This is a genomic window from Levilactobacillus mulengensis (genome assembly GCF_003946045.1).
Classification (GTDB): domain Bacteria; phylum Bacillota; class Bacilli; order Lactobacillales; family Lactobacillaceae; genus Levilactobacillus; species Levilactobacillus mulengensis.
In genome coordinates, this window is sequence record NZ_RHNW01000015.1 from 1 (window position 1) to 57,671 (window position 57,671).

48 protein-coding genes (1 of these 48 running past the window's edge) are annotated in these 57,671 nt (G+C 52.8%); 28 read left to right on the forward strand and 20 right to left on the reverse strand.

Annotated elements, in window-relative coordinates; translation table 11 throughout:
• Positions 1 to 177 precede the first annotated feature (177 nt).
• From EKM84_RS11465 to EKM84_RS11485, 5 genes are all read left to right on the forward strand, one after another.
• Positions 178 to 993: an HAD-IIB family hydrolase gene (locus EKM84_RS11465; RefSeq protein WP_164511390.1), complete on the forward strand. Its 816-nt coding sequence runs from the start codon at positions 178 to 180 to the stop codon at positions 991 to 993.
• Positions 994 to 1,075: 82 nt separating this feature from the next.
• Complete coding sequence (locus tag EKM84_RS11470; RefSeq protein ID WP_225418193.1) at positions 1,076 to 2,371, forward strand: PTS transporter subunit EIIC; 1,296 nt, start codon at positions 1,076 to 1,078, stop codon at positions 2,369 to 2,371.
• Positions 2,355 to 3,167, forward strand: coding sequence for an alpha/beta hydrolase (locus EKM84_RS11475; protein ID WP_225418194.1), 813 nt, complete (start codon positions 2,355 to 2,357; stop codon positions 3,165 to 3,167). Before EKM84_RS11470 ends, EKM84_RS11475 begins: the two co-directional genes overlap by 17 nt.
• A 70-nt stretch (positions 3,168 to 3,237) precedes the next feature.
• Positions 3,238 to 4,053 (forward strand): Cof-type HAD-IIB family hydrolase, encoded by an 816-nt coding sequence (locus EKM84_RS11480; protein ID WP_125765894.1) that lies wholly within the window; start codon positions 3,238 to 3,240, stop codon positions 4,051 to 4,053.
• Positions 4,054 to 4,133: 80 nt separating this feature from the next.
• Entirely contained in the window at positions 4,134 to 4,802 is a 669-nt protein-coding gene (locus EKM84_RS11485; protein WP_125765895.1) for a hypothetical protein, read from the forward strand.
• Between the two features lie 101 nt (positions 4,803 to 4,903).
• Here EKM84_RS11485 and EKM84_RS11490 read toward each other — a convergent pair whose 3' ends face one another.
• Complete coding sequence (locus EKM84_RS11490) at positions 4,904 to 5,863, reverse strand: nucleoside hydrolase (protein ID WP_125765896.1); 960 nt, start codon at positions 5,861 to 5,863, stop codon at positions 4,904 to 4,906.
• Between the two features lie 332 nt (positions 5,864 to 6,195).
• On the opposite strand from EKM84_RS11490, the gene EKM84_RS11495 reads away from it, so the two are divergent.
• Positions 6,196 to 7,236: a PrsW family intramembrane metalloprotease gene (locus EKM84_RS11495; protein ID WP_125765897.1), complete on the forward strand. Its 1,041-nt coding sequence runs from the start codon at positions 6,196 to 6,198 to the stop codon at positions 7,234 to 7,236.
• Here EKM84_RS11495 and EKM84_RS11500 read toward each other — a convergent pair.
• Positions 7,221 to 7,979 (reverse strand): alpha/beta fold hydrolase, encoded by a 759-nt coding sequence (locus tag EKM84_RS11500; protein ID WP_125765898.1) that lies wholly within the window; start codon positions 7,977 to 7,979, stop codon positions 7,221 to 7,223. The two genes, EKM84_RS11495 and EKM84_RS11500, sit on opposite strands and share 16 nt — an antisense overlap.
• 33 nt (positions 7,980 to 8,012) lie before the next feature.
• Here EKM84_RS11500 and EKM84_RS11505 point away from each other — a divergent pair, with 33 nt between their 5' ends.
• The gene (locus EKM84_RS11505) at positions 8,013 to 9,008 is read left to right on the forward strand and encodes an NAD(P)/FAD-dependent oxidoreductase (protein WP_125765899.1); all 996 of its coding nucleotides are present in this window, start codon (positions 8,013 to 8,015) and stop codon (positions 9,006 to 9,008) included.
• A 1,485-nt stretch (positions 9,009 to 10,493) separates the two neighbouring features.
• Here the strand turns inward: EKM84_RS11505 and EKM84_RS11510 are convergent.
• The gene (locus tag EKM84_RS11510; RefSeq protein WP_125765943.1) at positions 10,494 to 12,584 is read right to left on the reverse strand and encodes an LTA synthase family protein; all 2,091 of its coding nucleotides are present in this window, start codon (positions 12,582 to 12,584) and stop codon (positions 10,494 to 10,496) included.
• A 1,381-nt stretch (positions 12,585 to 13,965) separates the two neighbouring features.
• Between EKM84_RS11510 and EKM84_RS11515 the strand changes: the two genes are divergently transcribed.
• Together EKM84_RS11515 and EKM84_RS11520 are read left to right on the forward strand one after the other, a co-directional pair.
• Positions 13,966 to 14,631, forward strand: coding sequence for a histidine phosphatase family protein (locus tag EKM84_RS11515; RefSeq protein WP_125765900.1), 666 nt, complete (start codon positions 13,966 to 13,968; stop codon positions 14,629 to 14,631).
• An 18-nt stretch (positions 14,632 to 14,649) separates the two neighbouring features.
• Complete coding sequence (locus tag EKM84_RS11520; protein WP_125765901.1) at positions 14,650 to 15,084, forward strand: GNAT family N-acetyltransferase; 435 nt, start codon at positions 14,650 to 14,652, stop codon at positions 15,082 to 15,084.
• A 107-nt stretch (positions 15,085 to 15,191) separates the two neighbouring features.
• On the opposite strand, the gene EKM84_RS11525 is transcribed toward EKM84_RS11520, so the two are convergent.
• A complete protein-coding gene (locus tag EKM84_RS11525; protein WP_125765902.1) occupies positions 15,192 to 16,118 on the reverse strand; it encodes a hypothetical protein in 927 nt (308 codons plus the stop codon).
• Between the two features lie 168 nt (positions 16,119 to 16,286).
• A complete protein-coding gene (locus EKM84_RS11530) occupies positions 16,287 to 16,793 on the reverse strand; it encodes a C40 family peptidase (protein WP_125765903.1) in 507 nt (168 codons plus the stop codon).
• 208 nt (positions 16,794 to 17,001) lie between these two features.
• Between EKM84_RS11530 and EKM84_RS11535 the strand changes: the two genes are divergently transcribed.
• The 3 genes from EKM84_RS11535 (at position 17,002) to EKM84_RS11545 (ending at position 19,605) form a co-directional block, all read left to right on the forward strand.
• Positions 17,002 to 17,475, forward strand: coding sequence for a MerR family transcriptional regulator (locus tag EKM84_RS11535; RefSeq protein WP_125765904.1), 474 nt, complete (start codon positions 17,002 to 17,004; stop codon positions 17,473 to 17,475).
• Between the two features lie 154 nt (positions 17,476 to 17,629).
• Entirely contained in the window at positions 17,630 to 18,166 is a 537-nt protein-coding gene (locus tag EKM84_RS11540) for a PadR family transcriptional regulator (RefSeq protein ID WP_125765905.1), read from the forward strand.
• 2 nt (positions 18,167 to 18,168) lie between these two features.
• Entirely contained in the window at positions 18,169 to 19,605 is a 1,437-nt protein-coding gene (locus tag EKM84_RS11545; protein ID WP_125765906.1) for an MFS transporter, read from the forward strand.
• A 322-nt stretch (positions 19,606 to 19,927) separates the two neighbouring features.
• On the opposite strand, the gene EKM84_RS11550 is transcribed toward EKM84_RS11545, so the two are convergent.
• A complete protein-coding gene (locus tag EKM84_RS11550) occupies positions 19,928 to 20,731 on the reverse strand; it encodes an SDR family oxidoreductase (RefSeq protein WP_125765907.1) in 804 nt (267 codons plus the stop codon).
• Positions 20,732 to 21,420: 689 nt separating this feature from the next.
• Positions 21,421 to 24,237: an MMPL family transporter gene (locus EKM84_RS11555; RefSeq protein ID WP_125765908.1), complete on the reverse strand. Its 2,817-nt coding sequence runs from the start codon at positions 24,235 to 24,237 to the stop codon at positions 21,421 to 21,423.
• 202 nt (positions 24,238 to 24,439) lie between these two features.
• On the opposite strand from EKM84_RS11555, the gene EKM84_RS11560 reads away from it, so the two are divergent.
• The 3 genes from EKM84_RS11560 to EKM84_RS11570 all read left to right on the forward strand — a co-directional run bounded on the left by EKM84_RS11560 (position 24,440) and on the right by EKM84_RS11570 (position 27,845).
• Positions 24,440 to 24,670: a hypothetical protein gene (locus EKM84_RS11560; RefSeq protein ID WP_125765909.1), complete on the forward strand. Its 231-nt coding sequence runs from the start codon at positions 24,440 to 24,442 to the stop codon at positions 24,668 to 24,670.
• A gap of 804 nt (positions 24,671 to 25,474) precedes the next feature.
• Positions 25,475 to 26,236, forward strand: coding sequence for an acetoin reductase (locus EKM84_RS11565; RefSeq protein WP_125765910.1), 762 nt, complete (start codon positions 25,475 to 25,477; stop codon positions 26,234 to 26,236).
• Positions 26,237 to 26,867: 631 nt separating this feature from the next.
• On the forward strand, positions 26,868 to 27,845 hold the full coding sequence (locus EKM84_RS11570; protein ID WP_125765911.1) for a linear amide C-N hydrolase: 978 nt from the start codon (positions 26,868 to 26,870) through the stop codon (positions 27,843 to 27,845).
• On the opposite strand, the gene EKM84_RS11575 is transcribed toward EKM84_RS11570, so the two are convergent.
• Complete coding sequence (locus EKM84_RS11575) at positions 27,837 to 28,823, reverse strand: YdcF family protein (protein ID WP_125765912.1); 987 nt, start codon at positions 28,821 to 28,823, stop codon at positions 27,837 to 27,839. The two genes, EKM84_RS11570 and EKM84_RS11575, sit on opposite strands and share 9 nt — an antisense overlap.
• A 114-nt stretch (positions 28,824 to 28,937) precedes the next feature.
• On the opposite strand from EKM84_RS11575, the gene EKM84_RS11580 reads away from it, so the two are divergent.
• A complete protein-coding gene (locus tag EKM84_RS11580; protein ID WP_125765913.1) occupies positions 28,938 to 29,564 on the forward strand; it encodes a glycoside hydrolase family 73 protein in 627 nt (208 codons plus the stop codon).
• An 812-nt stretch (positions 29,565 to 30,376) separates the two neighbouring features.
• Here the strand turns inward: EKM84_RS11580 and EKM84_RS11585 are convergent.
• Positions 30,377 to 31,693 carry a class A beta-lactamase-related serine hydrolase gene (locus tag EKM84_RS11585; protein ID WP_225418195.1) on the reverse strand — a complete coding sequence of 439 codons (1,317 nt, stop codon included), beginning with the start codon at positions 31,691 to 31,693 and terminating at the stop codon, positions 30,377 to 30,379.
• A gap of 235 nt (positions 31,694 to 31,928) precedes the next feature.
• Between EKM84_RS11585 and EKM84_RS11590 the strand changes: the two genes are divergently transcribed.
• From EKM84_RS11590 to EKM84_RS11605, 4 genes are all read left to right on the forward strand, one after another.
• Complete coding sequence (locus tag EKM84_RS11590; protein ID WP_125765914.1) at positions 31,929 to 32,708, forward strand: TerC family protein; 780 nt, start codon at positions 31,929 to 31,931, stop codon at positions 32,706 to 32,708.
• 575 nt (positions 32,709 to 33,283) lie between these two features.
• Entirely contained in the window at positions 33,284 to 33,910 is a 627-nt protein-coding gene (locus EKM84_RS11595; protein WP_125765915.1) for a MucBP domain-containing protein, read from the forward strand.
• 23 nt (positions 33,911 to 33,933) lie between these two features.
• The gene (locus EKM84_RS11600; RefSeq protein ID WP_125765916.1) at positions 33,934 to 34,797 is read left to right on the forward strand and encodes an NAD(P)-dependent oxidoreductase; all 864 of its coding nucleotides are present in this window, start codon (positions 33,934 to 33,936) and stop codon (positions 34,795 to 34,797) included.
• Positions 34,798 to 35,402: 605 nt separating this feature from the next.
• Positions 35,403 to 35,810 (forward strand): hypothetical protein, encoded by a 408-nt coding sequence (locus tag EKM84_RS11605; protein ID WP_125765917.1) that lies wholly within the window; start codon positions 35,403 to 35,405, stop codon positions 35,808 to 35,810.
• A 166-nt stretch (positions 35,811 to 35,976) separates the two neighbouring features.
• Here the strand turns inward: EKM84_RS11605 and EKM84_RS11610 are convergent, their stop codons facing one another.
• The 6 genes from EKM84_RS11610 to trpX form a co-directional block, all read right to left on the reverse strand.
• The gene (locus EKM84_RS11610; RefSeq protein ID WP_125765918.1) at positions 35,977 to 36,258 is read right to left on the reverse strand and encodes a type II toxin-antitoxin system YafQ family toxin; all 282 of its coding nucleotides are present in this window, start codon (positions 36,256 to 36,258) and stop codon (positions 35,977 to 35,979) included.
• Positions 36,251 to 36,493, reverse strand: coding sequence for a type II toxin-antitoxin system RelB/DinJ family antitoxin (locus EKM84_RS11615; RefSeq protein WP_125765919.1), 243 nt, complete (start codon positions 36,491 to 36,493; stop codon positions 36,251 to 36,253). Before EKM84_RS11615 ends, EKM84_RS11610 begins: the two co-directional genes overlap by 8 nt.
• 130 nt (positions 36,494 to 36,623) lie before the next feature.
• Positions 36,624 to 37,055 carry a GNAT family N-acetyltransferase gene (locus tag EKM84_RS11620; RefSeq protein ID WP_125765920.1) on the reverse strand — a complete coding sequence of 144 codons (432 nt, stop codon included), beginning with the start codon at positions 37,053 to 37,055 and terminating at the stop codon, positions 36,624 to 36,626.
• Between the two features lie 14 nt (positions 37,056 to 37,069).
• Positions 37,070 to 37,840: an ABC transporter ATP-binding protein gene (locus tag EKM84_RS11625; protein ID WP_125765921.1), complete on the reverse strand. Its 771-nt coding sequence runs from the start codon at positions 37,838 to 37,840 to the stop codon at positions 37,070 to 37,072.
• Positions 37,833 to 38,732, reverse strand: a complete 900-nt coding sequence (locus tag EKM84_RS11630) for an ABC transporter permease (protein WP_125765922.1) — start codon at positions 38,730 to 38,732, stop codon at positions 37,833 to 37,835. Before EKM84_RS11630 ends, EKM84_RS11625 begins: the two co-directional genes overlap by 8 nt.
• Positions 38,729 to 39,724: a tryptophan ABC transporter substrate-binding protein gene (gene trpX, locus EKM84_RS11635; protein WP_125765923.1), complete on the reverse strand. Its 996-nt coding sequence runs from the start codon at positions 39,722 to 39,724 to the stop codon at positions 38,729 to 38,731. Before trpX ends, EKM84_RS11630 begins: the two co-directional genes overlap by 4 nt.
• 1,049 nt (positions 39,725 to 40,773) lie before the next feature.
• Here trpX and EKM84_RS11640 point away from each other — a divergent pair.
• From EKM84_RS11640 to EKM84_RS11665, 6 genes are all read left to right on the forward strand, one after another.
• A complete protein-coding gene (locus EKM84_RS11640) occupies positions 40,774 to 41,676 on the forward strand; it encodes a DegV family protein (protein ID WP_125765924.1) in 903 nt (300 codons plus the stop codon).
• A gap of 1,744 nt (positions 41,677 to 43,420) precedes the next feature.
• Positions 43,421 to 44,389, forward strand: a complete 969-nt coding sequence (locus EKM84_RS11645) for an ABC transporter substrate-binding protein (RefSeq protein ID WP_125765925.1) — start codon at positions 43,421 to 43,423, stop codon at positions 44,387 to 44,389.
• A 17-nt stretch (positions 44,390 to 44,406) separates the two neighbouring features.
• Positions 44,407 to 45,378: an ABC transporter permease gene (locus tag EKM84_RS11650; RefSeq protein WP_125765926.1), complete on the forward strand. Its 972-nt coding sequence runs from the start codon at positions 44,407 to 44,409 to the stop codon at positions 45,376 to 45,378.
• Entirely contained in the window at positions 45,305 to 46,078 is a 774-nt protein-coding gene (locus EKM84_RS11655) for an ABC transporter ATP-binding protein (protein ID WP_125765927.1), read from the forward strand. Before EKM84_RS11650 ends, EKM84_RS11655 begins: the two co-directional genes overlap by 74 nt.
• 807 nt (positions 46,079 to 46,885) lie before the next feature.
• Positions 46,886 to 47,239, forward strand: coding sequence for a type II toxin-antitoxin system RelE/ParE family toxin (locus EKM84_RS11660; protein ID WP_125765928.1), 354 nt, complete (start codon positions 46,886 to 46,888; stop codon positions 47,237 to 47,239).
• Entirely contained in the window at positions 47,236 to 47,538 is a 303-nt protein-coding gene (locus tag EKM84_RS11665; protein ID WP_125765929.1) for a helix-turn-helix transcriptional regulator, read from the forward strand. Before EKM84_RS11660 ends, EKM84_RS11665 begins: the two co-directional genes overlap by 4 nt.
• A gap of 77 nt (positions 47,539 to 47,615) precedes the next feature.
• On the opposite strand, the gene EKM84_RS11670 is transcribed toward EKM84_RS11665, so the two are convergent.
• A complete protein-coding gene (locus tag EKM84_RS11670) occupies positions 47,616 to 48,317 on the reverse strand; it encodes a CPBP family intramembrane glutamic endopeptidase (RefSeq protein WP_125765930.1) in 702 nt (233 codons plus the stop codon).
• Between the two features lie 16 nt (positions 48,318 to 48,333).
• On the reverse strand, positions 48,334 to 48,717 hold the full coding sequence (locus EKM84_RS11675; RefSeq protein ID WP_125765931.1) for a VOC family protein: 384 nt from the start codon (positions 48,715 to 48,717) through the stop codon (positions 48,334 to 48,336).
• 1,065 nt (positions 48,718 to 49,782) lie between these two features.
• Here EKM84_RS11675 and EKM84_RS11680 point away from each other — a divergent pair.
• Together EKM84_RS11680 and EKM84_RS11685 are read left to right on the forward strand one after the other, a co-directional pair.
• Positions 49,783 to 51,306 (forward strand): ABC-F family ATP-binding cassette domain-containing protein, encoded by a 1,524-nt coding sequence (locus tag EKM84_RS11680; protein WP_164511391.1) that lies wholly within the window; start codon positions 49,783 to 49,785, stop codon positions 51,304 to 51,306.
• A gap of 99 nt (positions 51,307 to 51,405) precedes the next feature.
• Positions 51,406 to 52,002: a L,D-transpeptidase gene (locus tag EKM84_RS11685; protein ID WP_125765933.1), complete on the forward strand. Its 597-nt coding sequence runs from the start codon at positions 51,406 to 51,408 to the stop codon at positions 52,000 to 52,002.
• 114 nt (positions 52,003 to 52,116) lie between these two features.
• On the opposite strand, the gene EKM84_RS11690 is transcribed toward EKM84_RS11685, so the two are convergent.
• The 3 genes from EKM84_RS11690 to EKM84_RS11700 form a co-directional block, all read right to left on the reverse strand.
• On the reverse strand, positions 52,117 to 53,028 hold the full coding sequence (locus tag EKM84_RS11690) for a proline-specific peptidase family protein (RefSeq protein WP_125765934.1): 912 nt from the start codon (positions 53,026 to 53,028) through the stop codon (positions 52,117 to 52,119).
• A 1,049-nt stretch (positions 53,029 to 54,077) separates the two neighbouring features.
• Complete coding sequence (locus tag EKM84_RS11695) at positions 54,078 to 56,522, reverse strand: Xaa-Pro dipeptidyl-peptidase (protein ID WP_125765935.1); 2,445 nt, start codon at positions 56,520 to 56,522, stop codon at positions 54,078 to 54,080.
• Between the two features lie 600 nt (positions 56,523 to 57,122).
• Positions 57,123 to 57,671: the final stretch of an APC family permease gene (locus EKM84_RS11700; RefSeq protein ID WP_125765936.1), read on the reverse strand. Its footprint extends 843 nt past the window's final position; the window shows 549 of its 1,392 coding nt (coding positions 844-1,392); its start codon lies off the right edge, out of view; the stop codon is at positions 57,123 to 57,125.

Here is a 57,671-nt window from a genome sequence, read left to right on the forward strand (position 1 = left end):
TAATCCATGTCTATTTTTGTACAGTAAAGGCCCGGCATGCCGGGCCTTTACTGTACAATTTAACTTTCAACCTTTAGTTTAATATCATGAAATTTATAAGCAAACATCGTTGCGCAGCGGCTGGCGGCCAGGTATGATGGGTGCAAGTTAGCTTTACCAGAAGGGGAGATGGGCGGCGTGACACCACGGTTGATTGCGACGGACTTAGACGGCACATTTTTAGATAACGACGGGCGCTACGATGCGCACCGGTTCGAGGCACAGCTGACGGTGATGGCGCAACGGCAGGTCCGTTTCGTGGTGGCCACGGGGGACCCGCTCGACCATGCGCAGGAACTCTTCGCACCGTTAAAGCATCGCGCGGCCATTACCTACGTGGTCGAGGATGGCGCGTTGATCACGACGGCAACCGGGCAGGTGCTGAAGTGTGCCGCCATTCCAACAACGTTGTGGCAGGCGGCGGTCACCTGGATCAGTCGAACGCCCGTGATGGCGGACTGCTTCGTGATTGCCTGTGGCTGGAGGAAAGCCTACACGCAGTTGCCGGCCGATAGCGAGCGCTTTAAGGAGTCGCAGGTCTTCTATCCCAGCCTGACACACGTGGATCAGTTAACGACCGTTACCGATGGCATTTTGAAATTAGATTTGACCTGGCTGAAAACCGACATTGCCCCCCAGGTAGCCGCGTTTAACCAACGCTTCGTGGGGAGTCTACGGGCGACCAGCAGTGGCCTGGGTGGCATGAACGTGACGCTCCCGGGTGTCAATAAGGCCGCGGCCCTACAGTATTTGGGCGACACCTGGCAAATTGGCTCTGCGCAGATGGCAGCCTTTGGCGACTCCGGCAACGATGCCGCCATGCTCGAGTTGGTAGGGCAAGGATTTGCCGTGGCCAACGCGGCACCGGAAGTCTTACGGGAGAGTCGCCAGCAGACGCCCGATACCAACGATGAGGGGGCCGTCCTGAACCAGATTGCGCGCTGGCTAGTTTGAGTTGCTCGCGTTCTAACCGAATGTCCAGTCGGGGTAAATGACCCACTGCCGGCATACAATGGCCGCAGTGGGGGTGAGTGGCGTGCAAATTACAACGAGCCGTTTGGGGACGGCACTGATTGCGTTGGAGGTCAACTGTCAACGTAATCGGCAGGTCGCGGCGATTCGCCAAGCGTTGCGACTGATTTTTCCCATTATTTTGTTGGGCAGTTTAGCAGATTTGGTCGACCAGGCCTGGCTGCAACGGACCGGGTACTTTTATCAGACTCTCCACGTGGCGACCTGGGTGCTACAGCTCAGAGTCATGCGCCAGTACCTGCGGCTGATCAGTGCGGGGACCCTGGGACTGGCGGCCATCCTGATGGCATTTGCCGTGAGCTTTTATTCGGTGGCGCCGGTGACGCGGCAGACCAGCAATCGGCTGATGGCCGGCATGACCGCCGTGATCAGTCTGAAATTCTTTAACGTCAGTCGACCGTCAGTCCTGGCCCTGCGTCCCATCAAATGGGCGTCGGCCAACCTCGGTCTACAGGGCATCCTGATGGGTATTCTGATTGGTCTTCTCGTGGGCAATAGCTATCGTTGGCTCTTGACCAAGCACGAGACGGCCGGCTTGACGGGGCCGTTTCTACTGATGAGTGGCTGGCTGCTGGGAACCACCGCGCTGGGCTTACTGTGGGTGACCACCCAGACGGTCAGTCTAAATGCGGCGTTCGTGAGCGCCATTCAGTGGCCGTTTCGGCTACCGCATTTCATCCTAGGACTCTTGGGGTACAGCGGGTTGACCAGCCTGTACGCGTGGCTGGGGGTGCTCGAGCCCATCACACCAAGCGGGCAAACGGTGGCGACGGCGCAAAATTTGGAAGCCGTCTTGAACCATGCCGGCTGGCAGTTGCCCCATCCCGTGACGCTGCACACCGTCGTTGACGTCTACGCCAACTTTGGCGGGACGGGGATGTTGCTGGGACTGGTGCTGGCCATCCTGTTGGTCCACGGCCATACGCGGCATCACGCCGTGGCGTGGCTGAGTCTGGTCCCAACCCTGGGGAACTTCGGGGCACCAATCATGGTCGGCCTGCCGGTGATGCTGAGTCCGTTGCTGGGCATTCCGTTTCTCCTGGCACCGTTAGTCTGTATCAGTGTCAGCTGGCTGTGCCTGCGCCTGGCCTGGGTGCCCGCGGTGGCGTATCCGCTGTTGACTGGGACACCGGGGCCCTTCCTGGCGTTCTTGGGGACCGGCGGCAACTGGTCGGCGCTGGTACTGGGACTCGTGAATCTGGCGCTGAGCACGGCCATCTACTATCCCTTTGTGAAATGGCACGTCCAGGCGCAAGCTCAGATAGCGGGGGAGGTGGCCGATGATGACCCACGCAATTAAACGCGGCTTTATCGTGGTGCTGGGCCTCTTGGTCTTGCTGAGTCTGCCGGGGTTCCTCTGGCGGTCGCAGCAACGCAGCGAGGTCCGCAGTCATTACCAAACGCTGATGGCGCCCGTCTTTCTGGTGCCTGGCTCGAGTGCGACGCAGAACCGGTTCAATGCGCTGGTCAAGGAACTCAACCGGGAAACGCCCGCGACCCACAGTCTCTTACGGGTCGAGGTCAAGACGACGGGCCAACTGGTGTACACCGGCCGTATCCAACCGGGGGACACGCGGCCGTTCATCGTGGTTGGCTTTCAGAATCATCACGACGGGGCGCAGAATATTTTGAAGCAGGCGAAATGGTTTGCGTTGGCCTTTAATGCTTTGCAGAAGACGTATAAGTTCAATCATTTCTCGGCAATGGGTCATTCCAACGGCGGCCTGGTTCTGACGTTATTTCTGGAGAATAGCCTGGATCAATCGGCCGTGCGAGCGAATCGGCTGATGACGATTGCTACGCCGTTCAACCTGGAGGAAGATGATGCCGCCGTGGATACACCGTTATTCAAGACGCTGGAAGCGGGGCGGCAACGGTTGCCCCGGCAGCTGGTCGTCTACTCGATTGCCGGGAGCAAGACCTTCACGGGGGATGGCATCGTGCCGTTTGACAGTGTGAACCGCGGCAAGTATTTATTTCAAAATCAAGTTAAGGGATTCACGCAAATTACCGTGACCGGTGCGAACGCCAACCACGCGGATTTGCCGGAGAATCAACAAATCGTTGCGCTCATTCGCCAGGACCTTTTGTCCTAATCATGGTTTATTTCACAAGCCGTTACGTGTAAACTAGGGGCATAAGGAAAATTACGGAGGCCAACAACGAATGATAAAGATGATTGCGCTCGATTTAGACGAGACGTTACTCAACACGGATAAGACCATTAGTGAAACCAACGCCGCAGCCCTGCGGCAATTACACACGGCGGGCGTCAAGGTGGTGCTGTGTACCGGCCGGCCCATCAACGCCATTTGGGGCTACCTGGAACAACTGGGACTGACCACGGCCGAGGATTACACGATTACCTTCAACGGGGCCCTGGTGATTCAGAACACGACCAAGGAAGCCTTGGCGCAAAGCGGGTTGAGTCGCACGGACTTCAAGCCATTGCACGCCTTTGCGGCAGCCAATCACTACCCCTTGGACGTCTTGGACTTTGATCAAGTCTATCCCGTCGCTGATTTAACGCCATCGGTTTACCAACAAATGTTGAAGGCCCCGATGACCTTTACCCCGACGTCGTTTGCAGAATTACCCGACCATCTCTTCAGTAAGGCAGTTATGGCAACGGACCCCGCCACACTGGATGAAGTTGTTAGCAAATTGACTCCGGAGCTGACCGACCAGTATCACGTCGTGCGGTCACAACCCAAGATTTTGGAATTCTTGGCCGCCGACATGGATAAGGCCGTGGGGTTGGGTCAATTGTTGACACACTTCGGTTGGGACTTCAGCAACCTGATGACCTTCGGGGATGCCGAGAACGACTTGGGCATGATCAAGGCCGCCGGGGATGGCGTGGCCATGTTGAATGGCCAACCAGCCGTCAAGGATGCCGCTAACCACATTACGCCCAAAGACAACAACAACGCTGGGGTTGCGGCGTACCTTGAACAAACCTTTCCGGAATTGCTAAGCTAGAAGCGGTAGCGCTTGCATTTAAACAGATAAACTGTCAGTATAAAAGGTGTATAGGATTAATCTTAAGGAGGATTTTGGTCATGAAACGTTTGATGGTGAAACTTGGATTAGTAGTACTTGCAGCGGGGACCCTGGGTGGTGTCGCTGCACCGAGCGCGGCTAGTGCTAGCACGAAGGCCAAGCCCGCAACTTTTACGAACACGGACACGAAGCGTTACTACAAGAACGCTAAGTCAAAGACGGCTTTTTACTTTAAGTCATACAAGTCTAACGGTAAGACCGGGACGTTGCTGATTTTTGGTGACTTCAACGGCAAGAGTGCCAACGTCAAATATGGTGTGCCAACCTCCATTAAGCTTAGCAAGAACAAGCGGACGTTGACGACCAAGTACAAGTTGATCGAATTTAAGACGACCGACAACAAGACGACCACGTCCCTGACGAAGAAGACTTACACGTTCAAGCTGACGAAGAAATCCAGCACCAAGTTCAGTACCAAGGTGACTGGCACGAAGCTGAACCGGCGCTTAGCCTCAGCCACTGGCAAGACTTATTCTTACAGCAAGGTTAAGAAGAGTCCGGCCGCTACTTACGCTAAGAAGTACGTGAAGCCAGCTATGCAGAAGCAATACACGGACATCTTTAACAACACCGATGCCCTGACCGAAGCGCAGAAGCAACAGTACGCCACGGAATACACGAACAACGCGGTTAAGACCATGATCAACAACTTTAACTACAAGGCTTAATTGCGATTTTAAAAATGAGCACGAGTCCTCAAGACGGGGGCCGTGCTCATTTTTGCGTCCAACAAAAAAACACCGACCGCAGCCAGTGTTTTCAGTTAAACTTATTTGTTGTTTTTGAATAAAGTAGTCAGGTAGTCCATGAAGACCTTGAGGTAACGGTCCTTGTCAACCATGACGGAAACCTTGACGTTGGTAGGTTCGTTGAGACGGTTGTCATCACCGATAGTCCGACCGTAAGTTTCCTTGTTGTAGTTAACGACCATGTTCAAGTCAATCGTGGTGACGAAACTAGGGTCTAAGGCAACCCCAACGGCGAGTGGGTCATGCAAAGCACAGCCACCCAAGTTGTCGTTGAATTGCTTGTAAGCTTCGATGTAGTAGTCAACGATGTCGGCAAACTTTTCACCAGCAACGGTGCCGAGTTCACGCCATTGCTTGGTTTCCTTCTTGGTTAAGAGGGTCCGCAGCGTGACGTCCAGGCCAACCATGGTAGAGTGAAGTGGGCTGGTCAAAACAGCGTTAGCAGCTTCAGCATCTTGGTTGATGTTGGCTTCAGCAAATGGGGTAACGTTCCCAGGCATGGTCAAAGCACCACCCATGAAGGTCATGTTGCCGATTTCGTTAGCGATTTCTGGGGCCTTCTTCAAGGCAGCAGCCAAGTTGGTCATTGGGCCAGTTGGTACCAACGTCAGGTCCTTGCCGTACTTGTGTGCAGCTTCGATTAAGAAATCAACACCGGATTCCTTTTCGATGGCACGCGTTGGTTCTGGCAGTTCAACTTCACCGATCCCGTTTTGACCGTGAATGTTTGCACTAACTTCCATCCGGTCGAAGTGGTCAGAGGTTGAAGAGTGACTTTCGCCTAAGTATACAGGGATGTCGGTGTGACCCAACAATTCCAAAATCTTCAATGCGTTCTTGCCGCCTTCTTCAACGACAACGTTGCCGTATGAACCGACGATACCGATTAAGTCAACATCAGGTGCACCTAATGCGTAAGCGATTGCAAGAGAATCGTCGATCCCAGTATCCAAGTCCAAAATCATTTTACGTTTTGCCATGATATGAGTGTCTCCCTTTTGGTCAATATTTAAGCTTTAACGCCTGCTTTAACTATAATGTAACTGGTTACATTTAGCAAGCTCACCCCGTCACCAAGTTGAAGCAATTGACGGTTCAGGGTAAGATAGAAGGCAGCCATTGATTCCGGGATTTCTGCCGGTCGATGGCGCTGGAAGCGCTTGAGTAAAGCGTTTTACGTGCGTTGAAAATTAGTGCCGGCTTTTTCGTTAAGTCCGAGAACCGGGTCGCTAATTTTAGTAAATTTTTTTTGAAATCGGTTAATTTGCGACCGAATTCTGGGTTAACGTTAATCTAAAAAGGGGGGCCAGCCATGGCCAATGAAGCAAGCAAGCCAAATCGGAAAAAATTCGAGTACCACAACCATCTGCTAGACGATGCCACCAAGGAAATGAACGAGTGGACCGGCGAGAATAAAGTGGTGGAGATTCACCTGTTTCAGATGTTTTCGGAGGTGTTCAAGCCACACACCCTTGATGATGCGGAGGCCCTGTTCATTGTTGGGACCCGCGAAACCACACCGTCCCTGGAAGCCGTGTCGGCGGCACCCGTCAAGCCCTGGTTGTTCTCCCGGGTCTTTGCGTTACTGGGGGCCAGCTTCGTGCTGTTAGCGATGCTGTTCCTGGTCTTTCGCAGCAACAACGCCGTGCCGGGGATGATCTTCATCGGCTCACTGACGGTACCTTTTGCCCTATTGATCATGTTTTTTGAAATTAATGTGTTCCGCAATATTTCCGTGTACCAATTAATGACCGTCTTTTTAGTCGGTGGGATTCTTTCCTTAATTGCCACCATGATTCTGTACTCCCTGATTCCATCCGGCAACGGCACGTCGTGGGAGTCGGCTCTGGTGGTCGGCTTCATTGAAGAGACTGCCAAGATGCTGGTGATTGCCTACTTCGTGAACCGTTTCCGTTTGAACTATATTTTCAACGGGCTACTAGTGGGCGCGGCCATCGGTGCTGGGTTTGCCGTGTTTGAAACGGCCGGGTACACCGGCCAGTATGGCTTGGTCACACTGCTGATGCGCAGCTGGCAAGCCATCGGGACCCATACGATTTGGTCCGCCATCATGGGTGCCGCTATTATCTTAGCCAAGGAACGGCATCAACCCGTGACCGGGAGCAGCATGGTCGCGCCAAAATTTCTGCGGTTCTACCTCCTAGCCATCGCGCTCCACGCCATCTGGGATTGGAACGCGCCGTTCGCCTTATTAGACATTTTATATCTGCAGCAGTGGATGCTTATCGCCATCGGCTGGGTCGCTATCTTTGTACTGATCAACGCCGGTCTCCGGGAGGCGCGCACGCTCCAGGGCCAACGCATCTTGACAGGCAATCAGCTCGGCGGATAGAGGTAGCGCATCAGCTTGGCGTCCAGCGTCGGATTCTCGTGTAACAGGGAGTGTTGTGTGTCCCAAACGGGCCCGGTGAATGCTTCAAAGCGATACTGACCGACGCGGCCAGCGACCAGGCGCCGCAGGGGGGGCACGGTGTTCGCCGGCACCTCACTGTCGTTACCGGTCCGGCCAATCACGCCAGCAATATTTAAAATTTTCAACTCTGAATAGCGGTCAGCGAGGCGCGTCCGTTCCGGGAAGTCGGCCCCCACCATTACGATGCGGGCGACGGCCACCGGGGCGGGCGCGTGGTCGTTTAGGTAGTCGTAGGCAATCGTGCCGCCGGAGGAGTGGCCGACAAAATTGACCCGGTCAATCCCGTAACGCCGGTGTAGTTGGGTCAGAACGGTTGCCAATTGCCGTGCCTGCTTCTGCGGATGCGTGTTATCTTTGAAAATAACCGGGATGAGCGGATTGTTGCGGCCAACGGACTGGTGTTGCTGCCAGGTCACGTGGCCGTTCCAGGTGACCCGCGCCGTCAGGGCAAACGTCCCGACGTGCGGGCGGTTCAGGCTGGTGACCATGCTACGTAGCGAAAGCCAGGCACCGTGGGTCCCCGGTAGAAAGAGGGTGGCCGTCCGCGTCTGGGGCACGCGCAGATTGTTGAGCACGGTCCAGCGGTGATTCCACCAGCCGATGAAGCTGCCTAAAACCAAGAGTGTTGTGAGTAAAACGGTGAGTCCACGCGTGTGTTTCACGGAGACCACCTCCTTAGAAAGGATTTTGATAAAATGACTGAGCAATTTGATATCACGATTATCGGGGGCGGCCCCGCCGGCATGTTCGCGGCTTTTTACGCCGGCATGAACAATGCCAAGACGCAGGTCATCGAGAGCCTGGCCGAGCTGGGAGGGCAGGTCAACGCCCTGTATCCCGAGAAAACCATCTTAGACGTGGCCGGCCTCCCCGCCGTGAGTGGCCGCGACCTGATTGCCAACCAGCAAAAGCAAAACGCCCAATTCCCCCTGACCGTGAAAACGGGGGAGACGGTGACCAACGTGACGGCCATGGAAGACGGGTTCACCATCACCACGCCAGCCGGCACGTCACAGAGCAAAGCGGTGATCGTCGCCATTGGGAACGGGGCCTTTGCGCCACGGAAATTAAACGTGGCCACAGCGGACGACCTGACTGGCAAGCACCTCTTCTACAGTGTCCGCGACCTCGAACGTTTTCGCGATAAGGTCGTCATGGTTGCCGGGGGTGGGGACGCCGCCATCGACCAGGCGCTGATGCTGGAACCGGTCGCCAAGTCCGTGACGCTGCTTCATCGGCGCGCCCAGTTCCGTGGCTTGCCACACATGGTCGACCTGTTACAGCAGTCCAGCGTTCACGTCCAAACGCCGTACCTGATTCGCGACTTAGCGGAAACGCCGGCCGGCTTGGATGTCACGCTAAAGCCAGTGGGGCAGGCGGGTGACCCAGTCCACACGACCGTGGATGACCTGATTGTCAGCTACGGCTTCACGTCGGACCACAGTGCGCTGGCCAAATGGGACGTCCAACTGGCCGAGAGCCAACGCTTGATTGCGGTCGACTCGACCATGGCCACCAGTGTGGACGGCATCTACGCGATTGGCGACGGCGTCATGTATCCCGGCAAACAGCCGCTGATTGCGACGGGGTATGGTGAGGCGCCGGTGGCGGTGCGGTCGATCATGACCCGCTTCTTCCCCGACCACCACGGTCCGGTCCACAGCACTTCGCTCGATTCTAAATTGCTGTAAGGGTGGAGGAAAATGTCCGCCGACGGCAGTCAGTACTCCCAGCCTGTGGGGCAACCTTGGAAGCCTGAGAGGCGGTCTTCCAAGGCGCTTAGAGCCGCCTGAATTCGGCGTCTCTAAGTCGTCCCATTTAGTAAGCCGGCGAAAGACGCCGACAAACTAAATCGACACAGGCTTCCGTACTGGCTGCCTTACGGCTGATGTTGTGGCCCGACCAGTAAATTGGGTGGGACCGCGAAGTGCCGTGGATCGGGCGTGGTTTTACTCCCTTTACTTTTGGTGTTTTTCCAGCCTGTGGAGCGACCTTGGAAACCTGAGGTGCGGTCTTCCAAGGCGCTTAGAGCCGCCCGAGTTCGGCGTCTCTAAGGCGTCCCATTTAGTAAGCCGGCGAAAGACGCCGACAAACTAAACCGACACAGGCTTCTGCACCCAGCTGCCTTACGGCTGAGATGGTGTGCCGACCATTAAATTGGGTGGGACCGCGAAGTGCCGTGGCCCGGACGTGGCTTTACTTCCCTTATAGTGGTGGGTGGCCCAGCCTGCTAGAAGTACATCAGTAGTATGGTAACTTCACCACACATTGATGATTAGCCACAACTACTTACCCTAACCATAGAAGAAAATTTCATAAACGCAAAGAAGCTGCTCGGACAATCGTAAAGATTGAACGGACAGCTTCTTAATTTGTTCCCAAGGACTGTATTTAACCTTAAAAGTGGTTCTACTGGTTTATTGAACTGTTAGATGTTAAGGTTGCACCAACACGCAATAAACGGAGGCATCCTCTAATGAATCCATCAACCGAAGATCACAGTAAAAATGAACTTGATGAAGCTCTGGCTGACGTCAGGCGGGGCGAACAACGACCTTCACCAATAATTCTGACTTGTTCAAGCATATTCATCAGTTAGAAGATTCCGAGAAAGATGAAGCTCTATCCAATCACTAAACGCAAAGAAGCCGTTCTGACAATCATGATGATTGTTCGAACGGCTTCTTTATTGGTTAAACATTAATTTCATATGGAATAACAACCAATCAGACTACCTACCAAGCCAACCAGCCGAAAGTACATGGTCAATCCCAGCCGGAGTCGGTTAGGCGCGGAACCCTGTGTCGGTGGTGTTGGCCGGTGATTTGCCGGCCTTACAGTACGGAAGATAGACGACTCTAAAAAGAAAACCTGCTTGAACAATCATGACGATTGAACGAGTAGGTCTCTGTTTATCGCTAAATTTTCAGTCAGAAAGGTCACAATTCATGATGACTTAGCGTGGTAGTTACTGCTCACGGAGCCGGAGAAATTCAAGGAACGCAGACCTGTGTCGGTGGTCTTAGGTCGGGAAGTTTCCGGCCTTAGAGCACGGGTCGTACTTGAAGACACACGTTCTTGGTGTGGCTTCAAGTCGCCTTGGAAGACCGTTTCTCAGGCTTCCAAGGGTGCCCCACAGGCGGAGTTCCTTGAAATTTCGTAGGCGGAGTGAGGAGCTACTTACCGCTAGTGTCGTCTTGGTTGGTGATCTTGATTCGGTTGGAATCGGTGGTCTTGTGCCCCAACTCTGGCGCGTCCGTCTTATAGAACGGCTGCGTCGACTTGTCCCCGTTACGGGAGAACAGGCTGGTAGACTTCAAGCCCAACTTCTTTTCCAGCTTCTCTTCCTTTTCCAGCCCATCGGAATAGTTGAAATCGGACGGGTCAACGGCGGTGAAGCCCTTCGGATGGAAGAAACGTAGGAGGTTCTTTTGGTTCAACGAATCGGAGTCGTTCAATCCCTGGTTGACGTGCTTCTGCATGGCGTCTAGCTTAGCCTGCAGCGTCTTGTTAGGATGAATTTCCTCTTGCGTTTTGTTACTGTAAACGGTGCCGTCGATGGACGTATAGTCCGGGCTGACCCAATCGCGGTTACGGAACGCCACGACCGGGTTGTGCGCCTTGGAGAACAGGTCGGTCCCGAACTGAATGTACTTCTTGGTATTCATACCCATCAGGTGCATCAGCGTTGGCAACACGTCGACCTCGCCGCCATAGGTGTGTTCGACCTTCCCCTTCTTGTAGCCGGGCATGTTAAACATCAGCGGCACGCGTTGAAGCTGAGCGTTGTCGTAGTCGTTCCAGTCATCCGGATTGACCCCGAGCAACTTCGCCAGGCTCTTGTTCGACGAGTTAGAAATACCGTAGTGGTCCCCGTAGATCATGACCAGTGAATTCTTATCCAGCCCGGATTTGTGCAGGTAGGCGTAGAATTCCTTGATGGATTGATCGAGGTAATGGGCGGTCTTGAAGTAGTTATCGACCGTCTTGTCACCGGTGTTGGGCGTCTTGAAGCTGGAATCTTCACTGTCCAGCGTGAACGGGAAGTGGTTGGTGACGGTCAGGTATTTCACGTAAAATGGCTGCTGGAGATGCTGGAGGTACTTCACGGAATCGTTGAATAACAGTTTATCCTTTAAGCCATAGCCCAGGGATTTATCGCCCGAGGTGTCGTAGTAACTGGCATCGAAGAAGTACTGGTAACCCAGGTTCTTGTAGGTATTGCTGCGGTTCCAGAAGCTGGCCACGTTCCCGTGGAAGACCGCGGTGCTGTAGCCGGCCTGGTCGAAAATGGCGGGCGCGGCCTGGAAGGTGTTGTCGTTTCCGAGTTGGGTAAATAGCGACCCCTGTGGCAGGCCGTACGTCCCGGTTTCCAACATGGTTTCGGCGTCGGACGTCTTGCCTTGACCGACTTCATGGAAGAAGTTGTCGAAGCTGTAGGTCGCCTTGCTCTTGTAGAGTTTGTTCAAGAACGGCGTGACCTCTTGGCCGTTGACCTTCTTGTTGATCAGAAATTGCTGGAAGCTTTCCAGGTGAATGATGATGACGTTTTTACCCTTGGCGACGCCGTATAGGTTCTTGTCGGGGGCCGCGTAATTCTTGTGCACGTATTTTAAAATGCCACTGAGCTCAGACTTCTTGGCGTGCGACCGCAGTTCACTAGTGTGCTGCGACTTGATGCCATCGTAAACGGTGAAGGCGTCCAGCCCCAGGTATTTCACCAGGTAGGTCCGGTCAAAGGTCCGCGTCAACAGCTGCGGCCGGTCCATTTCGCCCAGGGTCAGGTTGACCGTGAACAACAGGAGGGCGCTAGAGGTGACGGCGAGGCCGACGCGTTTGTTTAACGGCCGCGGGTCAAGGTAGATACGTCGCGTGGCCATCAGCACCAGTACGAGCACGAGGTCGAGCCAGTACAAAATGTCGTGCGGCGAGGTCAGGGCCAGCGAGCTCCCGGAGAGCCCCTGGTCGACCTTGGAATAGCCCAGCATGGTGCTGACGGTCATGAAGTCCGTGAACTCACGGAAGTAGATGACGTTGATGTACAGTAGCAGGCTGTTGAGGATGTCGATGAGAAAGATAAACGGGTAGAAGAAGCGCGCTCGTTTGAAATATAACGCCAACCCGAACAACAGAATCGTTGTTGCCAGGGGATTCAGGAGGAGAATCAGGAATTGAAACGGATCGCTGAGTCCCAGCTTGAAGTCGACGAAATAGGCGAGTAAAGTCTTCAACCAGAATAGGACGACCAGCAGGGTGACAAAGCCCATGCGAGTCCCGGTTCTGGCCCATATTTTTTTGAAACGTTCCACGGTGCGTTCGCTCCTTCGTGTGCGGATAAAGTAGTCTCATTCTACCATATAACTTTGGGTTGTGCCCCACTCGGTGTGCTTCCGCTGGTTAGCCACCCTCCCTGTGGGGCAGCCCTGAAGCCTGGGAAGCGGTCTTCAGGGCGGCTGGGAGCCTTACTAGGACCGTAAGTCTCCCAACTCGGCCGTGGTCTAAGGCGAGAAAATCACTCACCAAAGACCATCGACACAGGGAGGGTGGCTAACCGCTCCAGCACACCGAGTGGGGCACGGCAACGTTGTTTGGTGCATGAGACGTGGGGGTGGTGTGTTGTGGGCAGGTATAAATCAGATGTAGAGATAACAATAAAGCCGTGAGTCTACAAGCTCGGCCGTGGTCTAAGTCGAGAAGAACACTCGACTGAAACCACCGACACGGGGTTCTGTCTGATCACCTCCGGCTCACCTGACGGATTTCCCGGCAGTTAATGGTAGATGGACTAGGGGTTACTTTGTGTTGGGGTTGTGCCCCACCCGGTATGCTTCCGCTGGTTAGCCACCCTTCCTGTGGGGGGCAGACCTGAAGCCTGGGAGGCGGTCTTCAGGGCGGTTGGGAGCCTTACTAAACCCGTAAATCTCCCAACTCGGCCGTGGTCTAAGGCGAGAAAATCGCTCACCAAAGACCACCGACACAGGGAGGGTGGCTAACCGCTCCAGCACACCGAGTGGGGCTCGGCAACGTTGTTTGGTTCATGAGATGTGCGGATGGTGTGTTGTGCGGGGATACCTAATATAGTAGAAACTAGTGCCTAACAAGGTTATGGTAACGGGTAAAACGGTTAGTGAATGGGAACGAATAGACTAGTTATTTAATCATTTTTCTTCTATTGTATATGTCCCATTAATTACATGATGCAATTGCTACGCGTCCCAATCATGTGATCCTTAACCTATAAGCAGACTAAGGCACAGAAAAACACCCAACAAGGACAAGCCCGTCGATGTTGGTGCGGGTTGAACCAGTGTCAGCCGCAGGGGTGGTGAAAATGAGCTCAGCCGTGGGAGTTCCCTTGGCGGTTTACCACTTAGGGAACTGCTATCTTTGAGACGCGGTCTGTCGGCTCAAAGCAAGTCTGGAGACCGTTTTTTGGCTCCAGACGGCGCCCACCGCGTTCCGGCTCAATTTTCACCGCCCCGGAGGCGACTACAATGGCGTTCAACCCAGCCTACCAAAGTTCGGGGGACTGTGGCTGTTTTGGGGGCAAGTTTAGGAAAACTTTAAGTCAGACTGCGAAATTGTAACCGCTACCGCAGTATCTTTGGTACACTAGAGATAGATTTTAAATGAAAGGTGTGACTAGCTATGACGAAACAACTCACGCTGTACGTGGTCCGTCATGGGCAAACGTATTTTAATATCTACAATAAACTCCAAGGCTGGAGTAACTCACCATTGACTGAGGCGGGGATCGCGGACGCCGAAAACGCTGGTAAACGCCTGCAGGACGTGCAATTCGCTGCGGCTTACTGCAGTGACACGACGCGGGCCGAACAGACGGCCAAGGCCATTTTGGCCGCTAACCACTCGGCACCGGCTGCTCAGTTGACGACGGCGTCCTTCTTCCGGGAAGAGTTCTACGGATACTACGAAGGCACCGACATGGCACAGGCCTGGTACGTAGCGGGTGCGCCGCATGGGGTGCCAACGTTTAAGGCGATTGAAGAGAAATACTCGATTGGCAAGGCCAAGGACTTCTTGAAGGAAGCCGACCCATTCCGCCAAGCTGAAAACAACGAAGAGTACTGGGCGCGGGTGGATCAAGCGTTTAACCTGATTCGCCACAACCCCGATTTGAAAGATGGCGACAACGTCTTGATGGTCAGCCACGGCAACACGCTGCTGAGCCTGATGGAACGCTACGGTCAGGGCAAGTATGACCTGAGCGAACGGCCAGCGAACGGGAGTGTCACGAAGCTGCTGCTGACGCCGGATGACATTCAAGTATTAAGTTATAACCAAAAAGATTAAGCGAGGATGGATGGTTTGATGGAAATTAGAATGGCTTGGGGTAAATTGAACCCCGTATACCAAGACGCCCTGCAAATGCGTAAGGACGTGTTCATTGAAGAACAGGGGATTGACCCTAAGGTGGAACTGGACGGGACCGACGAAGACAAGATGCATTACGTCGGGTACGTGGACGATGAACCCGTCACGACGGCACGGATTGATATGCTGGCGGGGAACCGCGTGAAGATTCAACGCGTGGCCACGGTCGCTGATCAACGTAAGCATGGCTACGCGGCGGAATTGATCAAGCAGATCATTCATGATGCCAAACGCTCAGACGTGGCGCACGTCGAATTGGATGCCCAGTTGACGGCCATGGATTTCTACAAAGAATTGGGCTTTGAACCTATCGGTGACGCATTTGAAGAGGCTGGTATCCAGCATCAGACGGTGCAGTATACTGGGGAATAGAATCTATTAGTGACATACTAAAATTAGCTCTGTAAAACCGATTCAGATTTTACAGAGCTAATTTTAGTAGAACTTTTATATGGCTAAAGGTTGAAAAATCATGAAAACTAAACTTCCTTGATTTGAACATCAGCTAAAAATTGTGCGATAGTTTCTATGTTTGAGCCATCATATAAAAAGTCTTTTGCAGATTTAGCCCACATGACAGGCGACTGACCATTGCGAATAAAAACTATGCAATGAGCCACTTTATTAGTTTCCTTGATTATTGTAATGGCCACTTTTTTAGAAGGTTCAACAAGATTAAGTATCTTTTCATCAGGCTTCTTAAATTCATTAATAAATTGGGGCTCAACATCATTTTTGAAGTTTTTATACTTCCCCATGTATATAGTCAAATCTGGTTCTAATAAATGGTAAAGACGGGCTGATAATTCACGTCCAGAATGGGTTGGCAATTTTAATTTTAGGGATGGCAATTTATCAGAAGTTTTATTTCCGAATGCCAAAATATATTGAACTTCTTCTTCTAATTTAGTCCAAAGCGGATAAGTTGCTAATGCAGAGAAAGTGTCAATCTGAATAATCTGATTTCTGCGAAAGCTTAGGGATTGCGTCTTCAGAAATGGTGCGAAAACTGTTGTTAGTACAGTTTCCAGATTACTAAAATACTTTGTCGGTTTAGATTTTTTAAAATATGTATTAAATGAATTGAAGATAGCATCTTCGATTTTTGCGATTTTTGCTTGGGAATCTGTTTTAGAAAGATCAATTTCAGAAAGTGCTTTAAATGAAGGCTGGTTGAATTCCGCGTTAGAGGGGTTGATTCCCATTGTGACAATTTTTATTTTATCTGGGTTATTAAAGTATCTTGCTAGATCTCCAAACCAGATAATTGGGAAGTTCCCAACGATAGTTGTATCAGATCCGAAATCTTTATTATAGTCTTTATCTGTGATAATTCCTTTCAGAGTAGAAAAATTATCAAGATAATCGTTTGCTAATTGCTTGAATGCAGAATCTGAAATTTGCATAATGTAATTCTCCTTTCAATATTGTATAGGTTAATTATATCACTAGATTGGAGTAATACTACAAACAAAAAACACGTTACCGCCGGCCAATTGACAACGCGTAACGTGTCGAATTTAGTTCGTTCAGGTGAATTCATGAGGAGATTACTGAACGTTAGGTTTTAGAAATTAATCAGCATCAGTTGCACTAGAAGCAGCGTTACTGTTATCAGCAGTCGTTACTCGAGCGTAACCAACAGCGTGCCACCATGGGGCATGAACGGCTTCGCGAACGACACCGCGGTTTTGGGCATCGATCATCTTACCTTTACCAATGTACATCCCAACGTGGGAGATTGAGTAGGCACTACCACCAAAGAAGACCAAATCACCCTTCTTGATGTTCTTGTAGCTGACGTGCTTGTAAGCATTGTATTGGGCTTGTGCGGTCCGTGGCAATGTTACGCTAGCACCCTTCTTGTAAATGTAACCGGTGAAGCCAGAGCAATCAAAGGCAGTTGGGCCAGTGGCACCATAAACGTAGCTAGCACCTAAGTGAGCCTTGGCAACCTTATAGATAGAAGTGAAGTCGCTCTTAGTAGCGGCTGAAGCGGACGTCGTAGAACCGGCGTTAAAAGCAAAGAATCCAACGAAAACCAATGCGCTTGCTGCAATTGTTTTAATAAATTTCTTCATCCTAATAAACACCCCTCATGAATTTTACAAGTACAAGGATACCAATGTAATATGACAAACATGTAACAAGCCAGTTGCAGGGCTGTTAAATGTCTTAAACAAAACATTACTTTTAACCAGAAAGTTGTAATTGGGGTGCGGGATTTGCTATTATCTAACATAATTGATAACTTAGTTTACATAAGCGTCAAGGGGAGGAGAAGGACACATGGCACAATTTACGAACGAAGCCCGGCATTTCTTTGATGTTCGTCGGTTAGTTTTCCGTATCGGGGAATTGGCTTCAATGACGGACGTTTCCGCCCGGCAGCTCCGGTATTGGGAGAAGAAGGGGCTAATCAGTTCACAGGAACGGACGGACGGCCAGCAGGCCCGGGTCTACACGTTTAAGATCTTCATTAAGGTGTCACTGATCAAGTATTTCATGGATGAGGGGTTCACACTAGCAGCGGCGGCCCAGCTGGCTGATGCCCGCCAAAACCGAATGTCCTACATTCACCGCTTCATTTCCAGTGGGTTACAGGGCTTTGCCAAGGTCGATGGCCAGTTGGCCATTAACTTGGGGGCCTTTGATGCCGAGCAAACGCTGATGGCCCTAGTGCCGGACGGCGATGGACCCATCACTTACAAGCTCTTACCGAACGCGGAAGCCCAGCAAATGACGCGGGCCGAAGCCGAGTAGATGTCACAACTTTGTTACAGAAAGTAGGTCCAGGGCGGATTGCCTTGGGCCTTTTTAGGTGGTTAAACGTTTTGTGACAGTTTTGTCATAAAGCACCGTTGAATGTATCGGCCAGATATACTATACTAGGTCAACGGAAAGGAAGGCGATCCCTTTGTACGAATTATTTGTGCTCGGTCAACTCATGGACCAAGAGATGGCGGGGTATCAACTACGCCAGGCACTCAAGTCGGTAGTGGGGCAGGAACAGACCGTCAGCTACGGCGTCCTGTACCCCTTACTCGAGCGGCTCAGCCAGGCGGGGGACATCACCCTGACCACGGTTGAAACCAGTCAGCGGCCCAAGAAAGTGGCGACCCTTACCTCGCAGGGTCGCCGCCATTTTCGAGCGCTGATCCTGACACCGGTGACCGTCAACAAGCAGTCCCAGCTGGTCTTTCAAATCAAGTGCAATTTTTTACATTTATTAAGCGTGACCGACCAGCGGACCGTGTTACAGGATTTCCAAGGTTTCACGCAATTTCAACTGGATAACCTCCAAGGCGTGCGCGACTACCTAACGACGCAACCCCGAATGGTGCCGACCGACGTGGCCGATGCGCTTCAGGTCAATCAATTACAACAGCTACGCGCTCAGGCCCAGGCCGATTGGATTACCGCCCGACTCGCGCGTTTAGATAAGGGAGAATGAACATGCAATCGAAAAACTTTGCGGACGACCCGCAGATTCAAGCACACCGCTGGTGGATTCTCGTCGCGGTCTGCCTCTTTACCTTCATGTCGACGCTGGATGGCAGTATCGTTAACATTGCCTTACCCGTCATGAGCAAGGACCTCCACATCCCGATGAACCAAGCGGAGTGGGTGGTGTCCATCTACCTGATCGTCATCTGTGCGCTCCTACTGATCTTTGGCAAGCTCGGCGACACCCGGGGCAAGATTCGCATCTTTAAAATGGGTTCCGTCCTGTTTATCCTGGGGTCACTGTTGTGTGGCTTCAGTGCCGGGCTGACCTTTCTACTGGTGGCCCGCGCGATTCAAGCGATTGGCGCGGCCATGACCATGGCGACCAACAACGGCATCATCACCGAGGTCTTTCCGTTCAGTGAACGGGGCCGGGCACTCGGGATGATTGGCTCGTTCGTCGCGCTGGGCAGTATTGCGGGGCCCGGCATCGGTGGTCTGATTTTGGCGCACCTCCACTGGGGCTACATCTTCTGGATCAACGTGCCGGTCGGCATTATCGCCTGGTTCATCGGCCAACGCATCCTGCCCAAGGACGTGACCGTGACCCACACGCCTATCGACAAGACGGGTGGTAGCCTATTTGCCTTCATTATGGTCAGTCTGTTTGCCGGCGTCTTTATGGGCCAAGAGATTGGTTTTGCCCAACCGCTGATTCTCGGCTTGTTTGTGGTTGCCATCGTGGCGAGTGTGGTCTTTGTCCGCCTCGAACTGCGGGTAGCCGACCCGATTTTGGCCTTGAAATTATTTACAAATAAACGCTTCAGCATCAGTATTCTCTGTGCCTTCCTCATCTTCGTGGCTAACTTCTTCTTCAACGTGATCTCACCGTTCTACTTGGAAAATGCTCGGGGATTGGCCGCCAACTACGCGGGATACGCACTGATGACGTTCCCCATCGTGCAGGTCATCGTCGCGCCCATTGCCGGGGCCGTCTCGGATAAAATTGGGCCCGAGTTGTTAACGTTTATCGGCCTGGTCCTGCTTTCCATCAGTCAGGTCGGCTACATGCTGGCGACGCTTCAAACGCCGCTGTGGATCTTCATGTTCTTCATCGGCCTGATGGGGTTAGGTAACGGTATCTTCATGTCGCCCAACAACTCAATCGTCATGAGTTCCGTGCCGGTACAAAACCTGGGCATCGCCGGGGGCATCAACGCCCTGGCCAGAGAACTCGGTATGATCATCGGCATCTCCATCGCCACGACTGTTCTATTTTCAGCGATGGGCCACTACGCCGGTCACCACGTCACGGCCTACCTGCCAGCCCATCCGGAAATCTTTATCGACGGGATGCGGGTTGCTTTCACGGTCTCACTGGCTATTTGTTTGGTGGCAACGGTCATCACCGGGGTTCGGCTCTTCCACCGTCCCGCCAAAGCTTAAACTGGTTTGGGGCAGATGGTGTGTGCTGGACGCCTACGGCCTCTGGGTATGCCGCCACCTGTGGAGAGCGCTTGCGGCCTGAGGGGCGGTCCGCCAGCTCGGTTTGAAGCCGGAAGGACACCGTCTCCAAACGCGTCCCATGCTGTAGGTCCGGGGGAACCCGCCCGGGCTAACACCATCGGCACAGGTCGCTCTGTACCCAGCTGCCTCCGGCTCACGATTGGCGGTGGGCGTTTAAGCTTGGTGGTATGAATTGATTTAAGCAAATAAATAGTCCGTTCGACAACCATTTTTGGTAGTTGTCGAACGGACTATTTTCATATTAAGCGTGAAGTAGTTTGTGTTTCTTCAAGAAGGCAGTCATGGTTTGTTGGCCCCAGATGTGGGTCACTTGCCGGGGGACCAGGTGCATTGACAGGCGCATGAATTTGGTGAAACCGGCATCGATTTGCGGCTTGTTTTTCTGCATGCCCTTGATGCCCGCGTTGACCAACTGCGTGGTGGTGGAGCTGGCGAATTTGTCCAGGAAGGTCTTGTCGTATTGCTGGGTTAGGTTCGTGCCCGTTACCAGGGGTGGCAGGAGCTCAACAATGTGGATGTTGACGTGGTTGGCCTTGACCTGTTCGCGCAGGGCGTCCGTGTACATGTGAATGCCTGCTTTTGTCGCGGAGTAGACGGGTGAGTCGGCCGCGGATACTAGCGACAGCAGGGAACTGATGTTGACGATCATGGCCTCAGGCTGCCGACTGAGCAGGGGGAGTAATGATTTCGTCACGTAGATAATCCCGTTCAAATTAGTCGTGACCTCGGACGTGAGGTCGGTCAATTCAATTGCTGGGTCAAACAAGTCATACTGCCGCATGATACCGGCGGAGTTGATGATCAGATTTAAATCCGGGTAATCCCGTTCAAGCTGATTCGTTAGCGCTGTTACATCGGTGGTCTGACTAATGTCGGTCCGAATGGCTTCTAGCCCGGGGTGCAGGGAGAGCACATTATCAATTTTAGCCTGGTTCCGGCCGACAACGATGACGCGATTGCCCATGTCCAAAAGCCGGAGCGCAAAGGCTAAGCCAATTCCAGAAGTCCCACCCGTAATCATAATTGTGTTGTTTGTTAATTTCATAGTTTTGCCAACCTTATTCGTTTTATTTTGTAAGACGAGTATAGGTGAACAAGTTACAAAAATCAAATAAAGTTACTTATCTTTAGGAATTGTTTGAAAAACAGCAGATGCACATACACTTCCCCTGGAGAACGTAGACTGGACAATAGGGGCGGTATGAACACCCCAAGTACTGGTTGGGATACCACGTTAGCCGGAGGAGGACAGAGATGGAGGTAGCTGTGTCGACGGTGTTAGCTGAGTGTTTTCTCAGCTTACAGCGTGGGACGTGTTTGGAGACCGGTGGGTTCCCGGGCTTCAAACCGAGCCGGAGGACCGCTTCTCAGGCAAATACAGGTGGAGAGAGACATAAAGTTATTCTGAGATTGATAGATGTCTCAACAATGCATGGGATGTGTTGAAAGATGCACGTTGTTCAGTGAGGGCGTCCATGTATAGCCGCAGGAAGCCAGAGATGGAGACAGCTGTGTCGATGGCATTGGCTGGTGTTTTTTACCAGCCTAGGGCATGGGACGACCTTGGAGACGCAGGTCTTTTGCGGCTTCAAAGCGAGCCGGAAGACCGCTCTTGGGCTGGAGGCGTTCCCCACAGCAGGCGGAATCTCTGGAAGCCGGAGGCGGAGGATTGACACAATCGCTGAACCAAAAAAGCCACCGGCCTGTTGGGGGCGGTGGCTTTCACATTACTAGTTAATCTTTCTTCGAATCGTCAGGCGTCGTCGTTGGCTTGGCAGCTGCCTTACTAGACTTGGCTGACTTCATTGGCCGATCCGCCCGCTTTTGCCGCTTCTTGCGGTGTGGCGCGTGGAACTCATGTGGCTTCTGCGCTGGGATGATCACGGACAACTTCCCGAAGGAGGATGCCATGATTGGCAGCGTCAGGTTGAAGATGATTGCCGTTAAGATGGTAATCAAGGTCACAGCGGTCAACGTTTGTGATTCAGCGACCAACAGGCCCAAGACCCCGGCAATGATGATGAACAGGGAGTGGCGCATGGTTTGGCCGACTTCGTTAATGCCTGGGAGTAACCAGTCGAGCAGTGGGGCGTCGTTTAACCGGTAGCTCAAGGCTAACTGGGTCAATTCGACGACGGCCAATACGGTGACGGGTACGAAGGCTAACAGTGGCACTTGCCAGTTGAAATCGCCATCGCCAGTCAACCACTTCATCAAGAGGTGGGTCAACTGGTAACTAGCAGCGGTCGAGGCCAGGAAGGTCAGGAACCAGTAAGTGGCTTGCAAGATGGACCGACTGAAGATAATCAGGAGTAATAACGTAATCCCGAAGACCAGGAGTAAGACCCGTGGTAAGTCGTGTTGGTACTGGTTTTGAATCGTGGCGGTCGTGGCTGGTTGGCCGGCGAAGGTCAACGTGGATCCTTCCATAATCGTGCCGCGTAATTGGGCGGTAGCGACTTGTTTCAGTTGGGTCAACGTCTTGGCCGTATCGTTTGCGTTGGGCGCGTGTTTCAAGGTAATGGTCAGGTAAGTGGCTTTGACCTTTTCATCGGTGAAGTTGGTCAAGGATTGTTGGAAGTCACCGCTAGAGATTTGGGTAGGGGACAGGTACAATGCCTTGGCTGCTTCGGATGATTGCAGGCCACTCAGGTACAGGTACATCTTGTTTAAGGACTTCTGCATGGTGATGACTTGCTTACGCGAATCATTCAGGCTGGTGTTGACGGCCTTGATGGCTTCGGCGTAGTTGCTAATATTTGAGTGAGCGGCAGTCGCATCCGTGTTGGTGGTGCTGACGTCACTGGACAGCGTGCTCAAGGTAGCAATCGCTGAGTTCAGTTGCGAGTTCACGGCGTTCAATTGGTTGATGTAGCGGGTAACCTTCTTGGACGTACTGCTGGTGCTGCTTGCGCTGGACTTGCTTTGGGCGGCTTGCAGGGAACTTTGCAGTGCGCTGCTGTCGCTGACCAAGCTAGTGGTTTGCGTTGAGAGTTGTTGCAGGCGTTTGATTTCAGCCTTCAACGTCTTCTGTTTCAGGTTAGCACTGTCTGATTTCAAGTCGTTGCGGACAGTCCCGAGTTGACCAACCACACCAGTCAATTCGTTGGTTAACGAGTTGAGTTGGGTTGATGCGTAGTACTGCGTGATCGGTTGACCACCTGGTTGGGTAACGGACGTGACGCTGGCGACACCCGGTTGGGCCCGCAGCTTCTTCGTTAAGTTATCCAGCTGGAAGAGTTGGTTTTGGTTATCAAGACGCTTGTTCGTTTGAACATAGAGGGTCAATGGGGTTGCTTTCCCTTGACCAAAGTGGGCACTTAAGACCCGAGCACCCTGCACGGCTTGGTTATTTGGAATATCCGTTGAATTATCATAGTTGAGTTGGTTGCGGTAGCTGTAGGCAAAGGGACCGACCAAGTAGAGGACGACCAGAATGGCAATCCATGGCTGCCAGAGGCCGAAACGGGCGAGGCTGTGCCATAACTTGTGATCCTTGAGCTTTGGCCGCGTCTTCTTGGGCCAGAAGAGGCTGGTTCCCAGCATACCGGCGAAGACGGGAATCAAGGTGACGCTGGCAATCCCGGTGATGGCAAAGCCAATCCCGAGGAGACCGTACGCCCGAATGGTGGAGAAGTCAAAGAGCATCAGGCTACCAAAGGCCAGCGTCAGGCTCAGGGTACTGATGAGAATCCGGTAACCCAGGTCCTGAATGACTTTGCTAGTGGCTTCTTGACTTTCCATGCCATCATCCACGTGGTTGCGCAGTTCCCGGAAGAACCAGAAGCTGGTCAGCAACGTGAAGAGGCTGATCCCCAGTAAGAGGAAGATTGGCGTGTACTCGGAGTACGCGAAGTTCCAGTGATAGGCCAGGTTAGTCGCCAAACTAAGCGTTGAAATATAACTGATTAAAATGGCTAGGAACGTAATGATTGGGGCGATGATGGATGCGAATAAAATCCCCATGGCGACTAAGGCAATCAGTAACGTCATTAAAATCACGATTAACGTGAAGGACGAAATGTGCTCGTTCGCGGCGTCACTAACGATTTCTGGGCTGGTCACATAGGTGTTGAGGCCGAGCGTCGAAATTTGACTGGTAAGTTGGCTAGTAATTTGACGAACTGTTCCTTGGTTGTGGCTGACCGCAAGTTGAACAATCTCGGTCGACTTATCCTTGGAATACAGTTGCGGTTTGCTGGTTGGCGTGTTAGTCATTGTGGTGATCTTTTGAATCCCATAATAACTTGACCGTTTTTGCAAATTGGCGACAGTCTTGTTGACCGCGGCTAATTGCTTATTGGTGAGCGCGCCGCCCGGGTTGTTGAAAACCGCGTTGACGGTGTACGTCCCGTTTAAGTTGCGCCCCCAAGTATTTTGAATCTGGGTCGCTTTAACGGGTTGACTCGTATTCGCCAATTGTGGTTGACCATCATATTGAATAATGGTATTGACATTCGGCAAGGTGACAATGGCCGCAAAAACCACGATTAACCAGAATACGAGTGCAAAAATTCGGTTGTGGTGGAGCTTTCTGATCCGTTCTTGCATAAGTAGTCTGAGTCCTCTCTATGTATCCAATCTCCCGCCGTGCAAGCAGGGTGTAATCCATACTCAATTTTACCATAATGACCGGGCTTCGGGCCTTTTTAAGACGGATTTAACAAAGTTTAAGAAACTCTTTAGTTGCTTTAAAATCTTAAAGGGGTAAGGTTAGAAACACTTGTATCACCCAATAAGGGAGGAAACTTCAATGGCAAAGCATCATCGGGCCTACCAAAGCCCATTTGCGAAAATGTTAACTGACCAACGTTACCCGTTTGCGACGGAATTAGCCGTGCAGGCTGGACTGGATCCTAGTCAAGTCATGTTTGCTTATCTGAAAATTACGGCGAGCGTGGCGGATAGTCTGGGGAGTGAGGCCCGGCTGAAGGAGATTGACCGGCGCTTCCAGTTCTTCCTAACCGACGCTTCGCAAAACTAACACGGTACCTTTACCGCCTGCGTCTGCTAGACCACTCCGCCTGTGGGGACCGCCTCCAGCCTGGGAAGCGGTCTTCCGGCTCGTCTTTGAGCCCCGAAAAACGTGAGGCTCAAAGGCGTCCCGTTTCGTAAGCCGGGAAAGAGCCCCGACTGACGAAACCGACACAGGTCTGCGTGGTCTAGCTGCCTCCGGCTATCAGGCACGTGTTGCTTTTGCTGCTTGGTGTCCGTTGTGTTAGCTAATTTAGTTTGTGGGGACCGCCTCCAGCCTGAGGAGCGGTCTTCCGGCTCGCCTTTGAGCCTCGAAAAGCACGAGTCTCAAAGGTCGTCCCGTTTCGTAAGCCGGGAAAGAACCCCGACTAACGAAACCGACACAGGGGGTCCGTACCCCTCTACCTCCGGCTCTGGGCGGCAACAGCCGCTTGGGCTTGCTGCTCTGGTGTTTGTTGTGTAAACGTGTAATGAGGCAGTCGGTTTATTTCGGTTGAACGTTTGCTGTTTAATGGAGACACTGATGGCAAGAATTTACGCTTGTTGAGTTGTGGTTGGTAAGTAAAAATAGCTATTTCTTCGTGCAGTTATTTGTCATAAATGAGGGGACATGCTTGATATGGCGGTAGTTACTGGTCGATTTATGACCTAGACTGCCGCTTTTGCTTGCGAAATAGATTGAAGCGCTTACATTTGTATGCTTTAATGAAGATGTTCGGAAAATAATTAGTCTTTAATTTAACGTCGTCCGGGAGGCGGGGCTGGATTTGCTGGTTATTTTCGAAAAAATCAGATTAGAAGGAGTGTTTTGCGTATGACAAGAGTTGCGATTGTTACTGGTGGTGGCCAAGGGATTGGTGAAGGCATCGTTAAGCAATTAGTTGCCGATGGCTTACAAGTTGCCGTGGCTGATTTGAACAAGGAACATGCCGAAGCCGTTGCCGCTGAAGTGGGCAATGGTGCCAAGGGCTACTTCGTTGACGTTTCCAAGAAGCAAGCCATGTTTGACCTGGTTAAGAACGTCGTTGCCGACATGGGCCACCTGGACGTGATGGTTAACAACGCTGGGATTGCCAAGATCGACCCCGTCATTGAAACCTCTGAAGAAGATTTAGACCAAATTTTAGACGTGAACATCAAGGGTGCTTTCTTTGGGATTCAAGCCGCTGCTGAACAATTCAAGGCCCAAGGAACTGGCGGGAAGATTATCAGTGCTTCCTCAATTGCCGGCCATGAAGGCTTTGAAATGTTGGGGGCTTACTCCGCAACGAAATTCGCTGTTCGTGGCTTGACGCAAGCCGCTGCCAAGGAATTAGCCAAGGACCAAATCACGGTCAACGCTTACTGCCCAGGCATCGTGCTCACCCCAATGTGGGATGAAATCGACCAACGCATGGCAAAAATCTACAACGTTCCTGAAGGCGAAACCTTACAAAAGAACATTGATAGCATTGCCTTAGGCCGTGGCGAACAACCAGCCGATGTCGCTAACCTGGTTTCCTTCTTAGCCGACAAGAAGTCCGATTACATTACCGGCCAAGCCATTATTGTTGATGGTGGGATTAATTTCGCTTAAAATAGAATAACTGCATAAAGCTATCGGTCATCGCTAATTGCGGTGGCCGATTTTTGGTTTTGACTTGGTTGGTGGAGGTCGCTCCCGGCGGCAAGCCTTGCTCCCACTGCTGTGGGGGAACGCTTCCAGCCTGAGGGGCGGTCCTGCGTCCGCCAGGTTGCCTCTGGTCGCTGACCACGGCCAAGCCAAAACCGACTGGCTGTGCGTCCGTTGTCGCTGGTAGTCGGCAGAGGTCGTTGCGGCTATGAAGCGGGCAACACAGCTTCCGCTAGACCGGGTGAGTATGTGCAGTAGCGAGTTTTACAGCAACAAGTTTAGACAATTAATTAACCAAGGCAAAAAAGCGTGCGGTACCCACAGGTATCAGCACGCGATAAAATTTCAGTTGGATTTCCCGGTTGGAGCCGGAGGTAGACTGGTACGGAACCCCTGTGACAGTGGCGTTAGCTGAGTGTTTTCTCAGCTTACACCACGGGACGTTTTTGAGACTCGTGATCTTCGAGGCTCAAAGACGAGCCGGAAGACCGTTTCCCAGGCTGGAGGCGGTCCCCATAGGGGTGGAGCTACCAGCCTACCGCAGGCGGAAACCGGGAAACCCAACCCCAACCAATTTTAAAGGAGGCTGACACCTGTGTGTACCAGCATATTACAGATTGCAAAAGACGGTAGCCACATCCTAGCCCGCACCATGGATTGGCACGCCCTGTACGTCCAACCCCTGTTCGTGCCCCGCAACTTCCAGTGGCAGGGCCTATATGACAACGAAGTCCACACCAACCGCTACGCCATGATCGGTGGCGGGGGCGCGCACGACCATGAAATTGACGTGTCCGATGGCGTCAACGAAATGGGGCTGAGCGTACAAAAATTGACGTTTGCCAACGGGTCACACCTCGTGGAAACGCCAACGCCGGGCCAGGTTCATTTGGCCCCGTATGAATTTTCATTTTATTTATTGGGGCACTACGCCTCGGTCGCCGATATTGAAGCCCACATCGACGAGATTCAATTGATGACGAATCGGTTTGCCGTGAACGACATTGGCGATTCCGAATTACATTTCGCCGTGGTCGACCGTACTGGCCGGACCGTGGTCATCGAACCCACGCATTTTCCCATGAAGGTACGCGAGAATCCCTTGGGCGTGGTCACCAACAGTAAGGATTTCGAACTCCAGCTGAAACGCTTGGGCCAATACGTCAACTACACCGATGACTTTGACGCCGGCACCGTGCCATTGAACGCGCCACGCGTGACGACCGGGCGCTTCTCCGGTAAGCCCGTGCCGAGTGGGTCGTTTACGCCGGGGGGCCGCTTCGTGCGCGCCGCTTACTACAAGGAACGCGCCGATCTGCCGGACAACGAGGACGAGGCCATTATCAGCGCCTGGCACCTGCTGGACAGCGTAACCGTGCCGCGTAGCTCCAAGTACCGGCCGACGTACTCGGTCTATCGCGCCGCCACCGTTTGCGAATCGCTGACGTACTATTTCCAACCCTACAACCGCTTGGACACGGTCCAGTTGCGTTTGACGCCGGAAATGTTGACGTGGACCAAGCCCAAGTATTACAACGTGCCCAATCAGCTCAGCGTGACCGCGTTAAATTAGGAACCACAGAATGTTGGTCGCCACCATGCCAATTAAAACGCTACGGTGGAGGCGGGGATGCAGCATGATGATCGCCAAAAATTCCCGGGCCCACGCCGCTGGCAAATAGCCCCACCGAGTAGGCGCCGGGTAACCGCCGCACCGAATGCCGAGCTGACTAGCCAGGTGTTCGGCTCTGAATAGGTGATAGTTGTTGGTCACGATGACGATGCGGCCGCCTTGCTGGGGCAGTTTCGTCCACAACCGCTGACTGTAAAGTAAGTTGGTTAGCGTACTGGTGGCCTGCGTTTCCTGGACAATCTGGTCGCTGGGCCAGCCATGTGCTTCTAGATAGGCCGCCATCGCTGCGGCTTCTGAAATCGTTTCATCTGGTCCCTGACCGCCGCTAACTAGGAGGGTCACGGGGTCTTTTTGGCGTCGGGCGAGGGCTAAGGCCGTGTCCAACCGGCTGCCCAGTACGCGACCAATTTCATGGCCGTTGCGCAGGCCCGCGCCCAGGATCAGAATCGTATCCGCGCGACGGGCCCGCCACACGTTTGCGCGCAGACCGCCAACCAGGCTGGCGCCATAAAGCACGCCCAGATAGGCGCTGAAGGCAGGGATGAAGGTCACCCACGGCCACCAGCTTTCGCCAAAGTGGCCACTGGCCAACCGGAAGCTCCAGCCCACGCCGAGAATCAGCCAGAGCCAAATACCTGCCAGGAGGCCATAAGTCAGCCGTTCCTTTTTACGAACGACTAGGTTGGGTGCATTTAGAATCAGTAATAGACTGAAGAGACCGACCACGCCGATGATGGTGATCAGGCCCCAACCGAGGTGGGCGACCAGCTGCCAGCCGGGATGGCGCGAGAAGCTGGCGAAGAGAATAATCAGGCCGCCGCCGATGCAGGTCATCACCGCGGAACTGAGGCCGTGGGGTTGCCAGAAGGTTAGTAAGACGGCTAATAAAATTAAAATGACACTCACAGTAAGCAGCATCCACGCAGCTCCTTTCGTAAAGGTTAAGTTTTTTTGAGACTTTCTGAATTTAGCAGTTCCTTAAACTTTTCTCGGTATAATTGAGTCCATTATAACGGAAACGAGGGGATTCTGGTGGCAAAACGACGGAGAAAAAAACGAAAATCAACGACTAACCCCGCCATGGCTACCTGGATCTTTGTGGTGATCCTGTTGGTGCTGGGCGGTGGCCTGTTAATGCGGGGCAAAATTAAGACGGTCATGCAGGCGACCCACGTCGAGCAGACCAGCTACAGCGCCGGCAATAATGAAGAGACGGCAACCCAGCAGAAGTTCATCAAGAAGATTGCGGCGCCGGCCGTGCGCGTGTACCAGCAAAATGGTCAGGTCCTGCCCAGCATCGTGATTGCCCAGGCCATTCTGGAATCGAGCTGGGGAACGTCCGCGCTATTTGTCCAGGCCAACAACCCATTTGGGGTGAAGGGCAGCTATCAGGGCAAGACCAAGTCGTTTCCCACGACCGAGTATGTTAATGGGAAAAAGATCAAGATTCACGCTAATTTCCGGGACTATCCTGATTTGACCGCGGCGATTTTGGATCATGATGCTCTGTTGAAGGAGAGTTATTTCAAGCAGACCGTGACGGATTACCGGACGGCGGCGAAGTTGCTGCAGAGCAACGGGTACGCCACGGATCCGGATTACGCCAAGAAACTCGACAATGTCATCGCCACTTACAACCTGAACCAGTACGACACTTAACGGGCTTGGTTGTTTGTGTTGTTGGCAGCGCCTCCGGGCTGGTGAAAACTGGGCCTGGCCGCGTCCGTTCCCGGCGGCGCGCTCAAGGCGCCCTGCTGTGGGGCCGGTTCCAGCCTGAGAAGCGGGCTTCCACCTCAACTTTGAGCCTGAGGGGCGGTCTCAAAGGTTGTCCCGTGCTCTAAGTAGAGAAAATCGCTCTACTAAGACCACCGACACAGCTGGTCACCTTGGCGCGCCTCTGGTCACTCCCACGACCGGCCCAGTTTTCCCAGCCCTGCGGCTAAGACTGGCTTAGCCCGTTAGGTGTGTGCTGGTTCTACTGTGGTGGGCTGACTTGTCGGTTGTCTGGTGTAGCCGAATCTGGTGACAGAGGGCAGTCGTGGTCGTGTCCGTTTCCGACACCTTGGCACGCCTCTGGTCACTCCCACGACCGGCCCAGTTTTCCCAGCCCTGCGGCTAAGACTGGCTTAGTCCGTTAGGTGTGTGCTGATTCACTTGTGGTGGGCTGACTTGTCGATTGTCTGGCGTTGCCGGTTCTGACGTGGGTTGCTCGAATCTAAGCTAATTGAATAAGAGATTGAAAAAAATCCCCGCCACCAAACGTCCAAGTAGGACTGTTGATGACGGGGATTCTTAGTACAGTCAAACAGATACAGATTGGTCGTGACCACGAAATTCACGTGGTTGTTGCCTAACGGAGCCGGAGGTAATCAAGCCCGAACCCGAGGCGGAAGACCGTTTCTCAGGCTGGAGCCGGTCCCCACCGGGCGAAGGGCTTGAATTACCGCAGGCGTAGTGGCAAAGACCACACGTTAGTTTTCGTTGTAGTAGCGCGCGAGGTCGTAGAGGGTCTTGGCCAACGTGTCGATCGACTTGGTTGGCTTCTGGTTGGCGAATAAGACGACACCCTTCTTATTGCCCTCGGAGCCGTAGTAAATCGTTTCGTAACCGGAACCGGTCAGGGCACCACGGACGCGCTTGATGCCGCCACTATAGTGGTAAAGCCCGCCGGCGTAGTTTAATTTGTAATCGTTGGACAAGTCGTAGTATTGGTTTTTGGTCAAAATTTTCCCGTTACGCAGGCCCTTTTGGATCTTGTAGTAATCCGATGGGGTCGAGTAGTAGTTGCCGGCTCCCAACAGCGAGGACATCAGCTTTTGGGAGACACCGTTGGCGACACTGTTGCCATTGCTATAGCTGTAACCGTTGGCCACGACGTTATCCTTAGGCAGGCTATCCCAGGCGTAGGTGTGTTGCAGGTTCAGCGGCTTGATGATCCGGCTTTGCACCAAGTTATCATAGCTTTGGCCGGTGACCTTGGACGCAATCGCTGCGAGCAGGGTGTAGTTGGCGTTGGTGTAATTGAACTTTTGACCACCGGTACTCTTGAGCTGGCTGAGCGTGTAGTTCAGTTCGGCTGCCTGGGTGCTCAACACGCTGTCGGGCGTGCTTTCGTCCATGTCGATACCGGAGCGGTGGTTCAGCAGTTGCCGGAGGGTAATGCTGCCGCTACCGGAAACGCTGGGGTAGTATTTGCTGAGTTTATCAGTTAAGGAAAGCTTGTTGCTGGCCGCCAATTGTTCAATGATGGCCCCCGTCATGACCTTTTGCAGAGAGGCGATGGGAAAGAGGGTCGTTGCGCTGTTGGCGGACTTGCTGGTGGCATCGGCATTGCCGACACTGACCAGGCTGGCACCGGTCGCGTAGTGATTGAACAGCATGGCGCTTCCTTGGAAGTGGGCGTTGTTGAGTAACGCAGCCGCATTTTGCGAACGACTGTACTTTTGCAGGGCATTTTGATTGACCCAGCCAATCGTTTTGCCGTACCAAGCGAATTTCACGTAGGTCGTCCCATTCGAGAGCTTGGCCGTCTGCGTAACCTTGACGAAGCGATGTTGCCAATTTTTTCCGCTAGCATCGCGGGTCTTGGCCGAGCGCTGCGTGTAATACGGTGCGTAATAATAAATGCCATCGTTGCGGCTCGCCTGGTTCGTGAACCGCGCGTTGTAGCTGACACTTTGTTTGCTAGTGATCTGCAGGTAGCTTTTGGCATCCGCCGAGGTGGCAGGTAACACAGCACCGACAATCAAAAGCGTCCCCAAGATTAACCATAATTTCTTCACAATCATCATCCATTTCCCCTTAGTTGTAAGTCCCATGGTACCGCTGGATAGTTGCGAAGAGGTAACAAGATTGTCACTTTTCAGTAACATTTTCAACAATTTATTTTGTAAAAGGGTTAAGATACTTAACCAAGGCATTAAAAGAGTATGGGGTGAAGCAACTTAATGGGTCGCAACTTTTAGGGGAGTGTGGTAAACTTGGCTCCAATATAAAATTAGTTATGAGGAGCTGAACCCAGCATTGTTACATTTTCTTGGCCAACTCTATGGGCCATTCTTTGATTTACACAATTGGGAAACGGTGATTACGTCCGGCAACGACTGGCTGATCATCTTTTCACTGGTCTTAATTGAATGTCTATTGTCGGTGGATAACGCAGTCGTGTTAGCCGCCCAAACGCAGTCACTGCCCACCCGTGAACAACAGGAAAAGTCGTTGTTTTACGGGATTTGGGGCGCGTACCTCTTTCGGTTTATCATCATTGGACTGGGAACGTACCTGATCAATTTCTGGGAAATCAAGGTCATCGGGGCGCTCTACCTGGTCTTTCTGGTGTTCCAATACTTCAGTAAAACCCGGGTTAAACACACCCGCAAACTGGTCAAGGATAAGAAACGCCGCTTCCTACCGTTGTTCTGGTCGGTGGTCATGCAGATTGAAATGATGGATATCATTTTCTCCGTGGACTCCGTGCTGGCGTCCTTAGCCATTTCTAACAACCCAGTCATCGTCTTGATTGGGGGACTGATTGGGATTCTGGCCATGCGGGGCGTTGCCGAAGTGATTATGAAATTAATGCGGCGGATTCCCGAGCTGGAGCCAATGGCGTACATCCTGATTGGGATTATTGCCGTGAAGCTGTTCGTCTCGATTCCCGCCATCGACATTGAAATTCCCGCCACGTTGTTTGGGATTGTCGTGCTGGGCGCCATCGTGATTACGTTGTTGATTCACGTGATCCGCAAGCGGCGTCAACCACAAGCCAAGACTGAAAAAGCCTCAAAACAAACTGAATCTTAATGCCAAGGCCACGAACAGAAAATGTTCGCGGCCTTTTTGTAGTGCCCAGCTGGAGAAATGGGTATACTGAAGATATGTTTAGTTCTTGTTCAATTGGAGGTTAGTTCCTTTAGAGGGATGGGATAGTTCTGTTTGCCGGTTAGGGGTTCGGTCATCGGTGAAAACTGTGCTGGTTAGTCGTTGGCTTTAGTCATGGCTAGCCAGTAGAAGCTGAATCACATAGAAGAAAGCAGAATAGTGAAACGAAATATTATTACGAGTTAAATCTCTGTCAGCCGCAGGGCTGGTGAAAATGGGCAATGTGGTCAATGTAAGCGACCAGAGGCGGGCCAAAGTTCCCAGCTGTGTCGATGGTCTTAACTGAGTGATTTTCTCAGTTTAGAGCATGGGACGACCTTTGAGACCGAACTTTGGCTCAAAGTCGAGGTGGAAGCCCGCTTCTCAGGCTGGAGCCGACCCCACAGCAGGGCACCTTGAGCTCACCGCCGGGAACGAACGCGACGCGGCTCCTTTTCACCCAGCCCGGAGGCGAGGGCAGAGGTGTTTAACCCGTAAATTGAGATGGAGATGAGGGTATGCGGACCTGGTGGCAGCGATTCAATTGGTTAATCCTAGTGGGCATCCTGCTAGGCGTCGGCGGCACAATGACCCGTGCGCAGGCGGCAACAACGACGGGCAAGGTGCTCGTCACATATAAGGTGGCGGACGGTACTGTTTTGGCGCGAAAAACCTTGACGGGACCGGTGGGACATCACTACCGGACAACGTATAAGAATGCGCAAATAGATTCCCGGCAATATTCGTGGAACAAAAAGCAACCGAAGAAGGCCCAGGGTAAATTTACCAAAAAGACGATTCACGTGCAGTACAAGTTTCTATCGGCCTTGGCATTCTTTCGGTTATGGGGCAAGAAATCGCTTCAGTTGACCAATATTCAGATGAATGGGAACCATCAGATTTTTGATGTGTCGACCAGCCTGAAGGGGTCCGGATACATTCAGGCGATTAACTTTTCTAAGGGCAAGGTTACGGTCAACGGTCGACGCTTGACGCGGGGCAAAACCTATCACGGCAAGATTGGCGGGACGACGTTTAAAACGTTACTAGTGTCTCGCAAACAGGTGCGCGCCACGTACTTGGTGAAGAGCAAGCTGCACACCTTCCAGTTCACGGCGAGTTCGTGGAAATGGGTTAATCAGTAAGTGACAATCAGGAGGTAACGCTTATGCAAATTGGGTTTATTGGGACCGGCGTCATGGGCACCGGCATTATCTTGAATCTCTTGAAGGCGGGGCAGACGGTCGTGGTGTATAACCGGACCAAAGCCCACGCCGAAACCGTGTTGACCGCCGGGGCGACCTGGGCCGAGACGCCCGAAGCCGTGGCGGCGCAGTCGCAGCTGGTCATGACCATGGTTGGCTATCCCAGCGACGTCGAAGAGGTGTACACCGGCGAGCATGGCATCTTTGCTGGCATCAAAGCCGGCAGTACGGTCGTGGACATGACGACCAGTACCCCAGCGCTGGCGGTAAAATTAACGCAGCTGGCGCACGACCATGACGTTCAAGCATTGGACGCCCCCGTTTCCGGCGGGGATGTTGGGGCCAAGAACGCCACGCTGACGGTGATGGTCGGCGGTGATAAGGCCGCGTATGATCAGGCTCTGCCAGTCTTTCAGCAATTAGGCCAACGCGTCAACTACTTCGGTGGTGCCGGTAAAGGTCAGCACACCAAGATGGCCAACCAGATTATGATTGCTGGCACGATGACCGGACTGACGGAAATGTTGGTCTACGCCAAGGCCGCTGGGTTGGACCTGCCCCAGGTTCTGGCCACGCTGAGCAGTGGTGGCGCCGACAACTGGAGCATGGATAATTACGTGCCCCGGATTTTGAAAGGCGATTACACGCCGGGGTTCTTCGCCAAGCATTTCTTGAAGGATCTGCGGATTGCCTTGCAGGAGGCGGACCGGATGGGGCTGGATTTGCCGGCTACCACGCAGGCTAAGTTGTTGTATGAGGCGATGGTGGACGACTTCGGCTTAGGCAACGACGGCACCCAGGGCTTAATCAAGACTTACGAGAAATAGGCTGGTTAAACCTGTCGTTGGTACAGCGCCTCCGGGCTGGTGAAAATGGGCCGTGACGCTGTGGGCGCACGTCTGGAGCCGAAGGGCGGTCTCCAGACTTACTTTGAGCCTCAAGGACCGAGTCTCAAAGATAGCAGTTGCCTAAGCGGTAAACCGCTAAGGCAACTCCCACGGCTGAGCCCATTTTCACCAGCCCTGCGGCTGACACTGGTCTGGCCCCAATTGCGTCGTTGACTGGAGATTGGGCCCTGGTTGGTTTTCTGCTTGTTGGTAGGTTGTCGTGGTGGTAGGCCGCAGACACAGCCGGTCACCTTGGCTCGTCTCTGGTCACTCCCGCGACTGGCCCAGTTTTCCCAGCCCTGCGGCTGACACTGGTTTAGCCCCAATTCCGTCATTGACTGGGAATGAGCCCTGTCATCCGGTGGGTTATGGTAGCTGTTGAGTTTAGTTTGTACGCTATAGTTGGTCATCATGACAGCTGGTTGATTTCAATAAAATAATAAATCGAGGTCGCCGTCATTGGCGGCCTTTTTGCGGTCATGAATTGCCCAGTTGGCAGTCCGGTGGTATCTTAAAACTATAAAGAAATAGAGGAGAAATAGTTGATGGTTAAATCATATTTAAAGGGAATTGTTCCCTGTCTCTTTTGGTTCGTGCTGTTTAGTGTGCCGGTCACGCATGGGGCTCCGCATCTCACTTTTTCGTGGTGGACCGTGTATGCGGTTCTGAGTTACGTGGTCTGTTTTCCACGGGCTTACCGGATCATGAAGCAGTTTTCTCGCAAGGATAAGGGGTCACAGATTCAGCGGCCGCGGGGCAATGCTGAAGAAGCGGCCTTACGTGATGGGGCCAGTTATGCCAACACCGGTCGCTTTGGCACGGCCCGCGTGGGGGATGCCGCTGGCAAAGAGAGCTGGCTGACTAGCTGGGGGACGGATTTTGTGTTGCGTTTGTTTGTGATTGTTGCGGCACCGGTGATTGTTGCGGTTGACGCGATGTGGCAACGCAAGTAACGAGACTTCAGTGAAATTGAAAAGGCCGTGTGACAGGGATTTCGTCACACGGCCTTTTGGGTTTAATCTTTTAGCAATATTAATCAGCACACAGCAATTACTTTACCACAAAACCCAGTCTGAGATTCTGTAAAGTAGGATTCACGTACTTTACGTGGAGCGCTTTCTACTTGAATAGATCTGCGTGACTACCAGTATCGATAAAGCGGATAAAACTACCGTCATATTTATAAATAAGTAGCCAGTCGGGTTTGATGTGCAATTCCCGTTCAGGTTTACGATTGACTAGAGGGTGGTCGTTATAACGTGGTTCTAATACGTCGTCATTAATTAATGCATAGAAAACATTTTCGAAATCGGGTTTGTGGTAACGACCGCCCCGAAGCAGATTTTGATAGTGCTTTTTAAATTTTTTCTCAAAGGCTGGTTTATACGGCTGTTTAGTCATTTAACCAATCCAGCCCTTTCTTTGGATCATCAAATTCAATGTAATCTTGACTGTTGATTGCTTCTGTCAGACGTGGAGTAGGTTGGGCGACCTCAAAAGGAATACCGCCAACTTCAATCGACTTTTTTGCAAAGATACGAAATGCTTCAGCGGGAGTCAACCCCACTCGATGCATGACAGCTTCTAAGTCTTCTTTGTCCTTTTTATCCATTCGAAAATGTACTTGGGAAGTCATTTTATCACCTCTGGTTGGATGGTACCATCTAGTACCAAAGATAACAACTGATTTGCACAGTAATTTAAAAAAAATGGCCCAGCTGGTGGGGCTCCTCGGCATTCCTTCCAGCTAGACCGATTTAATTAAGTTACAGCGTCTTCTTCAACGTCACCACTGGGGCGCCGTCCTCTTCGAAGGGTTCACCGACCACGTGGTAACCGCAGCGCTCGTAGAAACTTTTGGCGGTGAGTTCGCCATCAATCAGACCACTGGTGAAGCCGTGAGCCTTGGCCCAATCCTCACCGGCCTGCAGGACCTGGCTACCGATGCCTTGGCCCCGTAAGGCCTGACTGGTGCAGACCCGACCGAAACGCATTTCGGTGGTCGATTGGGGTTCCAGCCGCAAGGTCCCGACCGGCAGTTCTGGCCGTTGGTAGGCGACCACGTAGAGCCGGTCCGGCGTGTCGCGGTCGTCAAACTCGATGTCACGGGGAATGCCGCGTTCGGTGACGAAGGTGGCTTGCCGCAAGGACAGAGCAGCGGCGTGGTTGAAGGGTGCATTTGAAATGACGATTTCCATGAGAATGGTTCCTCCTATTCAATCTCGGCGAAGAAGCTGTAGAGCTTTTCACTGGTTAGGGCTTGTTTATCGGCGCCGGCCACGTCGTAGGTGACCTTGCCGTGGTGCAGGACAATCAGGCGGTTGCCGTACGTCAGGGCGTCTTCCATGTGGTGCGTGATCATCAAGCAGGTCAACTTATCCTGGGAGACCCGTTCATTGGTTAAATGCATTAAATCCTGACCGGTTCGGGGATCGAGAGCCGCCGTGTGTTCATCCAGCAGTAAGATCTCCGGGCGTTTTAGCGTAGCCATCAGGAAACTAAGTGCTTGGCGTTGACCACCGGAAAGGTTCCCAGTCGCCGTGGTCAGCCGGTCGTCCAGACCGTTGTGCATGGTGGCCGTCAATTCCTTGTAGTGGGCCATGTGGTGATTCAGCCCCCGGGGCAACAAGCCGCGGCGTTGTCCACGCCGTTCGGCCAGCAACAGGTTTTCGGCCACCGTCATCCGGGGGGCAGTCCCCAGCTTAGGATCTTGGAAAACCCGGGCTAAGAAGCGGGTGCGTTTTTCCACGGATTCGTGGGCGATGTCCTTGCCGTTCAGGAGAATCTGACCGCTGTCGATGCTGAGGTCGCCCCCAATGGCGTTGAACAGAGTGGATTTCCCCGCCCCGTTGGAGCCCAACACCGTGATGAAATCGCCGGCGTTGATGGTCAGGTTGAGCTTATTTAAAATCGTGATTTCTTCGGGCGTGTTGCGATTAACTTTTAACACAACATCCTTTAATTGCAATAATGGTTTAGTCATTGGTATCCAACCCCCGTTTCACAAGGTGCTTGAAGTTCAACACGTTCTTGAAGACTGGCAGCATCATGCAGAGCGCCAGGATGATGGCGGAAATCAGGTTCAGGTCGTTGGCGCTGAAGCCTAACTTGAGGACCAGCAGTAGGACGAAGCGGTAGAGGATACTGCCGAGCGTGACCGCGACCAGCCGTTGGTTCAGGGTCAAATCGCCAAAGGCTACTTCCCCAATGATGATGGAGGCCAGCGCGATAACGATGATGCCGATGCCCATGTTGACGTCGGCGTACCCGTTGTTTTGAGCGACCAGCGCGCCACCAAAGGCAATCAGGCCGTTGGAGACCATCAGCCCCATGATTTTCATATTGTCGGTGTTGATGCCCAGTGAGCGGGCCATGGTCTGATTATCCCCAGTGGCAATGAAGCCTTGGCCCAGCTCCGTTTGCAGGAAGTAGATGACGATGGTCGTGATGATCACCATGATCAGGGTGCCCAGCACCACGCTGTCAAAGTATTGGGGCAGGGAGGCTAAGAAATGGTTCTTAAATAGCGTCGATTTACCCAGGAGGGAAACGTTGGCCCGGCCCATGATCCGCAGGTTAACGGAGTAGCAGGCGGTCATGACCAGGATACCGGCCAGCAGGATGGGGATGTGCCCCTTGGTGTAGAGCAGCCCGGTAATCAGGCCGGCGAGGGCACCGACACAGAAGGCCAGTAACGTGGCGAGTAACGGGTTCATCCCGTTGGCAATGGCAGCGACGGCGGTGGCGGCACCCAGTGGGAACGTGCCCTCAACCGTCATATCGGCGAAATCTAAGATTCTAAAGGTCAGGAATAACCCGACCCCGAGGACGGCCCAGAGGAGGCCTTGTCCAATTGCGGAAACTGCTAAACTCATTTAAAAACCTCCCCGTGTGCTTGGGCTTCTTTAACGACGTCGGCGGGCAACGTGATGCCCAGCTTCTTGGCTTGCTTCAGGTTGACGGTCATTTCACCCTTTTTCTCGAAGTGAATGGGCGTGTCGGCCGGGTTCTTGCCGTTTAAAATGGCGGCGGTCATCTTCCCGGTCTCAACCCCGAGCTTGTACTGGTTGATACTCAACGTGGCGAGCCCACCAGCCTTGACCATGGTATCGACGGCTGGAAAAACGGGGACCTTCTTGGCGTTGGCCGTGGAGACCAGCGTCTGCATGGCACTGGCCACCGTGTTGTCGGTCGGCACGTAAATGGCGTCGACCTGACTGACCATCTGTTCAGCGACCTGGTTCAAATCGTTGGTGCTGGCGATGGAGTAAGCCTTGAGTTGGACGTGTTCCTTTTGGCAGAGCGCCTTGAATTGGTGATACTGCGCGGTGGCAGAGTCATCGGAAGACGTGTAGATGATGCCCAGCGTCTTCATCTTCGGCATGATGTGTTGAATCAATTTGAGCTGCGCCTTCAGCGGGGCTTGGTCGGACACCCCGGTCACATTGTTGCCGGGATGCGTGTTGCTCTTGACCAGGTCGGCGCCCATCGGATCAGTGATGGCCCCCAGCACGACCGGAATGTTCGAGCTGGCGTTGGCCAAGGCCTGCGCGGATGGTGTGGCGATTCCAATCATGGCGGCCGCCTTTTCGTTGACGAAGCGGGCACTCATGGTCTTTAGATTGCTTTGATCATTTTGGGCGTTTTGAAAATCAATCTTGACGTTTTTGCCCACGGTGTAGCCTTCTTCGGCGAGCCCGTGAATGATCCCTTTGTGAATGGCATCGAGCGCCGGGTGAGACAGTAATTGGAGAATCCCAACGGTCGGAACTTCCTTCTTAGCAGCTGATTCGGGCTTGCTTTCCTGAACGAAGGCAAAGCCGAGAAAAATAAGTAAAATGGCAATGAGTCCATAGAGACGTTTCATTTAGTTAACCTCACTTTAATGGTGGCTGGCAACGGTCAATTATACAAAAAGAGCACCCAGACCGGCTGGGTGCCCAAATAAAAAGGCCCGCAAAACCGGAATGATACATCCGTGCGGGCTTTTGCATAGAAAAGTTAGCCGGCGCAGATGCGAGAATCGCTCTGGGAGCTCAAGTCGCATCAACACTGATGACGACTTGATTACCGGCTTTGCCAACGTCCATTAAGTTTTGTGTTAGACATTTGCATTAACTTTTCCTTCTTTCCGTTGTTTGAATAATTTTAGTTTACGGCAACGCTTAAAAGGCGTCAACCTTAATTTTCATTTTTTAGCAAATTGGTTTGGACCAGCAGGCTGAAAATTAAACTTGCGGTGGTGGCCGTTCCCGGCGGTGGCTGCAAGATGCCCTGCTATGGGGTCCGGTGTCAGCCTGAGGAGCGGTCTGCCGCCTCGACTTGAAACCTCGCTGCGTTTCGCGAGTTTCCAAGGTCGACCCGTGTTCTAAACTGAGAAAACCACTCAGCTAAGAACACCGACACAGCTGGGCATCTTGCCCCACCTCTGGTCACTGACGCGGAACCGCAATTTAATTTTGATCATCGTGTGGTCGGTGGTGGGGATGTAAGACGGTTAATTGTGTTGCCTACATTTCCGGTGGCAAATTCAAGTATCCCTGCTGTGGGGGGAACTGCCACCTCGCGCCCCATGTTCTAAGCTGAAATCAGCCCGCTCAGCTAAGAACATCGACACAGCCGGGAAACTTGATTCGCCTCTGGCCACTGAGGTTGTCCGTACTGGTTGTGTGGGTTGTCGCGGTGTTAGTTTACAGGTTCAAGCCGGCAGTATACCAGTTCAGCATTTCAGAGTCGGAAACGGCATCGAGATTTTCGATTCGAGCAAGTTGAGGTTGTGTGGTGGACAGGGAGGGAAATCATTACTGGCGAATCATAAACTTTGGCGTTGGGCGACGCTGATTTTTGGTATACTGGACGATAACAGTTGCGGGGGATGCATACCCTCGAATGAAACGACACAAGGAGGCTGCATCAATGAAAATTGCAGTTCTAACGGATACGTCTGCCGGCATGGACTTTGACGAGGCGGCGGAGCGCCAGGTAACGCTCTTGGCCGCGCCAATTATGTTTGGCAACCGGCAGTACCACGAGTATCAAGACCTGAGCACGGCCGATTACTACCGCTTGATGCGGCTGGCTAAATCGAAAAAAATGGTGCCGACCGCGCCGCAGGTTTCCATGAAGACCGTGAAGGCGACCTGTGATGCCTTGGCGAAAACGGGTGTGACCGACGTTATCGTGATTGGCCCATCACTGGGGATCTCCGGGCTGGTGAACACGTTGGCCGCTTACGTTGAAAATATTACTAGCGTCCACGTTTGGCCGTGGGACTCCCGCGGCATTCTTACGACGATGGGCGACCAGGTGCGCCTGGCCGCCGAACTGGTTGCGGAGGGGTACGCAGTCAAAGAAGTCTTCGCCCAGCTCACTAAGCTACGGGCAACCGCGCACAGCGTGTTTGTAGTGGATTCCATCAAGCCATTGTTGCGCACGGGGGAAGTCAATCCCAGCCACAGTCCCGGCAGTACGCCCTTGTTGGCCGGCAAGCCCATCTTGATCTTTGACCCCTCCGGTAAAATGCGGGTGGCGGGGAGTGCCTTGCGGTTGAAGGGTGCCATGGCGGACTTCTTAGACGACTTGGCCGATGATTTGGCGGGGGCCGACCCGGTTAAGGCGACGGTGTTAAATGCCGACCAACCGGAAGCCACCCAACGCTGGATTGCCGGTGCGCAGAAGCGGTTCCCAACCGTTAAGTTTGATGTGGCCTTGATTGGGCCTAGCTTTGGGGTGCATGTTGGGGATGGGGCGATGGGACTGGCTTGGTGCCAGGACTACCGCAGCCTTCTCACCCCCGAACCAAACGTCAGCGAACTTTAGGGTTAAACGTTGTGTTTTGTCCGCGCCTCCGGGCTGGTGAAAACTGGGCCGTGTCGCTGTGGGCGCGCGCCAGAAGCCTGAGAAGCGGTCTTCTGGCTTACTTTGAGCCGAAGTTCACGTCTCAAAGATAGCAGTTGCCTAAGCGGGGGACCCGCTAAGGCAACTCCCACGGCTGAGCCCATTTTCACCAGCCCTGCGGCTAACACTGGTTTAGACCCACAGTTGCGGGTGACGTTTGTGTTATCTATCGTTATTAGAGTGTTTGATCTGTTCTGGTCTGGTCGTGTCCGTTCCCGGCGGCGAGCTCAAGGTGCCCGGCTGTGGGGCCGGTTCCAGCCAAAGAGCGGGCTTCCACCTCAACTTTGAGCCTGGGGGGCGGTCTCAAAGGTTGTCCCATGCTCTAAATAGAGAAAATCACTCTATTAAGACCATCGACATAGCCGGGCACCTTGGCTCGCCTCTGGTCACTCCCACGACCGACCCAGCTTTCCCAGCCCTGCGGCTAACACTGGTTTAGTCCCACAGCTGCGGGTGACATTTGGGTTGGTTATCGTTATTTGAGTGTTTGATTTGTTTTGGTTGGCATGTATGCGTTCCCGCCAGAACGCTCAAGGAGCCCTGCTGTGAGGCCGGTTCCAGCCAAGGAGCGGGCTTCCACCTCAACTTTGAGCCTGAGGTGCAGTCTCAAAGGTTGTCCCATGCTCTAAGCTGAGTGAGAAACCTCAGCTAAGACCATCGACACAGCTGGTTACTTTGATCCGCCTCTGGTCACTCCCACGACCGGCCCAGTTTTCCCAGCCCTGCGGCTAACACTGGTTTAGCTCCACGGTTGTAGTTGGAGTTTGGTCTGGTTGACGTTGTTTGGTGATTGATGGTCAGTTTCATTTTCGATAGTTAATGGATAGAGAGTTTTTTCAATCTGGTTCAATCGAGTTGGACCACGAGAATAAGTTCCGCGCACACTCACACAACAACTGGCCGACAACTTAGTAATTGTCAGAAATCTCATTTTCGGGTTGAGCGTTGTTTAGCCGCAGGGAGACTGCCAATGGACTCAGCCGTGGGAATTCCCTTAGCGGCGGGTTGAGCCGCTTAGGGAATTGGTGTCTTTGAAACGCGTTCCCTAGCGGTTCAAAGCATCCCAGAGACCGCTTTTTGGCTCTGGGTGTCCGCCCACAGCGTTCCGGTCCAGTGGCAGTCTCCCGGAGGCGGTGGCAACGAACACCTCATCCGAAAATGAGAATTAAATTAAAATTCAGGGTTGACAGTCTTATTTTTTCATGGTTAACTGAGAGAGTAAATTGATAAATGAAAGGGATTTTGCCATTATGAAACTCAATAGCCTAACTCATTTAAATAACCAATTTGCCTTTAGCTTTTTCTTTAGATAGCGTTTGTATTCACCTCGTTGGATACGAACGCGCCGCTCAATTGCGTTTGTATCTATCGAATAGCTAAAGTTTTTCAGCATGAACTTAGCGCCAGATAGATACGGGTATAATCTATCTGGAGAAAATATATCGGGCCCGATATCACCAGGTAGATTCTACTCAGAATCTATCTGGTGTTTTTTGTTTTCCCGGAGGTCTTTTTCCGAGAAACGGTGACAACCCTGGACGCAGGGCACATCATCCCGCTGGAAGATTGGTTGAATTTACCAATTAAAGAATCAGTCAATCGTTGACCGGTGACAGTTATACCGGCCCGAAAATAAAAGCATCATCATACCTTGGAGGAATTGATTATGAAGAAATTATTAGTTAGCGGTTTAGCCTTAATGGGATTGGGCCTCGTCTTAGCCGGGTGCGCCAGCAAGTCCAGCGCCGACAAGAGTAGCTTGAACGTTGGGATTTTACAGGTCGTGCAGCATGGGTCGCTGGATGAGGCGCGGCAAGGATTCAAGGCGGGTCTGAAGGCACAGCTCAAGGCTCACGGCAAATCAACCAAGGTGACCTACCACTACTTAAACGCGCAGGGTGATCAATCTAATTTGAATACCATGAGCCAACAATTGGTTCAACAAAAGAATGATTTGTTGCTGGGTATCGCAACGCCAGCCGCTCAGGCCTTGGCCAAGAAGACCACGACCATGCCAACGTTGGTGACCGCCGTGACCGATTTGAAAGCCGCTGGGCTGGTCAAATCCGACAGTAAGCCCCAGACCAACGTCAGTGGGACCAGCGATTTGACCCCGGTTGGCCTCCAGCTGAAATTGTTAGCTAGTCTGACCAAGGGCAACCAACCGCTCGGCATCATTTACAACTCATCCGAAGAAAACTCCGTGCTCCAGGTCAAGCTGGCCAAGGCCTACGCCAAAAAGCACAATTTGAAATTAAAGATCGTCAGTGCCACCAGCACCAACGACGTTGCCAGCGTCCTGGCAGGGCTGACCGGCAAGATTTCCGGCCTGTACTTACCAACCGACAACCTGATGGCCAGCGCCATGAAGACCATCGGGGCCAAGGCCAAGGCGGCCAAGTTACCCGTTGTCACCGGCTCGATTGAAATGGCCGAGGATGGCGGGACCGCGACTTACGGCCTGAACTACTACGACTTAGGGAAGCAGACCGGGAAGATGGCCTACAACGTTTTGGAAAAGAACCAAAAGCCACAGAACATGGCCGTTCAAACCGCTAAGAAGCTGCACCTGTACGTCAACAAGGCCAACACGAAAGCCATTGGCCTACAAACTAGTCAAATCAAAGAACCTTAAGAAAGGGGCAACCAGTTATGTTAATCACCAGTATTGGACAGGGACTATTGTGGGCACCACTCGTTATCGGGGTGTTCTTAACGTTCCGGATTCTCGATATCCCCGATTTAACCACGGAAGGCAGCTTCCCACTGGGGGCCGCCGTGACCGTTAGTGCCATGATCAGCGGGCAATCCGCCGTGGTCGCTAGCTTACTGGGATTCCTCGCCGGCTGTGTGGCCGGTTGGGTCACCGGGGTGCTCGACACCAAGCTCCACATGCCCTCCCTGCTCGCTGGGATTTTAACCATGACCGGCCTGTACTCCGTGAACATGCACGTGATGGGCAAGTCGAACGTGCCGTTGTTAAATCAAAAAGTGTTGACCAACTACCTGCCAGCCACGTGGTCGGTCGACCTGCAAACGATTATTGTTGGGGCAATCGTGACCGGCGTCGTCATTGCCGTGCTCATTTGGCTGTTCAAGACGCGCTTAGGTCTGTCACTGATGGCGACCGGGGATAACCCCGCCATGAGTGCGGCCAACGGCATTTACACCGACCGGATGGTGATTCTGGGTTACATGGTCTCCAACGGGTGCATCGCGTTGTCCGGGGCCCTGATCGCCCAGAGCAACGGCTATGCCGACATTGGCATGGGGATTGGGACCATCGTGATTGGCCTGGCCTCCGTGCTGGTGGGAGAAATCTTCCTCCACGGGCGGCAGATGTGGGTTCGTTTAACGGGGATGGTCCTCGGCGCAATCATCTACCGGTTCCTCTTAACGGTCGCGATGGGCCTGGGTTTCCCGGTCGACGACTTGAAAATTCTTTCCGCAGGTATCTTGGTCGTGGTCATTTGCCTGCCAATTCTGCGGACCAAGGCCCGCACGCGTCAACAGTTGAAACGTTACCTCAAACAGATTGGAGCCGATGAACATGAAGCAGAATCAACCAGCAGTCTTAACCGTCAAGCATCTCCAGAAGGTCTTCTTTCCCGGGACAGCAAATGAGCGTCACGTCCTGAAAAATGTCAGCCTGACGATTGAGCCAGGTGATTTCGTCGCCGTCATCGGTAACAACGGGGCGGGGAAGTCGACGCTGCTCAACACGATTGCCGGGACGTTACCCGCCGATGCCGGGGAATTGACCCTGGCCGGCCATAACGTGACCAAGAAATCCGTGGCGTACCGGGCCAAGTGGCTGTCGCGGGTCTTCCAGGACCCCAAGTTGGGCACGGCGGGGGAACTGAGCGTGGCCCAGAACCTAACGCTGGCGCAACAACACACCGGCAGTATGAGTCTCGGCCGGTACCGCAAGGCCAGTCAGGAAGCGACGTATCGTGAGCTGTTGCAGTCGCTAAATATGGGGCTCGAGGATCGGTTGACGACGCAGGTCAAATACTTATCTGGTGGGCAACGGCAAGCGCTGTCCCTGTTGATGGCCACGCTGAGTCACCCGGACTTGTTATTGTTGGACGAGCACACGGCGGCCCTGGATCCCCAGACCAGTAAAAAGGTGATGGATCTGACCCAAACGATTGTTGAGACCAACCACTTGACCACGATGATGATCACCCATAAAATGAGCGACGCCTTGACCTATGGCAACCGGCTGGTCATGGTTCAGGATGGGCAGATCAAGCTGGACGTGTGCGGGGCGGCTAAGGATGGGTTGCGGCAGGAGGAGCTCATGTCCCTCTTCGCCGACTAGCTGGCTGGTGGTCCTTGCCAGCGCCTTACCGGGTGGCGAAAATAAGCCGGAACGCTTGGGCGGACGCCTGAAGCCGAAGGGCGGTCTTCAGGCTCGCTTTGAGCCGGCGGACCACGTCTCAAAGACGCCAATTCTCTAAGCAGCCATGCTGCTAAGAGAATTCCCACGGCTGAGCTTATTTTCGCCACCCTCACGGCTTACACGGACGTCACCAGCCAGTTACTGTTTAGTGGGCTTCGATTGGCGGAGGCCAGCGCTCCCGGCGGCAATTTTTGCTCCCGCTGCTGTGGGGACCGCCTGCGGCCTGGGGAGCGGTCCTTCGTCTCGCCTTGAAACCTCGCTGAGAAGCGCGAGTTTCCAAGGTCGCCCCATGGTGTAGGCTGGGTCCGCGAAGTTGCCTCTGGTCGCTGACAACGGCCGTTACGTGAATGACGCTAGTCAATTGTTAGGTGGGCTTCAATTGGCTGGGACGATGTTCACGTAACAAGGTAACCGTGCTTAACGGATTTTGATAGTGGATAACTTGGGCAGATTTTAGGAGTTATCCACCGTTCCAAACGATTTTCTACGTGAATGATTCTTAAAAATAATGAGTTATCCCCCAAGGGGTGCGTAACTCGGTGTATAAGTAAGGCCGCTGTTGATAACTTTTCCTGATGTAGGAGAGTTGTTGACAGTGGCTTTTTATTTGAAACGGACGTTCGCTTTTACAAATATAGGGAGATGGTATGCTGATGACTCAGACATTTTTGTCTAGAGTAGGGAAAATGGGGTGTAAAATAATAGCATCAATGCTATTATACAGTTATGGGGAGTGTAAAGTTTAAGTACTATGATCAGTCGGAGTTTGCAAAATATTTAGCAGCTTTACCTAAGGGGGATGCTCAAAAGCTAGTACAAACCATTTTGCTAATCGAAAAATATGGGTTAGAAACGGCTAAACGTATGCAGTGGGTAAAAAAACTGGAGCGTAATCTTTATGAAATTCGTTCAAAATTTGGCAGTAATATTCAACGAGCTATCTATTTTAAGGCTTATGAAGATGGGTTTATTATCACGCATGGATTTACTAAGAAAACCGATAGAACGTCAGAACGGGAAAAGCGTCGAGGACGGCAGTTAAGAAAATTCTACTTAGAACATGGAGATGATCAGAAATGAAGTTAAAATCAATCGATGACTATGCTGATGACTTACGGCAGGAAGATCCGAACTTTGATGCGAAGCTGGCCGACGCCGAAATGAACTTAAAAATCGCGATGGGGGTTAAGAATCTGCGAGCTGAACTTGGGTTGACCCAAAAGCAGTTTGCTGAGCTGGTTGGTAAGTCTACTTCGACGATTGCTCGAATTGAAACGGGCTTTGATAAGGCTAGCTCACAGACGTTAATTGATATTGCCATCAAAACACATCGCACGTTAAATGTGCAATTTGATAGAATAGATGTTTCGATGAATTAAGAATAATTAGTTTCGAAAAGGCTCCGGCTGCACACCAATCTAGGTGGGCAGTCGGAGCCTTTTCACATAGAATCAATTTAAATAAAGGACAACAACGACAACGCATTATTCAAGAAATGCAACGTCACGTTGTAGCGCAAGTCGCGGAACTTCAGGTACGTGTAGCCCAGTACCCAGCCCAGGGCCGAGTACATCAGGAGCGTGAACGAGAAACTCGTGACGTGCATCATGCCAAAAATCAGACCGGACATGAAGACGCCGAGGAAGTTCATCACCCGGGAGTTTTCGCGGAAGAAGTAGTTTAAAAAGATGCCACGGAAAATCATTTCTTCAACGAATGGGGCCAACAGAATTGCGTAGGCTAAGTTCCAGAATGGCAGCTGCAGGATCTGCGTGTTGAGCGCCGTTTGGTTGGCGGGACTACTCAGGACGTGGGTGTTGATCAGGATGGTCCAGCCGAATTGGATGACCAGCATCAGGATAAAGAGGCCAGCCAATTGCCACGAGCGCTTGGCCGTGAACGGCGTCTTGCCAATGTGGCGCGGGTTGTTTTTCTTTAACTGTTGCCAGTAGCGCCAGGTCAGAAAGGCCAGGAGAAACGCCGAGTAGATCAGCATGATGCCAATCAAACGCGTTGCCACCTGGGGATGACTGGCCTTGCTGGTGGCCGCCTGCAGGATGAGCGAGTCGACCAGGTAAATTACGAGAAAGCCAATCCATTTCAGACTGCGAATCAGCCAACTACCAGCGGCCGTCAGGAGTTGATTTAATTTGTTCATGAACTGCGGGGACCTCCTACTTGTCGTACTTGCCGATTTCAATCAAGTTTTCGTCAGGGTCGCGGACGTAGACCGAGGTCATGGGGCCCAGGGCGCCTTCCTTAGGGAGCGGGCCGTCGACGATTTCCACGGCATAGTTGGTCAGGTGCGAGAGAATGTTGGCCAGTGGGTCGGTCGCGATGATGGCAAAGTCGGCGCTCCCGGCCAGGGGATGCTTAGCGACTGGCAAATGGGGTGCATCGCTCTGCTGGAAATTGATTTTTTGTTTGCCAAGTTTGACGCCCCGCCGGCCATTATCAAATTCAATGATGGGCAGATCAAAGACTTCGTGGTACCAGCGAACGGAACGTTCTTCGTCGCTAACGGTTAAGGTGATGTGGTCAATGTTACGGATATTCATTCAGAGTCAGTCCTTTTTTGATTTTTTATTATTTAGTGTGGCATAAAGTGATGGAAGCCATTGCCTCCGGGCGGGTGAAAATAAGCCGTGACGCTGTGGGCGCCGCCCGGAGCCGAAGGGCGGTCTCCGGACTTACTTTGAGCCGAAAGTCACGTCTCAAAGATAGCAGTGGTCTAAGCGGTAAACCGCCTGTAAATGCCATGGCAAATGGGGGCGTTCCCGCCGGCGGATTCAAGAACCCCTGCTATGGGGCCGGTGCCAGCCTGAAAAGCGGTCGCAAAGGTCGTCCCATGTTCTAAGCTGAGAAAATCACTCACCTAAGAACATCGACACAGCTGGGGTTCTTGATCCGCCTCTGGTCACTTAGACTTACCACGGCATTTACATGGGTCGGGGCTGTTCAGTTCTGGCAGTTGGTCATGACCTCTAAGCGCTACAAACTTTTCGGCTTAGGTAGATACAACTGGTGACAATGTGTGTGTCGTCATAAAAGTAACTACTTTTTGTCCGCCATTCCAGTGGAAGCATTTGGCGACGAAAACGCGAATCTTAAAAGCAATTGTCTGTTTATTTATCAGCCTAATTGACTAGAAGGCCAGTTAACAATTACGTGTTGGAGTTAACCACGCAGTAGTCACCGGAATTGGCACGAAAAATATAACGTGAATTCAACCACAGTCAGTGACCAGAGGCGGGTCAAACTGACCAGCTGTGTCGATGGTCTTGGCTGAAGTTTTCCATTCAGCCTAGAGCATGGGACAACCTTTGAGACCGTACTTCGGCTCAAAGTTGAGGTGGAAGCCCGCCCTTCGGCTGGAACCGGCCCCACAGCAGGGCAGTTTGAACCCGCCGTCGGGAACGGACTCGAAGGGTGAATTTCACCTATTATAGCATAGAATGCGGGGGCAATCCCAGGTGGGGAAGTTGACGAACCCGGGCGTTTCGTGGTAAATTACTACCTAATATATGTTTACGATACGGCCTTGACGTTGTCGGGGCCTTTTCTGCGTGAGAGAAGAAGGGAAGGGACTACAAGTGCCATTATTAGAAGTCGACGACCTGAGCATGAGCTTCGCCGACAAGAAACTTTACGAGAACGCCAGCTTCACCTTAAACAAGGGTGAACACATGGGGGTTGTCGGGCAAAACGGTGTGGGAAAGTCCACACTGATTAAAATTATTACGGAACAAGAGCTGCCACTGACGGGCTCTGTGAAATGGCAAAAGAAGACCCACATCGGTTATTTGGACCAATACGCAGACATTCCTGAAGGGATGAAGCTGATTGATTTCCTCCATACGGCCTACGCTGACCTGTACGAAAAGAACGACCGGATGACGGCGTTGTACACGGAATACGCCGAAACCATGGAAGACAAGCTGCTCGAGCGGGCCGGCCGGCTCCAAGAAGAATTGGATGCGCGAAACTTCTACGACATCGAAACCGAAATCGAACGGGTCATCTCCGGGTTAGGCCTGGACGACATTGGCCGGGACCATGAAGTGGCAAAGATGTCTGGGGGCCAACGGTCAAAGATTATCTTGGCGAAATTATTGCTGGAAAATCCTGACGTGATTCTGTTGGACGAACCGACCAACTACCTGGACGTTGCCCACATTGCCTGGTTGGAAGACTACCTGAACAACTTTGATGGGGCCGCCTTGATTGTGTCCCATGATTATGATTTCCTGCAAAACGTGACGAACTGTATCATTAACGTGGCGTTTGGGCAGATCACTAAGTACCGGGGCAATTTCAAGCAAGCCATGCGTCAGCGTGACGAACGTGAAAAGGCCCAACAACGGGAATTTGACAAGCAACAGGTCGTCATCGAAAAGGCCGAACGCTTTATCCGCAAGAACAAGGCCGGGTCCAAGTCGACCATGGCCAAGTCGCGGGAAAAGATGCTTAACCGGTTGGACCGGGTCGATCCACCTTCGACTAACGTGCAAGCCCACTTTGAGTTTCCTTACCAGGAAACTGGGTCGCAAAACGCGCTGGTGGTGGACCAACTGTCCGTTGGTTACGACCGGCCACTGTTGAAGCCCGTGACCTTCTCCGTGACGACTGACCAAAAGGTTGGTTTGACCGGGTTTAACGGGGTCGGGAAATCGACGCTGATCAAGTCGATTCTGGGCATTATCAAGGCCAAGGGTGGCGAGGCCCATTTCTCACCATCCGCTCGTATCAGCTACTTCAGTCAGGACCTGGTCTGGGACAACAATCAACAGACGCCGTTACAGATTATCCAAGCCAAGTACGAAAAATTACCACAAAAGGCCATTCGGACCAAGTTGTCCAAGTGTGGGCTGGATTCCGCTAACGCGATGAAGCCCATTGGCGAGCTATCTGGTGGGGAACAAACCAAGGTCAAGCTGGCCTTGATGGAATTTGAACCCGCTAACTTTCTGATCATGGACGAACCCACGAACCATTTGGATGACGAGACCAAGCAAGCCTTGAAGCAAGCCATCTTGAACTTCCAAGGCAACGCCATTATCGTCAGCCATGAGGCCAGTTTCTACACCGGACTCGTCGATAAGATTTTGAACGTGGAGAAGCTGAGTTTAAAGAATTCTGCAAACTAAGTTGCATGTAGATTACGTTTTGGTAAAAGGCGTTCCTTTTTTCTGAAAAATCCGTTACAGTAGTCGTAGTTAGGAAAAATTCGAAAAGGACGGCAGAGTATGAGACGTTTTAGACAGTTACTCGTGGTTGTCGCGCTGATCATCGTTGCGGCACTTGGGGTCAACCGGGTCTTTCAGAAGATGACCGCGACTTCGCACCCGAGTCAGCAGACGACCCAGACGACGACAAAGAAGACGGCCAAGGCCGATACCATTAATTGGCGCAAGCCGTCGGAAAGCAAGCCTTATCCCAATTTAGATAAACATCCCAACGCGTGGCTGGACGTGAATACCAGTCGGCAACGGGTGTACATTCGCGACGGCAATCACCGGGTGCTTTACACCATGTATTGCTCAACCGGGACGGGGAAGGAAAACAAGACGCCACACGGCACGTACGCCATTCAGGGGGAACGCGGAAAGTTCTTCTTCAACCAGAATTCTGGTGAGGGAGCCAAGTACTGGGTCTCCTGGAAGGACCATGGTATCTATTTGTTCCACAGTGTGCCAACCGACCAGAACGGGAACTACATCAAGAGTGAAGCCGAGGAGCTAGGTAAGACTGCTGCTTCACATGGGTGTGTCCGCCTGTCCGTGGCCGATGCCAAATGGGTCTACAATCACGTGCCTTACGGGATGAAAGTTGTTATCCACTAAGCACAAATAGGTAATTTCAGAGCAGTGAGTAGTCAGTAATGGCTACTCACTGCTTTTTTGTTGCAGACAAAAATCCCGTCTAATCAGGGATTAGAGCGGGATTTTTCAGCAAACTTAAGCGTTAAAGTTATCGGATTCCACGTCGCGGATGAACGTTGCCAAGTGATCGTAGTAAACCGGTGCGTTGTCGATCATGTGGTGATGGCCACCTTCAGGCGTTGTCACGAAGCGAGAGTGGGGGATGAGTTCCGCCATCTTCTTACCCGTGGCAATTGGCATGGTTTCGTGTTCCCCAAAGGTCAACAGGGTTGGAACCTTGATTTCCTTCAGGTGTTCACGGAAGTTCCATTCCTTCAGCTTGCCCTTGATGACAAATTCGTTGTCACCCTGGAAGGCGCCGTAAACGTCGGTTGCCATGGTGCTGATCAGGTGAGAAATGGCAGCGGGTTTCTTGCGGTCCACGTAGCCGTCGTTTAAGATGTCGACGTAGCTTTGGTACTTGGCGTCGTCGTAGTTCCCATCTTTTTCAACTTGCTTCATGTAGGCCACTTGGTCAGCCGTCAAAACCGTTTCCCGGATATGGTTGATGCTTTCAACGTATTCGTCGATGTTATCAACCATGGAGGAAATGATGGCACCCTTTAAATGTTGGCCATACTTAGCAGCGTACATTTGAACCAAGGCGCCACCCCATGATTGGCCAATCAGGTAGAACTTGTCGATGCCCAGCTTTTGCCGAACTTCTTCAACTTCATCCAAGAAGTAATCGTAAGTCAGGTACTTCTTAGCCGTTTCGGGGTCGCTATAGTCGGGTTGATCGGAGTACCAAGAACCCAGTTGGTCGTACATGTGGACCTGAACGTTCAGGCCTTGGGCGGCTAATTGTTTGGCAGTGTCTTCCCAGTATTCATGGTTGCCACCAGGGCCACCGTGTAAGGCGAGCAGGTGGATGTCACCAGTGCCTTGGGTGTTGGTCCAAAGGTGGTAACCGTTGTCTAAGGTGATAATCGTGGTGCCTTGTTTCATGAGAGATTCCCCCGTTTCTAATGAGTTATTAATAGTTTATCACTAACGGCGTCATTTCTAAACACCCAACCTTCTTTGCTGGTTAAACTTGCCGTTGTTGGCGCCTCCGGGCTGGTGAAAATGGGAGCGGAACGCTGTGGGGAGGACGCCCCGAGCCAAAGGGCGGTCTCGGGACTTGCTTTGAGCCTCAAGGAGCGAGTCTCAAAGTCACCATGACCTGAGGAGAACCCTCAGGTCATCCCGCGGCTGGCCCCATTTTCACCAGCCCTGCGGCTCACACTAGTTTAACCAGCATTCGGTGTGTCCCTCGTGGTTGGACTCAGTGGGTGGCAACTGGGTCTGGTTATTTCCGTTCTCGGCGGCGAGCTCAAGGTGCCCTGTTATGGGGCCGGTTTCAGCCTGAGGAACGGGATTCCACCTTACCTTTGAGCCAAAAAGCGGTCTCAAAGGTTGTCCCATGCTCTAAGCTGAGTGAGGGACCTCAGCTTAGAGCATCGACACAGCTGGTCACTTTGATCCGCCTCTGGTCACTCCCACGACCGGCCCAGTTTTCCCAGCCCTGCGGCTCACACGAGTCTAACCAGCATTCGGCGTGCTTTTCGTGGTTAGACTCAGTGGGTGGTGTCTTATTGGTCAAAGGGCAGGTGGCGGGATGTACCAATCCGAAGTGAGAGCGATTTTTACCTGTCCTATGAGGGGGGCAGGACACTCTAAGGTACTAAAAAGAGCAAACGTCATTGGCGTTTGCTCTTTTAGCATTATAGATAATTAGCGGATAAGTTAATGTGAACGTGAACAACCACGTCCAACATCCCTTCCATACCAGCAACAACGGCCAGTGTGAGTGACCAGAGGTGGGGCAACTTGCTCAGCTGTGTCGGTGGCCTTGGCTGAAGTCTCTCATTCAGCCTAGTCCACGGGACGAGCTTTGAGACCGCTTTTCAGGCTCAAAGTCGAGCTGGAAGCCCGCCCCTCAGGCTGGAAGCGACCCCACAGCAGGGCTGGTTGAGCCCACCGTCGGGAACGCAAAACCAATCCCGAACACTAGCCTAGTTTTCTGGTAGGAATGGCAGGTGCAGGGCGGAATTGCCGAGCTGGATGGAGTACTGCAAGTCCTGGTTCCCACGCACGGTCATGCCGAAGTCAGTGGCGTAGATGACCAAGCCCAGTTGGTGACCCGCCAGCAGCCGGTAGTGCGTTGGTTGCAGCGTCACACTGAGGTCGTAGAATTCGTTGGCCTTCAGTTCGTCGACGTGGTAGGCGTTGGTCCGGTTTTGCAGGTTACGGTGACCCTTGGTGATCATCTTAAATGGCGTGGTTGCAGCCGGCTTGAATTCACGCAGGTCGTCCTCACGCCAACGGTAACCCTCGTCCAGAGCCTTGCGCGCCAGGATGGTTGGTGAGACGCCGAGGCGTTTGGCATCCCCGTAGTCCACCAGTTGGAAGCTCAGCATCCCGACCGGCTGGTTCACGGCCACGCGTAGGTCAACAGTCGGCTTCCCATCTAACAGGAGGTCGTCGGTCAAGACGGCTGACTTAAAGATTAACCGGTGATTGAACATGTCGTTGTGTTTGTCACCCAGCAAATCAGTTTGCCACTGATCGATATGGTGGGTGTATTTGTTAAATTGTTCAACGGGTAACTGGTCGTTGAAACTCGTGGCGTAGGCCAGGGGAGCGTGGGTGCTTTGGTCGACCAGCTCATCGGCCTGCAGGTTAAAGCTGCGGGTCGGGTTGGTTGGCGCATCCCAGTCTTCGTAGGCGTGCCACGTTTCCGGCTGAACGTTGTCCTGGATAATCACGTTTGGCAACAGCGTTTCCGCTTGGTTGTCGATGCCTAGGAGTTCGTGGGTCAACCAGAGATTGACGATGTCCGTGTAGTCAATGGAGCGAAAGGCATTGATATAAATGTGTTGGCCTTGGTGCAGAATCAGCTTCTTGGTGACGGGCAGGTCGCGCACGGCGTTCCAAAGGTTGTTGACGTTGCGTGGCTTAACATTCCAGTCATTCAGGCCGTGGACTAACAGGAGGTCCGCCTTGATATTCTTGGCGTTCTTCAGGTAGTTGCGCGCGTCCCAGAAGGTATTGTAGTTCCCGGTCGAGCGGTCTTGTCCCTGGGTAATGGCGGCCAGGTCGGCTTGCCATTTGGCCTGAATCCGGTGATAGTCCCCAGCCTGAAGCTGACGGCTAAACGTTTCCTCGGCCAGCACGTCGGCGTCTTCACCAGGGAAGCCATCGGGCGCGATGACCAGCCCGCCGTCGCGGTAGTAATCGTACCAGTTGGAAATGGCGGCCTCGGAAATGACCGTCTTGAGGCCTTCAACACCGGTGGTCGCTGCGGCTGTGGCCAGGGTTCCTAAGTAGGAACGGCCGGTCATGGCAACGGCGTGATTGCTCCACCAAGCGGGAATGGCCTGGGTAGCGGCGCGGCTGGTAAAGGCCGTCCGGTTGCCGGCCAACCATTCGATGATGGCAATGGTCGAGGTCGTTTCCTCAGGGTCACCGGTCGTACGGACGCCGTCGGAATCCAGTGTCCCGATACCAGCGGCGTAAACCACGGCGAATCCGCGGGCCAGGAAGTAGTCATTCAACGTGTAGGACTGTTCCCGGGCAAAGGTCTGCGCGGCTTCCTTGGTCGTAGCGGTCACGGCGCGGGGAGCGGGCAGTGGCGTGTCGTCCGGTTGGGCGGTCACGTCAGCCAGCGTGAAATCGTTGGGCTGTTTTGGTTGCAGCGGGACGTTCACGTTGTGCATCATTTGGTCACCGGCTTCGTCGTTGGTGCCCTGGTTGTAGGGACTGGCGGTGTAGAGCACGGGGACCTTTAAACCGGCCTCCGTTTCGGCCGGACGGATCACCTCGGCCTTTAACAGGTCGCGTTTGCCGTCGTGGTCGGTGTCTTGGGGACTTTCCACGTAAACGACTTCGCGAATCAAGTTGGTCGTATCAAAGACGGCTTGGGACTTCCCGTTAAAAATCAGGGGCTTGTCGACGTGGGCGTCGTGAACGAAGGGGTCAAAGTAGCCCTTCGTGGTCAGGTGGTCCAGAAAGCTCTGGCCGTTCTTGGTGTGCGTCGTCAGGAGCAGGTACCAGGCCTGCTTGAGTTCGTCCAAGGTGAAGTCCGCACCGGCGTGGTCGGCCACGGGCAGTTGCATCTTGGCCATGGCGGCTAAGGGGTCGCTCAGCTTAAAGTCGAGGTCGACGGCAAATTCCAGCCGCTGTAGGGCCAGGTTGTAGAAGACCGTGACGGGAACGTTGTCGTGGTTGCTGAGAAAGTCCAGCCCATCGGTGTCGGGCGTCGCCATCAGATTACTGAGCTGTTGGGAAACGGCGTCGGGCGTGGTAAATTCGGGCCAGCTCCGGTCATAGAAGTTGCAGAGCAGTTGGCTCGGGGTGGTGAGTTTTTCCGTTTGTTCGTTTAAGAAATGGATTCGTTGAAGTTCGTCTAGGGCCTGAGCAGGTGCTGTGGGCCGAATGGCAAATTGTTGGTTACGCATAAATATCGCCTACCTTATCAATTTTAAAAATCAACGTAACTGTGGTTGGAACTTTAAACAGTGTTTTATATAGCGCCTCCGGGCTGGTGAAAACTGGGCCTGGTCGCGTCCGTTCCCGGCGGCGAGCTCAAGGCGCCCTGCTGTGGGGTCGGTTCCAGCCTGAGAAGCGGGCTTCCACCTCAACTTTGAGCCGAAGAGCGGTCTCAAAGGTTGCCCCATGGGCTAGGCTGGGAAAATACCCCAGCCTAGCCCATCGACACAGCCGGTCACCTTGGCTCGCCTCTGGTCACTTCCGCGACTGGCCTATTTTCACCAGCCCTGCGGCTAACACTGGTTTAAGTGCCAACGAGTGGGTGGATAAAATGGTTAATGTTGGTGCTCAAGGGTTACAGTGGATTGACTGTCCTAACTTCTGGGGTGGCACATGATTTTTAAGCTAGAAGTCGGGATGAAACAGTTACATTGTAGTAAGTGTAACGCAAAGATTAATTGTTGGAACATTAAATAAATGGGGAAACCAATCAGCGGGTTGAACGAATGTGAGCCGCAAGTATGCTGAAGACCGCCAAACCGGCCCGTTTTCAGCATCCTAGAGGCGAATCATTCCTCGTTCAACCGGCTGTGACGAATGCCGTAGCTAAAGTAGATGACCAGACCCAGTGCGAACCAGATCGATGAGGCAATCCAGGTTTCTGCGGGGAGTTGGAGCATCATGTAGAAGCACAGCAGGCCCGAGATGATGGGCAACACTGGGTAGAACGGTACCTTGAAGCCCGTGTTGTGGGGCATTTCTGGCAAATGGCGCAGCCGGAGAATCCCGAATGACACGAACAGGAAGGCAACCAACGTCCCGATGTTAACCAGGTTGGTCAGCTGCGCCAGAGGCACGAAGCCACCTAGCAAAGCAATTACGATGGTAATCACGGCCAGACTGTGTTTAGGCGTGCCCGTCTTGTCGTCGATTTTGCCTAAGAATTTTGGCAACAGGCCGTCACGTCCGACCGAGTAGATCAGCCGTGAGGAACTGTAGATCATGGTGACCATCATGGTAAACATCCCCGCCAGCGCGCCCAGTGAAATGATACCGGACGTCCAATTTTGGTGAACCAACGTGAGCGCAAAGGCCACGGGGTCCGCGACGTTGAGCTT

Excerpts from the sequence above, each read along its gene's own strand:
- EKM84_RS11490 (WP_125765896.1), bottom strand. The coding sequence starts at position 5,863 with ATGGCAAAACGTAAAATGATTTTGGACTTGGATACTGGGATCGACGAT.
- EKM84_RS11695 (WP_125765935.1), bottom strand. The coding sequence starts at position 56,522 with ATGCGTAACCAACAATTTGCCATTCGGCCCACAGCACCTGCTCAGGCC.
- EKM84_RS11515 (WP_125765900.1), top strand. The coding sequence starts at position 13,966 with ATGACGAAACAACTCACGCTGTACGTGGTCCGTCATGGGCAAACGTAT.
- EKM84_RS11620 (WP_125765920.1), bottom strand. The coding sequence starts at position 37,055 with ATGGAAATCGTCATTTCAAATGCACCCTTCAACCACGCCGCTGCTCTG.
- EKM84_RS11650 (WP_125765926.1), top strand. The coding sequence starts at position 44,407 with ATGTTAATCACCAGTATTGGACAGGGACTATTGTGGGCACCACTCGTT.
- EKM84_RS11475 (WP_225418194.1), top strand. The coding sequence starts at position 2,355 with ATGACCCACGCAATTAAACGCGGCTTTATCGTGGTGCTGGGCCTCTTG.
- EKM84_RS11525 (WP_125765902.1), bottom strand. The coding sequence starts at position 16,118 with ATGCAAATTTCAGATTCTGCATTCAAGCAATTAGCAAACGATTATCTT.
- EKM84_RS11485 (WP_125765895.1), top strand. The coding sequence starts at position 4,134 with ATGAAACGTTTGATGGTGAAACTTGGATTAGTAGTACTTGCAGCGGGG.
- EKM84_RS11585 (WP_225418195.1), bottom strand. The coding sequence starts at position 31,693 with ATGATTGTGAAGAAATTATGGTTAATCTTGGGGACGCTTTTGATTGTC.
- EKM84_RS11680 (WP_164511391.1), top strand. The coding sequence starts at position 49,783 with ATGAGCTTCGCCGACAAGAAACTTTACGAGAACGCCAGCTTCACCTTA.
- EKM84_RS11480 (WP_125765894.1), top strand. The coding sequence starts at position 3,238 with ATGATAAAGATGATTGCGCTCGATTTAGACGAGACGTTACTCAACACG.
- EKM84_RS11665 (WP_125765929.1), top strand. The coding sequence starts at position 47,236 with ATGAAGTTAAAATCAATCGATGACTATGCTGATGACTTACGGCAGGAA.
- EKM84_RS11675 (WP_125765931.1), bottom strand. The coding sequence starts at position 48,717 with ATGAATATCCGTAACATTGACCACATCACCTTAACCGTTAGCGACGAA.
- EKM84_RS11655 (WP_125765927.1), top strand. The coding sequence starts at position 45,305 with ATGAAGCAGAATCAACCAGCAGTCTTAACCGTCAAGCATCTCCAGAAG.
- EKM84_RS11535 (WP_125765904.1), top strand. The coding sequence starts at position 17,002 with ATGGCACAATTTACGAACGAAGCCCGGCATTTCTTTGATGTTCGTCGG.
- EKM84_RS11685 (WP_125765933.1), top strand. The coding sequence starts at position 51,406 with ATGAGACGTTTTAGACAGTTACTCGTGGTTGTCGCGCTGATCATCGTT.
- trpX (WP_125765923.1), bottom strand. The coding sequence starts at position 39,724 with ATGAAACGTCTCTATGGACTCATTGCCATTTTACTTATTTTTCTCGGC.
- EKM84_RS11510 (WP_125765943.1), bottom strand. The coding sequence starts at position 12,584 with ATGGGCTTTGTCACCCTGCTGGTCGTCCTATTCTGGTTGAAGACTTTA.
- EKM84_RS11630 (WP_125765922.1), bottom strand. The coding sequence starts at position 38,732 with ATGAGTTTAGCAGTTTCCGCAATTGGACAAGGCCTCCTCTGGGCCGTC.
- EKM84_RS11550 (WP_125765907.1), bottom strand. The coding sequence starts at position 20,731 with ATGAAATTAACAAACAACACAATTATGATTACGGGTGGGACTTCTGGA.
- EKM84_RS11610 (WP_125765918.1), bottom strand. The coding sequence starts at position 36,258 with ATGACTAAACAGCCGTATAAACCAGCCTTTGAGAAAAAATTTAAAAAG.
- EKM84_RS11640 (WP_125765924.1), top strand. The coding sequence starts at position 40,774 with ATGAAAATTGCAGTTCTAACGGATACGTCTGCCGGCATGGACTTTGAC.
- EKM84_RS11565 (WP_125765910.1), top strand. The coding sequence starts at position 25,475 with ATGACAAGAGTTGCGATTGTTACTGGTGGTGGCCAAGGGATTGGTGAA.
- EKM84_RS11645 (WP_125765925.1), top strand. The coding sequence starts at position 43,421 with ATGAAGAAATTATTAGTTAGCGGTTTAGCCTTAATGGGATTGGGCCTC.
- EKM84_RS11690 (WP_125765934.1), bottom strand. The coding sequence starts at position 53,028 with ATGAAACAAGGCACCACGATTATCACCTTAGACAACGGTTACCACCTT.
- EKM84_RS11545 (WP_125765906.1), top strand. The coding sequence starts at position 18,169 with ATGCAATCGAAAAACTTTGCGGACGACCCGCAGATTCAAGCACACCGC.
- EKM84_RS11520 (WP_125765901.1), top strand. The coding sequence starts at position 14,650 with ATGGAAATTAGAATGGCTTGGGGTAAATTGAACCCCGTATACCAAGAC.
- EKM84_RS11600 (WP_125765916.1), top strand. The coding sequence starts at position 33,934 with ATGCAAATTGGGTTTATTGGGACCGGCGTCATGGGCACCGGCATTATC.
- EKM84_RS11660 (WP_125765928.1), top strand. The coding sequence starts at position 46,886 with ATGGGGAGTGTAAAGTTTAAGTACTATGATCAGTCGGAGTTTGCAAAA.
- EKM84_RS11615 (WP_125765919.1), bottom strand. The coding sequence starts at position 36,493 with ATGACTTCCCAAGTACATTTTCGAATGGATAAAAAGGACAAAGAAGAC.
- EKM84_RS11575 (WP_125765912.1), bottom strand. The coding sequence starts at position 28,823 with ATGCTGCTTACTGTGAGTGTCATTTTAATTTTATTAGCCGTCTTACTA.
- EKM84_RS11505 (WP_125765899.1), top strand. The coding sequence starts at position 8,013 with ATGACTGAGCAATTTGATATCACGATTATCGGGGGCGGCCCCGCCGGC.
- EKM84_RS11555 (WP_125765908.1), bottom strand. The coding sequence starts at position 24,237 with ATGCAAGAACGGATCAGAAAGCTCCACCACAACCGAATTTTTGCACTC.
- EKM84_RS11530 (WP_125765903.1), bottom strand. The coding sequence starts at position 16,793 with ATGAAGAAATTTATTAAAACAATTGCAGCAAGCGCATTGGTTTTCGTT.
- EKM84_RS11605 (WP_125765917.1), top strand. The coding sequence starts at position 35,403 with ATGGTTAAATCATATTTAAAGGGAATTGTTCCCTGTCTCTTTTGGTTC.
- EKM84_RS11670 (WP_125765930.1), bottom strand. The coding sequence starts at position 48,317 with ATGAACAAATTAAATCAACTCCTGACGGCCGCTGGTAGTTGGCTGATT.
- EKM84_RS11595 (WP_125765915.1), top strand. The coding sequence starts at position 33,284 with ATGCGGACCTGGTGGCAGCGATTCAATTGGTTAATCCTAGTGGGCATC.
- EKM84_RS11625 (WP_125765921.1), bottom strand. The coding sequence starts at position 37,840 with ATGACTAAACCATTATTGCAATTAAAGGATGTTGTGTTAAAAGTTAAT.
- EKM84_RS11560 (WP_125765909.1), top strand. The coding sequence starts at position 24,440 with ATGGCAAAGCATCATCGGGCCTACCAAAGCCCATTTGCGAAAATGTTA.
- EKM84_RS11495 (WP_125765897.1), top strand. The coding sequence starts at position 6,196 with ATGGCCAATGAAGCAAGCAAGCCAAATCGGAAAAAATTCGAGTACCAC.